General features: G+C 65.7%; 53 protein-coding genes and 2 pseudogenes (1 of these 55 running past the window's edge). 26 read left to right on the top strand and 29 right to left on the bottom strand.

Annotated features, from left to right (window positions below):
* From ACAG21_RS15710 to ACAG21_RS15695, 4 genes are all read right to left on the bottom strand, one after another.
* Positions 1–71 carry the beginning of a TetR/AcrR family transcriptional regulator gene (locus ACAG21_RS15710; protein WP_370497050.1) on the bottom strand. It extends 607 nt beyond the left edge of the window, so the window shows 71 of its 678 coding nt (coding positions 1–71); it begins with the start codon at positions 69–71; the stop codon falls past the left edge of the window.
* Positions 72–149: 78 nt separating this feature from the next.
* Entirely contained in the window at positions 150–1040 is an 891-nt protein-coding gene (locus tag ACAG21_RS15705) for a DUF4344 domain-containing metallopeptidase (RefSeq protein WP_370497048.1), read from the bottom strand.
* 29 nt (positions 1041–1069) lie between these two features.
* Positions 1070–1693: a hypothetical protein gene (locus ACAG21_RS15700; RefSeq protein ID WP_370497047.1), complete on the bottom strand. Its 624-nt coding sequence runs from the start codon at positions 1691–1693 to the stop codon at positions 1070–1072.
* Between the two features lie 106 nt (positions 1694–1799).
* A complete protein-coding gene (locus tag ACAG21_RS15695; protein ID WP_370497046.1) occupies positions 1800–2609 on the bottom strand; it encodes a SigB/SigF/SigG family RNA polymerase sigma factor in 810 nt (269 codons plus the stop codon).
* 480 nt (positions 2610–3089) lie between these two features.
* Between ACAG21_RS15695 and ACAG21_RS15690 the strand changes: the two genes are divergently transcribed.
* The 4 genes from ACAG21_RS15690 to ACAG21_RS15675 all read left to right on the top strand — a co-directional run bounded on the left by ACAG21_RS15690 (position 3090) and on the right by ACAG21_RS15675 (position 6589).
* On the top strand, positions 3090–3971 hold the full coding sequence (locus ACAG21_RS15690) for an SDR family NAD(P)-dependent oxidoreductase (RefSeq protein ID WP_370497045.1): 882 nt from the start codon (positions 3090–3092) through the stop codon (positions 3969–3971).
* 145 nt (positions 3972–4116) lie between these two features.
* Entirely contained in the window at positions 4117–5346 is a 1230-nt protein-coding gene (locus ACAG21_RS15685) for an FAD-dependent oxidoreductase (protein ID WP_370497337.1), read from the top strand.
* 56 nt (positions 5347–5402) lie between these two features.
* Positions 5403–5972: a DUF4389 domain-containing protein gene (locus ACAG21_RS15680; protein WP_370497335.1), complete on the top strand. Its 570-nt coding sequence runs from the start codon at positions 5403–5405 to the stop codon at positions 5970–5972.
* The gene (locus tag ACAG21_RS15675; protein ID WP_370497333.1) at positions 5969–6589 is read left to right on the top strand and encodes a class I SAM-dependent methyltransferase; all 621 of its coding nucleotides are present in this window, start codon (positions 5969–5971) and stop codon (positions 6587–6589) included. Before ACAG21_RS15680 ends, ACAG21_RS15675 begins: the two co-directional genes overlap by 4 nt.
* Before the next feature lie 3 nt (positions 6590–6592).
* On the opposite strand, the gene ACAG21_RS15670 is transcribed toward ACAG21_RS15675, so the two are convergent.
* Positions 6593–9109 (bottom strand): FtsX-like permease family protein, encoded by a 2517-nt coding sequence (locus ACAG21_RS15670; protein WP_370497044.1) that lies wholly within the window; start codon positions 9107–9109, stop codon positions 6593–6595.
* Positions 9106–9804, bottom strand: a complete 699-nt coding sequence (locus tag ACAG21_RS15665; protein WP_370497332.1) for an ABC transporter ATP-binding protein — start codon at positions 9802–9804, stop codon at positions 9106–9108. The genes ACAG21_RS15670 and ACAG21_RS15665 overlap by 4 nt, the downstream gene beginning before the upstream one ends.
* A 322-nt stretch (positions 9805–10126) precedes the next feature.
* On the opposite strand from ACAG21_RS15665, the pseudogene ACAG21_RS15660 reads away from it, so the two are divergent.
* The 4 genes and pseudogenes from ACAG21_RS15660 to ACAG21_RS15645 form a co-directional block, all read left to right on the top strand.
* A pseudogene (locus ACAG21_RS15660) lies at positions 10127–10856 on the top strand (wax ester/triacylglycerol synthase family O-acyltransferase); the annotation flags it as partial.
* A gap of 39 nt (positions 10857–10895) precedes the next feature.
* Positions 10896–11516, top strand: coding sequence for a WS/DGAT domain-containing protein (locus ACAG21_RS15655; protein ID WP_370497330.1), 621 nt, complete (start codon positions 10896–10898; stop codon positions 11514–11516).
* A gap of 136 nt (positions 11517–11652) precedes the next feature.
* Positions 11653–12438, top strand: coding sequence for a heavy metal-binding domain-containing protein (locus ACAG21_RS15650; protein ID WP_370497328.1), 786 nt, complete (start codon positions 11653–11655; stop codon positions 12436–12438).
* Positions 12438–12815 (top strand): DUF5073 family protein, encoded by a 378-nt coding sequence (locus ACAG21_RS15645; RefSeq protein WP_370497043.1) that lies wholly within the window; start codon positions 12438–12440, stop codon positions 12813–12815. Before ACAG21_RS15650 ends, ACAG21_RS15645 begins: the two co-directional genes overlap by 1 nt.
* A 173-nt stretch (positions 12816–12988) precedes the next feature.
* On the opposite strand, the pseudogene ACAG21_RS15640 reads toward ACAG21_RS15645, so the two are convergent.
* The 3 genes and pseudogenes from ACAG21_RS15640 to ACAG21_RS15630 all read right to left on the bottom strand — a co-directional run.
* A pseudogene (locus tag ACAG21_RS15640) lies at positions 12989–13657 on the bottom strand (cutinase family protein); the annotation flags it as partial.
* Positions 13658–13761: 104 nt separating this feature from the next.
* Complete coding sequence (locus tag ACAG21_RS15635) at positions 13762–14235, bottom strand: hypothetical protein (protein WP_370497041.1); 474 nt, start codon at positions 14233–14235, stop codon at positions 13762–13764.
* A 31-nt stretch (positions 14236–14266) separates the two neighbouring features.
* Positions 14267–14935 carry a TetR/AcrR family transcriptional regulator gene (locus tag ACAG21_RS15630; protein ID WP_370497039.1) on the bottom strand — a complete coding sequence of 223 codons (669 nt, stop codon included), beginning with the start codon at positions 14933–14935 and terminating at the stop codon, positions 14267–14269.
* A 179-nt stretch (positions 14936–15114) separates the two neighbouring features.
* Between ACAG21_RS15630 and ACAG21_RS15625 the strand changes: the two genes are divergently transcribed.
* Positions 15115–16881, top strand: a complete 1767-nt coding sequence (locus tag ACAG21_RS15625; RefSeq protein WP_370497038.1) for an amidohydrolase family protein — start codon at positions 15115–15117, stop codon at positions 16879–16881.
* Here ACAG21_RS15625 and ACAG21_RS15620 read toward each other — a convergent pair.
* Together ACAG21_RS15620 and ACAG21_RS15615 are read right to left on the bottom strand one after the other, a co-directional pair.
* Positions 16865–18550 carry an acyl-CoA synthetase gene (locus ACAG21_RS15620; protein WP_370497037.1) on the bottom strand — a complete coding sequence of 562 codons (1686 nt, stop codon included), beginning with the start codon at positions 18548–18550 and terminating at the stop codon, positions 16865–16867. The two genes, ACAG21_RS15625 and ACAG21_RS15620, sit on opposite strands and share 17 nt — an antisense overlap.
* Before the next feature lie 73 nt (positions 18551–18623).
* Positions 18624–19223, bottom strand: a complete 600-nt coding sequence (locus tag ACAG21_RS15615) for a TetR/AcrR family transcriptional regulator (RefSeq protein ID WP_370497036.1) — start codon at positions 19221–19223, stop codon at positions 18624–18626.
* A 201-nt stretch (positions 19224–19424) separates the two neighbouring features.
* On the opposite strand from ACAG21_RS15615, the gene ACAG21_RS15610 reads away from it, so the two are divergent.
* The gene (locus ACAG21_RS15610) at positions 19425–19970 is read left to right on the top strand and encodes a class I SAM-dependent methyltransferase (RefSeq protein ID WP_370497035.1); all 546 of its coding nucleotides are present in this window, start codon (positions 19425–19427) and stop codon (positions 19968–19970) included.
* Between the two features lie 4 nt (positions 19971–19974).
* On the opposite strand, the gene ACAG21_RS15605 is transcribed toward ACAG21_RS15610, so the two are convergent.
* From ACAG21_RS15605 to ACAG21_RS15590, 4 genes are all read right to left on the bottom strand, one after another.
* Positions 19975–21408 (bottom strand): DEAD/DEAH box helicase, encoded by a 1434-nt coding sequence (locus tag ACAG21_RS15605; RefSeq protein ID WP_370497034.1) that lies wholly within the window; start codon positions 21406–21408, stop codon positions 19975–19977.
* Between the two features lie 258 nt (positions 21409–21666).
* The gene (locus ACAG21_RS15600) at positions 21667–22038 is read right to left on the bottom strand and encodes a thiocyanate hydrolase (RefSeq protein WP_370497033.1); all 372 of its coding nucleotides are present in this window, start codon (positions 22036–22038) and stop codon (positions 21667–21669) included.
* A 13-nt stretch (positions 22039–22051) separates the two neighbouring features.
* Positions 22052–22762, bottom strand: a complete 711-nt coding sequence (scnC, locus tag ACAG21_RS15595) for a thiocyanate hydrolase subunit gamma (protein ID WP_370497032.1) — start codon at positions 22760–22762, stop codon at positions 22052–22054.
* On the bottom strand, positions 22759–23613 hold the full coding sequence (locus tag ACAG21_RS15590) for an SH3-like domain-containing protein (RefSeq protein ID WP_370497031.1): 855 nt from the start codon (positions 23611–23613) through the stop codon (positions 22759–22761). Before ACAG21_RS15590 ends, scnC begins: the two co-directional genes overlap by 4 nt.
* A 169-nt stretch (positions 23614–23782) precedes the next feature.
* Between ACAG21_RS15590 and ACAG21_RS15585 the strand changes: the two genes are divergently transcribed.
* On the top strand, positions 23783–24622 hold the full coding sequence (locus ACAG21_RS15585) for an enoyl-CoA hydratase-related protein (protein WP_370497029.1): 840 nt from the start codon (positions 23783–23785) through the stop codon (positions 24620–24622).
* Here the strand turns inward: ACAG21_RS15585 and ACAG21_RS15580 are convergent.
* Genes ACAG21_RS15580 through ACAG21_RS15545 form a run of 8 tightly spaced genes read right to left on the bottom strand, consistent with a single transcriptional unit; the run spans position 24619 to position 33252 of the window.
* Positions 24619–26319: an FAD-binding protein gene (locus ACAG21_RS15580; RefSeq protein ID WP_370497028.1), complete on the bottom strand. Its 1701-nt coding sequence runs from the start codon at positions 26317–26319 to the stop codon at positions 24619–24621. The two genes, ACAG21_RS15585 and ACAG21_RS15580, sit on opposite strands and share 4 nt — an antisense overlap.
* Complete coding sequence (locus ACAG21_RS15575; RefSeq protein ID WP_370497027.1) at positions 26316–27677, bottom strand: Rieske 2Fe-2S domain-containing protein; 1362 nt, start codon at positions 27675–27677, stop codon at positions 26316–26318. Before ACAG21_RS15575 ends, ACAG21_RS15580 begins: the two co-directional genes overlap by 4 nt.
* Before the next feature lie 22 nt (positions 27678–27699).
* Entirely contained in the window at positions 27700–29232 is a 1533-nt protein-coding gene (locus ACAG21_RS15570; protein WP_370497026.1) for an acyl-CoA synthetase, read from the bottom strand.
* Positions 29233–29240: 8 nt separating this feature from the next.
* Positions 29241–30113, bottom strand: a complete 873-nt coding sequence (locus tag ACAG21_RS15565) for an enoyl-CoA hydratase-related protein (RefSeq protein WP_370497025.1) — start codon at positions 30111–30113, stop codon at positions 29241–29243.
* A 16-nt stretch (positions 30114–30129) separates the two neighbouring features.
* A complete protein-coding gene (locus tag ACAG21_RS15560; protein WP_370497024.1) occupies positions 30130–30366 on the bottom strand; it encodes a lipoyl domain-containing protein in 237 nt (78 codons plus the stop codon).
* On the bottom strand, positions 30359–31357 hold the full coding sequence (locus ACAG21_RS15555) for an alpha-ketoacid dehydrogenase subunit beta (RefSeq protein ID WP_370497023.1): 999 nt from the start codon (positions 31355–31357) through the stop codon (positions 30359–30361). Before ACAG21_RS15555 ends, ACAG21_RS15560 begins: the two co-directional genes overlap by 8 nt.
* Positions 31358–31361: 4 nt before the next feature.
* Positions 31362–32345 (bottom strand): thiamine pyrophosphate-dependent dehydrogenase E1 component subunit alpha, encoded by a 984-nt coding sequence (locus tag ACAG21_RS15550; protein ID WP_370497022.1) that lies wholly within the window; start codon positions 32343–32345, stop codon positions 31362–31364.
* A gap of 43 nt (positions 32346–32388) precedes the next feature.
* The gene (locus ACAG21_RS15545; protein ID WP_370497021.1) at positions 32389–33252 is read right to left on the bottom strand and encodes a mycofactocin-coupled SDR family oxidoreductase; all 864 of its coding nucleotides are present in this window, start codon (positions 33250–33252) and stop codon (positions 32389–32391) included.
* 234 nt (positions 33253–33486) lie between these two features.
* Between ACAG21_RS15545 and ACAG21_RS15540 the strand changes: the two genes are divergently transcribed.
* From ACAG21_RS15540 to ACAG21_RS15530, 3 genes are all read left to right on the top strand, one after another.
* A complete protein-coding gene (locus ACAG21_RS15540) occupies positions 33487–34707 on the top strand; it encodes a CaiB/BaiF CoA transferase family protein (RefSeq protein ID WP_370497020.1) in 1221 nt (406 codons plus the stop codon).
* A gap of 130 nt (positions 34708–34837) precedes the next feature.
* Positions 34838–36202: a wax ester/triacylglycerol synthase domain-containing protein gene (locus tag ACAG21_RS15535; protein ID WP_370497019.1), complete on the top strand. Its 1365-nt coding sequence runs from the start codon at positions 34838–34840 to the stop codon at positions 36200–36202.
* Between the two features lie 212 nt (positions 36203–36414).
* The gene (locus ACAG21_RS15530; RefSeq protein WP_370497018.1) at positions 36415–36711 is read left to right on the top strand and encodes an ANTAR domain-containing protein; all 297 of its coding nucleotides are present in this window, start codon (positions 36415–36417) and stop codon (positions 36709–36711) included.
* Between the two features lie 144 nt (positions 36712–36855).
* Here the strand turns inward: ACAG21_RS15530 and ACAG21_RS15525 are convergent, their stop codons facing one another.
* The gene (locus tag ACAG21_RS15525) at positions 36856–37602 is read right to left on the bottom strand and encodes an IclR family transcriptional regulator (RefSeq protein ID WP_370497017.1); all 747 of its coding nucleotides are present in this window, start codon (positions 37600–37602) and stop codon (positions 36856–36858) included.
* 66 nt (positions 37603–37668) lie between these two features.
* On the opposite strand from ACAG21_RS15525, the gene ACAG21_RS15520 reads away from it, so the two are divergent.
* Both ACAG21_RS15520 and ACAG21_RS15515 read left to right on the top strand, forming a co-directional pair.
* On the top strand, positions 37669–39009 hold the full coding sequence (locus ACAG21_RS15520) for an FAD-binding oxidoreductase (RefSeq protein WP_370497016.1): 1341 nt from the start codon (positions 37669–37671) through the stop codon (positions 39007–39009).
* Positions 39009–39827, top strand: a complete 819-nt coding sequence (locus tag ACAG21_RS15515; RefSeq protein ID WP_370497015.1) for a DAPG hydrolase family protein — start codon at positions 39009–39011, stop codon at positions 39825–39827. Before ACAG21_RS15520 ends, ACAG21_RS15515 begins: the two co-directional genes overlap by 1 nt.
* 35 nt (positions 39828–39862) lie before the next feature.
* On the opposite strand, the gene ACAG21_RS15510 is transcribed toward ACAG21_RS15515, so the two are convergent.
* Positions 39863–41668: a DUF4407 domain-containing protein gene (locus tag ACAG21_RS15510; protein ID WP_370497014.1), complete on the bottom strand. Its 1806-nt coding sequence runs from the start codon at positions 41666–41668 to the stop codon at positions 39863–39865.
* 178 nt (positions 41669–41846) lie between these two features.
* On the opposite strand from ACAG21_RS15510, the gene ACAG21_RS15505 reads away from it, so the two are divergent.
* From ACAG21_RS15505 to ACAG21_RS15490, 4 genes are all read left to right on the top strand, one after another.
* Entirely contained in the window at positions 41847–42404 is a 558-nt protein-coding gene (locus tag ACAG21_RS15505; protein WP_090602139.1) for a hypothetical protein, read from the top strand.
* Positions 42405–42595: 191 nt separating this feature from the next.
* On the top strand, positions 42596–42742 hold the full coding sequence (locus ACAG21_RS15500) for a hypothetical protein (RefSeq protein ID WP_370497013.1): 147 nt from the start codon (positions 42596–42598) through the stop codon (positions 42740–42742).
* Positions 42743–42863: 121 nt separating this feature from the next.
* Positions 42864–43007 carry a hypothetical protein gene (locus ACAG21_RS15495; protein WP_370497012.1) on the top strand — a complete coding sequence of 48 codons (144 nt, stop codon included), beginning with the start codon at positions 42864–42866 and terminating at the stop codon, positions 43005–43007.
* A 169-nt stretch (positions 43008–43176) separates the two neighbouring features.
* The gene (locus tag ACAG21_RS15490; protein ID WP_370497011.1) at positions 43177–43605 is read left to right on the top strand and encodes an SRPBCC family protein; all 429 of its coding nucleotides are present in this window, start codon (positions 43177–43179) and stop codon (positions 43603–43605) included.
* A 9-nt stretch (positions 43606–43614) separates the two neighbouring features.
* On the opposite strand, the gene ACAG21_RS15485 is transcribed toward ACAG21_RS15490, so the two are convergent.
* Genes ACAG21_RS15485 through malQ form a run of 3 tightly spaced genes read right to left on the bottom strand, consistent with a single transcriptional unit; the run spans position 43615 to position 46584 of the window.
* Positions 43615–43887 (bottom strand): LapA family protein, encoded by a 273-nt coding sequence (locus ACAG21_RS15485; RefSeq protein ID WP_370497010.1) that lies wholly within the window; start codon positions 43885–43887, stop codon positions 43615–43617.
* 53 nt (positions 43888–43940) lie between these two features.
* Complete coding sequence (locus ACAG21_RS15480; protein ID WP_370497009.1) at positions 43941–44411, bottom strand: nuclear transport factor 2 family protein; 471 nt, start codon at positions 44409–44411, stop codon at positions 43941–43943.
* A gap of 10 nt (positions 44412–44421) precedes the next feature.
* A complete protein-coding gene (gene malQ / locus ACAG21_RS15475; RefSeq protein ID WP_370497008.1) occupies positions 44422–46584 on the bottom strand; it encodes a 4-alpha-glucanotransferase in 2163 nt (720 codons plus the stop codon).
* 406 nt (positions 46585–46990) lie between these two features.
* Here malQ and eccB point away from each other — a divergent pair, with 406 nt between their 5' ends.
* Entirely contained in the window at positions 46991–48511 is a 1521-nt protein-coding gene (eccB, locus tag ACAG21_RS15470) for a type VII secretion protein EccB (protein WP_370497007.1), read from the top strand.
* Complete coding sequence (gene eccCa / locus ACAG21_RS15465) at positions 48508–52680, top strand: type VII secretion protein EccCa (RefSeq protein ID WP_370497006.1); 4173 nt, start codon at positions 48508–48510, stop codon at positions 52678–52680. The genes eccB and eccCa overlap by 4 nt, the downstream gene beginning before the upstream one ends.
* 42 nt (positions 52681–52722) lie before the next feature.
* On the opposite strand, the gene ACAG21_RS15460 is transcribed toward eccCa, so the two are convergent.
* The gene (locus ACAG21_RS15460) at positions 52723–53898 is read right to left on the bottom strand and encodes a cytochrome P450 (protein WP_370497005.1); all 1176 of its coding nucleotides are present in this window, start codon (positions 53896–53898) and stop codon (positions 52723–52725) included.
* A gap of 265 nt (positions 53899–54163) precedes the next feature.
* On the opposite strand from ACAG21_RS15460, the gene ACAG21_RS15455 reads away from it, so the two are divergent.
* From ACAG21_RS15455 to ACAG21_RS15440, 4 genes are all read left to right on the top strand, one after another.
* Positions 54164–54358, top strand: a complete 195-nt coding sequence (locus ACAG21_RS15455) for a ferredoxin (protein WP_096287704.1) — start codon at positions 54164–54166, stop codon at positions 54356–54358.
* Between the two features lie 492 nt (positions 54359–54850).
* Complete coding sequence (locus ACAG21_RS15450) at positions 54851–56089, top strand: PPE family protein (RefSeq protein ID WP_370497003.1); 1239 nt, start codon at positions 54851–54853, stop codon at positions 56087–56089.
* Positions 56090–56262: 173 nt separating this feature from the next.
* On the top strand, positions 56263–56562 hold the full coding sequence (locus ACAG21_RS15445) for a PE family protein (RefSeq protein ID WP_036469081.1): 300 nt from the start codon (positions 56263–56265) through the stop codon (positions 56560–56562).
* A gap of 10 nt (positions 56563–56572) precedes the next feature.
* Positions 56573–57671 (top strand): PPE family protein (locus ACAG21_RS15440; RefSeq protein WP_370497002.1); only part of this gene is annotated, 1099 nt, incomplete at its 3' end.

Genomic DNA, 57671 nt, shown 5'->3' with positions numbered 1-57671 from the left:
ATCGCCTCGCGCGTACCCATCGACCGGTCAGAACGCGCCGTCCGCTCGGCTTTCACCGCCTCAGTGAACACTGCGGGCCGGATTAAATCAAGCGGTTTATTTACTGGATGTCATTGGCCGCGAGCCATGTTGTCGGTCCAGATCCCGTGCTAGCTGGGCTTGCGCAGATGCGGCCCCAGCAACGACTGCCAGCCGCGCTGCATGTTCTGAAACTCCTCCTCGCAGTTGCCGGCTCGACTCTCCGGCAGGTCTCCGGAGGAGACGATGCCGGCGTTGGCCTGCGGGTCGGAGCCGTAGATCCAGCACTCCCAGTTGTACATGCGGGTGATGTCCATGGAATGCCCATCCCAGAACGGAAGCTCGTTGGCGTCGCCGGCTTCCTTTGCGCTCAGTTTCCATTCGGTGGCGGTGTTGGTGGCGATCCGCACCCCGTCCGGATACGGTTTTCCGTCGGCGCCGGGGTTGAGAAGCATGAACGCGGAGAGCTGATCGGCCACGTCCTCCTCGCGCCCGGTGAACGCGAGCTGATAGATGGCAAGGGTGGCGTGCCCGAGCTCGTGGTAGGCGGCAGAGATCGTCTCGTCGATCGCCGGGGTGACCGGATCGGGAATCGAGCTGCCCGCGGCGAGTTTTTCGGCGTGCTCCCTGGCCTCGTAGCAGAGCTGGATCTCGTTGGCGTCGGGAAGGTAGAAATCGTTGTCCGCGTCGCACTGCTTACCGACCACGCCCAAGTCGGACGGCAGCACCAAGGTGTCCTGGATGTGTCGCGCGAGGTCCTCCAACACCTTCGCGTCCTGCATGAGCTGGCGGCCACGCTGCGCCTGCGGTGTCGTGGCGTCTTCATAGCGGATCTTCACCGTCCCCGCGCCGGGAGGCGTCGGCTCACCCGGTTGCTTCGGTTTCGGGGACTCGGTCGATGTCTGCCCAGCCGGCGGATTGGATTCGGCCTGTTGGCTTTTGGATCCACCGCACCCGGCCGTGAAGAGCAGCGCCGCGCACGCCGCAGCGATCGGTGTCGTTATAGCCCTGATCGTCGGCATGTGCACCGCTCCGCGTGGCGCCGTCGGGGCTAGCCGCCGAGCCCCTTCTTCACCGCCGCATCCTGCTTTTGGCCGATGTCGTTGATGAAGTCCGGTGGCGGCAGCGTGTCCGGCGGACCGTCGAATTCCACCGTGACGAAAGCCTTGCCCTCGGTGAACAGCAATACCGCGATGCCCTTGGAGTTGTCGGGTGAATTGCCCGACACCACGGTTCCGTCGGTGCCGATCTTGACCGCGTCCGTGGTCGGATGCTTGATCGCGCCGCCCTGTGCCGATTTCGCGGCGTTCAGTGCGCCGGTTGCCGCACCCGGGTCCGGCAGCACCTCGATGGTCACTTTGATGGTGTGGCTGTTGTCTTGGGTATTGAAGGTCGTCGCGGCGCCGGGCTGGCCGTTCGGGTTGTTCGTCGGCGGCGTGCCCGTGAACGGCACCGGAGCGTCGATATCGGACACCTGGATCAACCAGCCGGAGTAATCGCCCGCCGGCGCCGCGGGTGCCGAGGAGGTCGGCGCCGCGCTGCTCTTGCTGGTCGACGAGGTGGCCGATCCGGATGTGGTCGGCGAAGGCTTCTGATTGCCGCCGCAGCCGGCCACGGTCAACGCCACCGCTGTCGCCGCAACGATCCCCGCGACTACCGGTTGGGAAAGCCTCATCGCATCGTGCTCCTTCCAGGCTCGATCTGGCGACGGAGTCGATTTCACCCCAAAGGCACAGTACAGTGCGCGTGTCGTCAGATCGGCTGGGCACCGATGCCGCGGGCTATTCCAGCTGGTCGCGCAGGGATGCCAAGGTATTCGCCAGAATGCGCGACACCTGCATCTGTGACACCCCGATTCGACTCGCGATCTGGCTCTGCGTCATCGATTCGAAGAACCGCATGTGCAGCACCTCTTGTTCGCGCTCGGGGAGCGCGGCGATCAGGGAGCGGACCGCTTCGCGGTTGGTGATGTGGTCGATCTGGGGGTCGATTGCACCCACCGCGTCGGCGACCAGACGAGTCCGCCCGGATGCGTCGGCGCCGACCGGCGCGTCCAGCGACTCCAGCTGGTAGGCGTCGCCGGCAACGAGGCATTCCACAATCTCGTCGTGCGAGACCCCGAGCTCTTCCGACAGCTCGCGGGCCGTCGGTGCGCGACCCAGCCTCTGGACCAAATCTGCTGTGGCTCTGCTGATTTGGACGTGAAGCTCGCGTAACCGGCGCGGCACTCGCATGCCCCAGCTGTAGTCGCGGAAGTGGCGCCGAACCTCGCCCATCATGGTGGGAATCGCGAAGCCGATGAAACTGGGGCCTTTGTCCGGGTCGAACCGGTTGATGGCGTTCATCAGGCCCAGCCTCGCCACTTGGGTCAGGTCGTCGAGACTCTCACCGCGTCGTCCGAAGTGACGAGCGACGTGGTCAGCCAGCGGAAGACACCTGCTCACGATGCATTCGCGCTGACGGTGGTACTCGTGCGACTCGGCCGGCAGGGTGCTCAACACCAGAAACATGTCGATGACGTCGTCGTAGGAATCGTCATTACGAGTGCTGGCCGCCCGGGTGGGCCGGGGTGCAGCAAGGACTTCGGTCATCTGCTCAACCGACCCCTCGCAGCTACGTGGGTGTAAACAGCTGTGCGTAAACGGGTTTGCATTTGCGGTACTTCCTTACGAAGTCGCGTGCAGTGAGGTTTCGCAGGCATATGCCGACACCCCGCTGCAACCGTCCGGTGGACACGAATCGGTTGTTCGCAGCGCACGGGGCACCGAAGTAAGGGGACCGGAAGATGTTGATCGCCGGAGCCACAGCCCAGCAGCCGTGCGGCTGGCTGACCGCTTTTAGCTAAACGGCGACGTGTCCAGAACGGACTCAACTACCGATCCTACGCCCCCTAAGCCCGGATCGGCGACCCTGCGCCCGTTACCGGGTCCTGAGCAACCACGTCCGGCCCGAACCGGCACCGTCGACGGCGGTCAACACGCAACGCGTACTCTTCGGCAAATGTCGGTGTCCTGCGCCAACCGCAGCTTCTCCGAGCGCGATCGGGAACACGCTGGTGGGAGTCCGTGCCGATGACCAACCAGGATTTGCTGGCCGGACGCGGCGCGGTGGTGTCCGGTGGAAGCCGCGGCATTGGTCGCGCGGTCGTCGAACTGCTTGCGGAATTAGGCGCCGCAGTCGTAGTGAACGGCCGCGATGCCGATGCCGTGACCGAAACCGTCACCGCGGTCACCGCGAAGGGCGGCCGAGCCACCGCGATGATCGGACCCGCCGACGACGAGGCCGTCGCCGCCGCGCTGGTGGACACCTGCCGTGACACGTTCGGGCGGCTCGACATCCTGATCAACTGCGCCGGTATTGCCGAGCCGCCCGGCTCCTCGATCCTGGACATCTCGGCCGATGACTTCAATCGCTTGTTGAGCGCCCACCTCGGCACGGTCTTCCACACCTGCCGGGCCGCGGCTCGCGCGATGGTCGAGCAGGGCCACGGAACGATCGTCAACACCAGCTCGGTGGCCTTTCTCGGCGACTACGGGGGCACCGGCTACCCCGCGGGCAAGGGCGCCGTCAACGGCTTGACGGTGGCCATTGCCGCTGAACTCAAAGCCAGCGGCGTGCGGGCCAACGTGGTGTGCCCCGGCGCACGAACGCGCCTTTCCACCGGAGACGACTATGAACAGCACATCGCGGACTTGCACCGCCGCGGATTGCTGGACGACGTGACGATGCAGGCCTCGCTGGATAGTGCCCCGCCCGCGTTTGTGGCACCGCTCTACGCGTATCTCGCCAGCGACCTGTCCCGCGACGTCACGGGTCAGATCCTTGTTGCCGCAGGCGGATTCGTCGGCCGGTTTGATCGCCCAACCCCGTCTCTGCTGGGCTATCGCGACCACCATGATGCCGCACCGTGGGGGATTGAGGACCTGCACAAGATGATCGGAGCGCGCGGCTAGCCAGCACCGAATTCGCTTGAACCGATGCGTGCGCCGTTACGTGTCCAGGAGAGTGACGAGCCGGAGCAGGATTGCCGAGCACCCACTGACCCGCGGGCGTACCCAACCGCGTGATCGCGCCGGCGCCAGCAGCCACATCAGTTGGCTGCCGTCCTCGAAGGCGCGGTCCGGACGGCCACTGAAGGTCCTGGTGATCGGCGCGGGTGTGAGCGGTATTTCGGTTGCCCGCGGATTGCTGCGGGACGGCCACCACGTCACGGTCTTCGATCAACGCGGGGACACCCGTGCGGGCGGGGGCGCGATCACCATCTGGTCCAACGGTGAAACGGTATTGCGGCAGCTGGGCGTCGACATGGATGGGGCGGGCCAACGGCTATCCAGCGTGCGTTTGCTGACGTCGAAGGGGCACCGAATCGCCACCCTGGATGTGAACGCGATGGTGCAGCGATTGGGCGCGGCCGTTCGGATGGTTCCGCGCCGGGTCCTGCTGGAACGACTGCTGACGGACTTTCCGGCCGATCGCATCCGCTGTAACGCGCGTGCCGCCCGGGTCATCACGATGCCCGACGGCGTCGCGGTCGGGTTCGAGGACGGACGCGTCGCCGAGGGCGACCTGCTGATCGGCGCCGACGGTCTGCATTCGATGATCCGAGACGTGGTCGGCGCGCCGGCCGCCGAGCCCACCGGCTGGTGCAGCTGGCAGGGGCTGGCCAGCGTGCCCGAGATCGTCGACCGGGAGACCGCTTATCTGGTTATCGGCGCTACCGGGAACACCGGCGTCTGGCCGGCCGGCGGCTCCTGCGTGCAGTGGTGGTTCGACATGCCGTGGTCCCACGACTTCATTCGGCCACATCGCCCGATCGAAGCGATCCGATCGAGGTTCGCCGGCTGGTCTGATCCGGTCGATCTGGTCCTCGCGAAACTGACCGACGACGATTTGGTCCAGTCGCCCTACCCGCATTTCCGGCATCCGATGACCGCGCCGCTCAGCGCCGGCCCGGTGACGTTGCTCGGCGATGCCGCGCACACGATGCCACCGACCTTCGCGCAGGGGACGAATCAGGCGCTGCTGGACACGATGGTGTTGTGCCAGGCGATTTCGGGTCTGGACGCGAGCAGCTGCCGGGCCGAGCTGTCGCGCGCACTGCGCTGGTACGAAAAGACCCGGCGACGCCAGGTGAGTGCGGTGTCACAGGTGGCGTCGCTGCAAGTCTCGCACCGTGAATCCGTGTTGAGACCGGCGGCCTTGTTGTCGGATCGGTTCCACACCTGGGCATTGACCAACTTCGTGCGGATGACCAGCCACCCGCGTATCGCCGCGCAGATCGATCGCGATCTCGCGGCAGCAACTCCGGCCAGGCGATGCCCACGGTGAGGACGCCGCACGTCGTCGAGATCGAACCGGACCGCGCACCGGTCGAAACCGTCCGCGTGCGAGGCGATTTCGATGCCCCGTCGCGCTGGCTATGGCTCGTCAAGTGGTGTGTGCTGGCCGTGCCGCACTATCCCATCCTTATTTCTCTTTATCTGGTGTATCCGATCCTGACGATCGTTGCCGGCGTCGCGATCCTGTTTACCGGGCGATATCCGCGCCCGATCTTCAACTTCAATGTCGGTGTGCTGCGCTGGTCGTGGCGAGTCATGAACTACCGGTTCCCGATGAACAGCACCGACAGATACCCACCCTTCACCCTGGCGGCGCGGCCCGACTACCCGGGCGAACTCGACGTCGAATATCCAGAGCGCCTGACGAATTGGGCCGTCCTGGTGAAGACGTGGTTGTTGGGCGCACCGCAGATACTGCTGTGCTGGGCGATGGAGCCGCTGCTTCAGGTGCTGTGTGTGATGTCCGCGGTGGCGTTGTTGTGCACCGGGACGATCCCGCAGGGCATGTTCGATCTGTTGCTGGGCATTGTGCGATGGCGTTACCGGGTCGCGGTGTATGTATCGTTGATGCGTGACGAGTACCCGCCTTTTCGAATGGACTTAGGTGGCCGCTGACGCCCGGTAATCCGTTGTTCCCCTACATATATCGGTTCGGCCAGCCGGTTTTCGATCGCCTTTTTTACAACCGGTATCGCCGAGACGCGATCGCGCACGCAACCGGCCGCCTGCTGATGGTGGGGCTGGGGCCGGGAACCGACCTGAAGTTCGTCCCGCGCGCGGTGACTTCCATCTCGGCGGTCGAGCCGGTGGCCACGTTTCGGCAGATGGCTTCTCGCCTCGCCATCCGCAACGGCATCGCGGCCAACATCGTCGAAGGTACCGGGGAGTCAATACCCTTCCCGGACAACAGTTTCGATTCGGTACATATCGGGTTGGTGCTGTGCTCGGTCGACGACGTCACCGCGACGCTGACCGAGATCCGCCGGGTCCTGGTGCCGGGCGGCCGGCTGGTCGTCCTCGAGCACGTGCGCGGTGAGGGCGTGACGGGCCGATTCCAGGATCTGATCGCCAAGCCATGGTCCTGGTTGGCTGCGGGGTGCCAACCGAACCGGCGAACCATCGACTCGATTGCTGCCGCCGGATTCGATACCGCGGGCCTGCGCAGCGTGCGCACCCCGGTGCCGTTTCCGTGTAAACCCCATTTGCAGGGGTTCGCCACGCTCACCGAATAGCTCTTAGTCGACGCCGACAGCTTCGATGATGTTCAGGCGCGCCGCGCGGCGAGCCGGCGGCACCGAGCCGAGCAGGCTGATCGCCAGCGCGCCGAGGGTGAAGGCAAGGGCCATCCAACTGGGGTGGAACCTCACGCGGAAATTCATCATGTCGCCGCTGACCAGACTGAACAGCCACTGGTCGGCGCAGCCGAACACCAGCCCCAAAACACCGCCAACCACCCCTATTCCGGCCGCCTCGGCCAGCACCATCCGCAGCGTGAGCCGTCGGCTGGATCCCATGGCCCGCAGCACCCCGATTTCACGTCGGCGTTCAAGTACGGAAAGCGTCAGCGTGTTGAGCAGCGCGACGGCGGCGACCAGCACGACGATGATCCATACGGCGTTGGCGATGAACATGCTCTGGTGCATCGGTGCTTGCAGCCCCGCCAGCTCGGCGTTGCCGTCGTAGACGTAGTTCGGCGCCGGTACCGCGGCGCGGACATCGGTTAAAAGCCGACGCGAATCCACGCCAGGGTCCGCGGCGATCTGCAGCGTCGTCGCGATGGGACGGTCGAACCACGCCCGCATTCGATCCAAACTCAGACCCAAGGTGCCGATCACCGTCGAGAAATACGGCACCAGGGCCAACACCGTCGCCTGCTGGACACCGTGCGGTGTTTGCATGCGAAGTTGGTCGCCGACCCGAACGTGCAGGGTCTTGCCCAGATTCTGCGAGAGCACCACCCCGCGACCGGCCAGCACGTCGTCGCGCACCTGCCGGTCCAGTGCCCGGTACAGCGGATCGGTGGTCCCGGCGGAAAATCCGTCGAGCATCACCCGGCTCCCCCCGACTTCGGCGAATCCATATGAGCCCTCGGTGACGTGCGCGACGCCCGGCACGGCGGCCAGCTTCTCGGAAAGTCCTTGCGGCAGTGGATCAGTGGGGTAGCTGTCCGGGGGATTCGCGGTCACCCACACCGGGGTCTGCGCCACCGGCGCGAAGATATCCCGAGCGGATCGGATCATGTCGTTGTTTGTGCCGGTGATCGTGACGGTCGTGATGACCGCGATCACCACCGTCATCACCGTCGCCCATACCCGTCGCGGCGCGCGCTCGATGGTGGCCGCGGCAAGTGCGCCGACGGTGCCGAATATGCGCGCGGTAGCGGCCGCGGCGTGGACGATCGGCGTGGTGAGCGCGAAACCCAGTGCGATTTCGGCAGAGAACACGGCAGACATCGCGATGAATGCCAGCACGCCGCGCGCCGTGATGACGATCGCGATCGACACCGCGAAGACGGCAATCGCCCCGACACCGCACGCGACCCGCAGCCAGTGCGGCACGCGGTCGGCCGCGGACACTCCGACCGGCGCCAATGCCTCGATCGGCGCGACCTTGTACACCTGCCGCGCGGCCATCGCCGAGGCCACTATGCTGGTGAGCGCGGTCGTCACGACGGCGATGGGTATCGCGTAGCCGGGTAACCAGTATTCGATGCGGGCCTCGAGTCCCTGCGTCATAGCCGGTGGTAGGTGGCCAATCGCGATGCGGCCCATCAGGATTCCGATGGCCGACCCGATCCCGCCGCCGATCACCCCGAGTATTGCCGCTTCCGCGAGCATGTCGCGCACGATGACTGTGCGCCGCCCGCCGATCGCGCGCAGCATCGAGATGACCGGCCGGCGCTGGGTGATCGCCATGGTCATGGTGGTGTAGATCAGGAAGGCGCCGACCATCAACGCCACCATCGCACCCATCAGGGCCATGTAGTTCATCAGCTTGACACCGTCGCCGGCCCGGCTAGCCCGCATACTCGGGTCGGCAACGATGGCCCGACCGTTCACCGCAGCACTGACGCCGGTGCGTACCTGGCTTAGATCAGCTCCGGGCTTGATCGTGATCAGAATCGAGTCGAGCTGGCCCTGGCGCCCGATGATGTTCTGCGCCAACGCAAGTGGCGCCAGGACGTAATGCCCACCGTTGAGAGCTGCGACCTCTTTGCCGGCGAGAACCTCGGTCACGATAACCGAACCCGAACCGAGCTGGAACGACTCACCTTTGACACGACCGATTCCCGGACCGATGCGGACCCCGTTGGCGGGCCCCGGCTGATTCACTTGTTGCTCGGGCGCAACAGTTTTCATCGCGTCCTTCAGTGCGCCGCCCAGTGCCGCCAGGCGATCGTCGGCGCCAAACAGCAGCACCGGCCCCGACGAGGTGGATACCGTCGTGCGGATCATCGGCGCGGCGGTAGCCACGCCGGGCACCGCGGCGACCTCGGCGGCGAGCGCGTCGGGAAACCCCGCGTCGGTGATCCCGGACACCTCCAGCGAGGCGATGCCGGCGATCCCATCGCTGAGTCGATTGACCGATCCGGTGATCGACCCGAAGATGCCGAATACCGCGACCAAATACATAGCGGAGACTGCCATTACCGCGATCGAGGCGATGGTGCGCCGCCGGTGCACGGCCAGCTCGCGCAGGCTGAACACACGCAGCCGGCTCGCCGTGGCGCCGATCGCCGAAACCGGGCTCACACCAAAACCGCCGATCGCTCGTTGGAAACAACCCGGCCGTCGGCCAGCATGATCACCCGGTCGGTTGCCTGTGCCGCTTCGGGGTTGTGAGTCACCATCACCACCAGCCGGCCGCGTCCGGCTTCGTGCGCGACGTCGCCGAGCAGCGTCAAAATCGAAGCGCCCGTGGTGGAGTCGAGATTTCCGGTGGGTTCGTCGGCCAGGATCAACGGTGGATCCATCATCAGCGCCCGCGCCACCGCGACCCGCTGCATCTGTCCGCCCGACAGTTCGGCGGGCCGGTGCTGGGTCCGGTGACCGAGGCCGACGCGCTCCAGCAGACGAATCGCATCCGGCTTGGCTTTACCCAGCCGCACGCCGTCGAGCAGCTTCGGGACGGCGACGTTCTCCCACGCCGACAACGTCGGTAAGAGATTGAAGAACTGGAAGATGAAGCCGACGCGCTGATGGCGAAACTGGGACTGCTGTTGATCGTTGAGACGCCCGATCTCGTCTCCGTCGAATTCGATCGACCCGGAATCGGGGGAGTCCAGCGCGCCGAGCAAATGCAGCAACGTGCTCTTGCCGGCACCGGACGGCCCGACCATCGAAACGAATTGACCGCCCTCGAGCCGCAGGCTGATCTCGTCGAGCGCGCGAACGGTTTGTCCGCCAATCCGGTATTCGCGCACCACATCACGCAGTTCGATGGTCAGCAGCTTGTGCTTGGGTCCACTGCAGGTATCGACTCTTCTGAACATGATCCTCCTGCGCCTGCGCACGTAATCAGCGCGTGTCTGCCGCTAACCGCGCGGCGCCCAACGCTCTGGTACCCGGTTAACGAGACCGAATCGTGACGGGTTCATCCAGCGGTTCGGCCTGCGGACGTGTCGTCGGCTGCGGCGTTGAATACCGCGGCGGTATGTCTTCAAAATTTAACCGAGTGCGCCTGGGTGAGAGGTAGCCGACCACTGGTCAGCTACCTAAACTCCTAGGGGTTCGGGGGGTTTTCTGAGGTCACTAGTCGAGCGGGCGGCTATGGAACGACTGAGCGGGCTGGACGCGTTTTTTCTCTACTTGGAGACGCCTACCCAACCATTGAATGTGTGTTGCGTGTTGGAGTTGGACACGTCGACCATGCCGGGGGGCTACACCTACGGCGGGTTCCGCGCCGCGTTAGCGAAGAGCATCGCGGCCGTGCCGGAATTCCGGATGAAACTCGCCGACAACCAGCTGAATTTCGATCACCCGGTGTGGGTGGACGACGACAACTTCCAGCTGGAACACCATTTGCAGCACGTCGGTGTGCCGGCACCCGGGGGGCGCCGAGAACTGGCCGAGATCTGCGGGTACATCGCGGGTCTGCCGCTGGACCGGGACCGACCGCTCTGGGAGATGTGGGTGTTGCAGGGCGGCGCCAACAGCGACGCGGTCGTGGTGATGCTCAAGGTTCATCACGCGCTCGTCGACGGAGTTGCCGGCGCCAATTTGCTGGCCCACCTGTGCAGCGCCGAGCCCGATGCGCCGGCCCCGAAGGCGGTCACCGGTGCGGGCGGCGGCAACCCCGTGCAGATCGCGTTGAGCGGACTGATGGGCTTTGCCCGCCGGCCCTTGCGATTGGCGACCGTGGTGCCCGCGACAATGCTGACGGTGGCGCAGACCGTGCTGCGCGCGCGAGGGTCGCACGATGGCTGCGCCGTTCTCGGCCCCGTCGTCCCCGCTCAACGGCTCCGTCACGCGCTACCGCAACGTCGCCTACACCCAGCTGGACATGCGCGACGTCAAACGAGTCAAGGACCGCTTCGGGGTGACCGTCAACGACGTCGTTGTGGCGTTGTGCGCCGGGGTGTTGCGGCGTTTCCTGTTCGAGCGCGGTGAGCTGCCCGATAACCCCCTGGTGGCTACCGTGCCGGTGTCGGTGCACGGCAAGTCCGATCGTCCCGGACGCAACCAGACCACGTGGATGTTCTGCCGGGTGGAAAGCCAAATCAGCGATCCGGCCGAACGCATCCGCGCGATCGCCGCCGGAAACAAGGCTGCCAAAGAGCACACCGCGGCGCTGGGTCCAGCCCTCCTGCACGACTGGACGCAGTTCGGCGGCCCGACGATGTTCGGTGCGGCGATGCGCCTGTTGCCGCGCCTTCCGTTCAACCGCAGCGCGTTCAATCTGGTGCTGTCGAATGTGCCAGGCCCGCAAGATCAGCTGTATTTCCTGGGGTGCCGTCTCGACGCGATGTATCCGCTCGGGCCGATCATCGGCGACGCCGGACTCAACATCACGGTGATGTCGCTCAACGGAGAACTCGGCATCGGCCTGATCGGCTGCCCCGATCTGTTGCCCGACCTGTGGGGCATGGCCGACGCGTTTCCCGATGCGCTCAAAGAACTGCTGGAGTGCCAGGACGACAGCTACTCGCCGGATGAGTGAGGCCGCGAGCACACCGTCGGTTGCCGAGTCCCGGTAGGCGGGCCGGCGCTGGATTGCCCGGCGCCTTAATCGCGCCGTACCAGCGCTCGCCGTCGCCGGGCTACGCTGACTGCGAACCGCAGGAGGGTCTTTGACAATGGAACCGAACCAGCTCGACCCCGTCGCCAGCGAACGTCTGTCGCATGCCGGCAAGCTATGGACTTCCGATCTTTCGATCAACGAATTCGCACTGTTGCATGGTGCCGGATTTGAGCCGATGGAGCTCGTGATGGGGGTTTCCGTGTATCACGTCGGCTATCAGTTCACCGGCATCCGGCAGCAGTCGGAGTTGCCGGTGCTGACCGACGCGACCTACCGGGCGCGCTGGAATGCGATGTCGCGCATGCAGGCCGAAGCCGATGCGCTGGGCGCCGACGGAGTGGTGGGTGTCCGGCTCGATTGGCGACATCAAGGCGAAGGCGAACACCTCGAATTCATCGCGGTCGGAACCGCTGTGCGATATGTCGCCAAGCCTGGAGCGTTTCGCAGACCCAACGGGCAGGCCTTCAGCAGCCACCTGTCCGGCCAGGATCTGACCACCCTGCTGCGCTCCGGGTTCGCGCCGGTGGCATTCGTGATGGGCAACTGCGTGTTTCACATCGCCGTTCAAGGCTTTCTGCGGACGCTCAGCCAGGTCGGGCGCAACGCCGAGATGCCGCAGTGGACGCAGGGCAGCTATCAGGCCCGGGAGCTGGCCATGTCGCGCATGCAGAGCGAGGCCGAACGCGACGGTGCAAACGGCGTCGTGGGAGTGCATTTCGCCATCTCGAATTACGCCTGGGGGCATCACACCGTCGAGTTCTATGTGGCCGGCACCGCCGTGCGGCGCACCAGCGAGCCGCAGACCATCACCCCCTCGTTCGTGCTGCCGATGAGTGATTGATGACGAGTTACGACCCTGAGCGCGCCAGCCGCGCGATCGGAGCAGCCCTGGCCGGCCCCGGCGGAGTCGGACAAGTGATCAGGGTGTTTTGCGGTGTGCCCGGCGTCATTCTGACACCGGCGCGCCGCGGGCTCTTCCGGTCCGCGCCGGAGCGAGTGCAGATCGGCGACTGGCGTTACGAGCTCACCGCCGACGGTCGACTCAGCGCCGGTCACGTCGTCAATGGCATCGTGTTGGCCGAGGAGATCCTGGCTGTCGGCATCGTCGGCCCGCATATCGCCCGCGCGCTGGGGCAGCTCGTCGGCCACTACGGTGCGACCATCATTCCCAACATCGACGCCGCCGTCGAGGTTCTCGAGGCGGCCCCCCGCTACTGAGTGAATAACTCTGGCACCGGTCCCGGGGGCGGGCCGGGGTGATGCGATGCCACGGGCGTGGGCGTCGGCGACGGCGCGGTCGACGGTGCAGTCGAATGCACCGGTGCCGGTGTCGCCGTCGGCGGGTGTCCCGGTCCCGGCGGCGATGACGGGGTCGGGGGAGTAGCGGAGGCAATGCGGTTCGCGCTGAAATCCGCTGCCTGGTCGATCATCCCGATCTGTTGGTACTGCCTATGCGCCGAGAAGTCGCCCGAGCCCGCGCAGATCGGGTCGTTGGGAGCGCACAACTCGATCGTCTTGCCCGCGTAGAGCGGGCCGACGGTGACGGCCGGTTGATTGATGAAGCTCATGAACTGGGTCGACGGTTTCCCGAACAGGGCGACCGCGGCGACGTGACTGGCCACATCGGCAGGCATCGGCTGCAGGTCCTGCCCAAGACTCGTCCCGTCGGGCACCTGACTGGCGGTGACGAAGCCCATGACCGCGGCTCCTTGGGAGTAACCGCCAAGCACCATCATCGTTTTGGGGCAGCTCGACGCCATTTGTTCGACGTGCGTGCCCGCGTCGGTTATGCCGTCGACTGCCCTGGGAAAGTCCATGGACGCCGGATAGCTCACCGGGTACACACCGACAGATTTCGGTGCGACGTGGGCGCGCACCGAATCGACGAAATTCTGCCCGATATCGCCCAGTCCGGGCGCCTCGTCAGTTCCTCGGGCGAACACGGCCTCGACATCGGGGCACGGTTCGGCAGATACGGCGGGAACGGGGGCGGTCAGCAGCGCCGTCCACGTGGACGTTATAGCGGCACAGAGCAAAACAGGGAGGGCGTACGCCTTCACGCGTTGATTTTGTCACATTTTCGCCAGCAGCGCCCGGGCAATTTGGTATCCGCTGGCGTGTCGGCCGCGGCAGGCCGCCTATGAGCGAAGTCGTTGTAGCGCAGCTACTTTGGCGCATCTGAGTCGCCGCTATGCCGCCGGTGCAGAAATGCGCTGCCCGCACGCAGCACGCCACGAAATGCGTAGCCGGCCGCGAGCACGCACAGCAGGATCAGCAGGATGAACATCGGCAACCAGTTGCCCCGGCTGTGGTCGACGCCCCACCAGACGATCGTGAAGAGCACCGCGCACAACATCACCACCACATCGCGCCAGTTGCCCTGGTAGGACATCGCGGCCCGGCGCAATGCACGGCTGCGGTTCGCGGCGTCGACCAAGTCGTCGACCCTGGCGTCGATCGAGCGGCGCAGCGCGTCGCGCCTTTCGGTGGCCTCGGCAGGCAGGCGATCCAGCAAATCCATGTCCTGCTGGATCAATTGCCGGTAGTCGGGACCCCGGAATTGCACGGCCGCCAGCGCCAGTAAGACACCGCCGAAAGCGGGTGCGCTGTCCAACGCGAGCTGTCCAAGTCCGACCATGGTCACTCCTCCTCGAGCGGGTGATCCCGGATCAGGACGCCGCCGAGGGCCGTCGCCGCGCTCGCGGCTCGGGAGTCCGCAACGGGTCCATCGCCTGGGCGATTTGCGGGTAGGCGATCGCCGGCCCGATCCAGCGGACCAGGTAGCGCCGAAGATCCGCGCCGCTGCGGGCGGGCCGGCCGGGGTCTGCGAGGAACGAGTGCAACAGCCGAAGGGTGAATTCGTTCAACTCGTCCAGGCCCGCGTCGTCGAAACCGTGCTGCTCCCAATCGATATCGAAGCGGTGCAGCATCGATCGCCCGAAGGCCAGCGCGGTATCCGACACGATGGAGATCGTCTGACCCCCGCGGTGGCGCTGATTCAGCACCAACTCCAGCTGATTGTCGGACGCCAGCTGCTCGACGCAGAACGCAAAACTCTCCGTCACCGCCAGGACGGGATCGGTGATGCCTTTGAGGTGGGCCGCCAGATGATCGAGGAAGCCGTCGGCCGATCGCATCGCGCTCGCCACCAGCAATGCCTGGGTCCCGGGGAAGTACCGGTACACGGTCTGCCGGGTCACGCCCAGAGCCCGGGCGACATCGGCGATCCGCATGGCCGAGCCGCGCTCGTCGATGATCTTGTCCGCCGCATCCAGGATCCGCTCGATCGCCTCTTCATCGGAGGCGGGCGTGTTCCCGGCCCAACCGTGACTGCGCATAACTAGCGGGCGGCAAACATGTTGTCGGTGCTCATCACCGCTAGATCATATCGTCGCAGCTAGACGATCGTTGCTGATGCGCTTAGCCGACGCCGCGACCGGGGCCCGCAGCCCGAACAACCTATGACGAGACACTATCGCAGGTGTGTATGCTCACTGCTAATCAGGAGGCCCGGAACATGCAGTACGACACCGTGATCATGAATGGACGATGGTTCGACGGAACCGGCGCGCCGTCGGCTGTTCGCAACATCGGGGTGCGCGACGGCCGCGTGGCCACCATCACCGACGAGGTGCTGGACGTGACCGGCGCCGATGTCATCGACGCAACAGGGCAGTGGGTGATCCCCGGGATCATCGACATCCATACCCACTACGACATCGAAACACTCTGTGAACCAGCGCTTTCCGAGTCACTGCGACACGGTGTCACGACCGTGCTGCTGGGCTCCTGCTCGCTGTCGACGGTGTACCTGGACAACGTCGACGCGGGCGACATCTTCGGCCGAGTCGAGGCGATTCCGCGGCGCTACGTCATCGAGCAGCTCGACAAGGCCCGGTCGTGGAGTACCCCAAAGGAGTATGTGGCCGCCCTGGAGGAGCTGAACCTGGGTCCCAACGTGGCCGCGTTCATCGGCCATTCCGATATGCGGGCGGCGACGATGGGGCTCGACCGGGCGACCCGCAAGGACATCCGGCCGTCGGCGGGCGAATTGGCGCGGATGGAGTCGATGCTGACCGAAGCGCTCGACGAGGGCTTCGTCGGGATGTCCTCGCAGCAATTGCTCTTCGACAAGCTCGACGGGGAGGTGTGCCGGTCGCGCACGCTGCCGTCGACCTATGCCACGTCACGCGAACTGCGTCGGCTCAACGCTATTCTGCGGCGCCGCAACAAAATCCTGCAGTCGGGTCCCGACATCAAGAATCCGCTGTCGATCTTCTCCCAGCTGGCGGCCTCGCTCGGGGTGGGCCGCCGTCGCCTCAAAACCAGTCTGCTGTCGGCCGCCGATGTAAAGGCCCTGCCACCGGTCATCTACCTGATGGAGGCCGCGGCGCGGGTCGTCAATCGACTTGGCGGTGACTTTCGCTGGCAGCATTTGCCGGTGCCGTTCGAAGTGTATGCCGACGGGATTTCGCTGGTGATCTTCGAAGAATTCGGCTCCGGCGCCGCTGCCCTGCATCTGCAGGACGAGCTCGCCCGCAACGAGCTGATGCGCGACGAGGAATACCGGCGCCAGTTCCGCAAGGACTACGACCAGAAATACGGGCCGCGAGTGTGGCACCGTGACTTCTTCGACGCCGACATCGTGGCGTGCCCCGACGAATCGGTGGTAGGCAAGTCTTTTGGGCAGGTCGGGCTCGATCGCGGCGGCCTGCATCCGGTCGACGCGTTCCTCGATCTGGTGCTCGAGCACGGCGAGGCACTGCGCTGGCGTACCACGATCTCCAACCACCGGCCCGAGTTGCTCAAGAAGCTGGCGCAAAGCCCATGCGTCCAGATGGGGTTCTCCGACGCGGGCGCGCACTTGCGCAACATGGCGTTCTACAACTCCGGCCTGCGGCTGCTGCGGCACGTGAACGACGCCGCGAAGCGCGGCACGCCGTTCCTGTCGATCGAGCAGGCAGTGCACCGGCTCACCGGTGAACTCGGAGCCTGGTACGGGATCGACGCGGGCACCCTGCGTCAAGGCGACCGGGCGGACATCGTGGTCATCGACCCGGACAAGCTCGACGAATCGCTCGATGCGTACGCCGAGCACCCGGTCGAGTCCTACGGCGGACTGTCGCGCATGGTGAACCGCAACGACGACACCGTCACGCACGTATTCGTGTCGGGACAACCAGTGTTCAACGCGGGACAGGCCTCGCCGGTGCTGGGCAAGCAGCGGTTCGGCCAGTTCTTGCGTGCCGGTGAGCCGGCCCGGGCGCTTACACCGGCGGTCTAGCCGGATCCTGTTGCGATTGCCGGCTTTCGGCGGCGATCTGCTTGGCCCACCGATAGTCGGCCTTGCCGGCCGGTGAGCGCTGGATCTGGGCCGTACGGATGATGGCCTTCGGCAGTTTGTATCGGGCGATGTGTTGCCGGCACGTCTCTAGCAGTTCCTCGTCGGAGGGATCCTCGCCCTCGACGAGTGCAACGATCGCGACGACCTCATTGCCCCAGCGCTCCGAAGGCCGGCCCGTGACCACGACGTCGTAGATGCCGGGATGTTCGGCCATGGCGGCCTCGACTTCTTCCGCGAAGATCTTTTCGCCGCCGGAGTTGATCGTGACGGCGTCACGGCCGAGCAGTTCGATACGTCCGTCGGCGAGGAAGCGGGCCCGGTCACCCGGAATCGACCAGCGCACCCCATCGACGATCGGGAAAGTGCGTGCCGTCTTCTCCGCATCGCCGAGGTAGCCGAGCGGGATCGTGTTGCGCCGCGCCAGCCAGCCCTCGCCGCCGCCGGGCCCGATTTGCCGACTGAAATCCGCTGCTATAACGCCAGTTTCGGCGCCCGGAGTGAAAGCGGCAACGACGGTGGGTTCCGATTGTGCCGGCATGGCACTCATCTGCAACCCGGTTTCCGAGGCTCCGGCGGAATCGATCACCAGCAGGTTCGGCAGCGCCGTCAGAAAGCGCTTGCGAACACTGGGAGTCAGCGCCGCGCCGCCGTTGCTGATCGACACGAGCCCCGACAGGTCGTAGTCACCGCGCTCGATCTCATCGATGAGTGGGCGCGCGATCGCGTCGCCGACGACCGGGATGCTCATCACCCGTTCGCGTTCGACAAGTCGCAGAATTTCGTCGGCGCGAATGCGGTGAACGTCGTCGGGGAAGGTGATCCAGCCGCCCATCGTCATGATCTGGAATGCGCCCCACTGCGCAGCGCCGTGCATCAGCGGCGGGATCAGCAGCACCGAGGCGAACCCGGGCGCCGCGGACGCGCGCTCGGCCAGTTCGCCATAGGACGTCATCGCCTCGTCGGAGCCGAAAGGCCGTCCGCCCATTGAGGATACGAACACATCATGCTGGCGCCACAGCACACCCTTGGGCATTCCGGTGGTGCCGCCGGTGTAGAGCATGTAAAGGTCGTCCCCGCAGGGGGTGGGCATTCCGCCGGGCGGGGGTGGTGTCTCGATGATCGATTCGTAGTCCACCGCACCGGGCAGCAACGGCTGCCCGGAATCGTCTGCCACCTGAATCAGGAATTCCAGCTGGGGGAGTTGATCGCGAATCGACGCGACGCGGGGCGCGAACTCGGCGTGGTAGACCAGGGCGCGGGCCCGGGCGTTGGCGAGCAAATAGACCAGCTCGGCATCGACGTAGCGGTAGTTGACATTGAACGGTGCGATGCGCGAGCGATAGGCCCCGATCATCGCCTCCAGGTAGTGGTTGCCGTTACGCAGATACAACCCGATGTGGTCCTGGCCGGATTCGTGCCCCTGCAAGCCATCTCGTTCGGTGTGACACCCCAGTCCCAGCGATGCCAAGTAGTGGGCGACGCCGTCCACGCGTGCGTCCATCTCGGCGTAGGTCCACTGCCGGCCGCGCCAGAGCAAGACGCGTTGCTTCGGCAGTGCCTGTGCCAGAGTCGAAAACACCGTCGACAGGTTGAATCCGCTATCACCCATGACTCTCCTCGAAGTCTTCCCCGGCGCTCCCCGGCGGGCATGACCAATCCACTTCACTTGTGCGGCCGGCTAATCAGGCAACCGAGGCCCCCAAGATGAGGTTGACCGCCTCGTCGAGTTGCCCGGCGATCTCCTCGTAGCTGACGAATCGCGCCGTCATCAGCGCGCCGGCGAACGTCATCTGCAGGGTGGTCTTCACCGCGCGCGGCCAGCCCGGGCCCAGCGCGGCGGCGATCCGCTTGGACACTTCTTCACCGATCTGTTCGCGCAGCGGTGCAACGGCCGGATCGTCGGCCATCAAGGCTGTTCCGCAGGCGGCACTCAACTCAGGCTCGTCGGCCACGGCCACCGCCATGTCGCGCAGCGTCGCGCTCACCCTGGTCTTGGTGGTGTCGTTGACGTCGGTGTGCAGCGGCAGCGCACGCAGAAAGCGCAGATAGACGGCAGCCACCAGAGCACTCTTCGACGGGAAGTAGGTGTAGGCGCTGGCCGGCGATACCCCGGCCCGCGCCGCGACGGCCCGCATCGTCAGGTTGGCGTACGACGACTCGCGCAGTTCGGCCAGACCGGCGTCGAGGACCTTGCGGATCGTCTGACCTGGCCGACGATCCGAGCGGCGCCCCCCCGCGGCACCGTCCGCCGACCGGGCCGCAGGTGCCGTTTCTCTAGACACCCGTCCAGTGTAGAAAACCGCGACCGCACGGCCAACCACCCCGTCGCCCGACGGTTAAACGTCCTGGTACTGCGTCGACAGCGGCTGTTTAGTCTCGCCTGGCGGACACGCGCAGGTTGCTCTGCCGCTTCAAACGCAGACAGCTGTCCAAAATTTTTGGCTCTTCGTGTCGCGTGCCCCGCGAGTCGTAAGGTGGCGGCTGTGACCCGGGAGGACCAGCGCCGTTGGGACGAGCGGTACACGAGCAAGGAACCGGCGTCCGGCGCGGCGGTTGGGCCTCCTGCTGCCTTCGCCGCCTATGCCGACATTTTCCCGACGACGGGGCGGGCGCTCGACGTCGCCTGCGGCCGGGGACTCGCCAGCGTATGGCTGGCGCAGCGAGGACTGCAGGTCATGGGCATCGACGTCTCCGCGGTTGCCGTTGGCCAGGCCCGCGAACTGGCCCGGCACAGCGGCATCGAGGAGCGTTGCCGTTTCGATGTCGTAGATCTCGACGACGGATTGCCGGACGGTCCACCCGTCGACGTGATCGTCTGCCACCGATTCCGCGACCGTCGCCTCGACCAGGCATTGATCGACCGCCTGGCGCCGGGCGGCCTGCTGGCCACGGCGGCGCTCAGCGAAGTCGGGGCCGAACCGGGCCCGTTTCGCGCGGCGCCCGGTGAACTTGCGGTGGCCTTCGCGCAACTACACGTCATCGCCGCCGGCGAAGGCCAGGGGCAGGCGTGGCTGCTGGGGCGCGCCTGACGATCTACCCCTGCGCGCGGCTCGATCGCCGCCGCGTCGGTGCAGCGTCGCGATGTGCCGGCGTGCCACTGCGATGCACAGGTGTGCCTCCGCGATGCGCCGGCGTGCCAGTGCGATGCGCGGGTGCGCCACTGCGCTGTGCGGGTGCGCCACTGCGCTGTGCGGGTGCGCCACTGCGCTGTGCGGGTGCGCCGCCACGGCGGCGCCTCCCACCGGCCTTCGGCCGCTGCTGCTGAGGTGACTGCGCGGGCACCTGGACGGGCGCCTGGTACGGCGCGACCTCACCCACCAGCGCGTGCACCGCGTCCGATGTCGCGGTCACTTGCTGGGGTGCGACTTTGATACCCGCCTTGCGCATCAACGACTGCGTGTCGTGCCGCTGCTCGGGAAGCACCACCGTGACGACGTCACCGGCGCTGCCCGCCCGGGCCGTGCGCCCGGACCGGTGCAGATAGGACTTGTGCTCGGCGGGCGGATCGATGTGCACGACGAGTTCGACCTCGTCGACGTGCACACCACGCGCGGCAATGTCGGTGGCCACCAACACCCGGGCGCCACCGGAGGCGAACATCGCCAGGTTGCGCTCGCGGGCGGGCTGAGACAGGTTGCCATGCAGGTCGACCGACGGAACTCCCGACTCGGTGAGCTGCTTGGCGAGCTTGCGGGCCTGATGTTTGGTGCGCATGAACAGAATCCGGCGCCCGGTACCCGAGGCGAGCCGGTGCACGACTTCCTTCTTGGTTTCCGCGTTGGCGACGTGGAACACGTGATGGGTCATCGCGGGTACCGGCGAGTCGGCGCCGTCGACGGAGTGTGACACCTCGTCGCGCAGGAATTTCTTGACTAGTTTGTCGACGCCGTTGTCCAGCGTCGCCGAAAACAGCAGCCGCTGACCGCCATTCGGCGTGGCGGCCAGGATCCGGGTGACGCCGGGCAGAAAGCCGAGATCGGCCATGTGATCGGCTTCGTCGATCACGGTGATCTCGACAGCCTCGAGGCTGATCAGCCGCTGCTTCATCAGATCCTCGAGCCGGCCCGGGCAGGCCACCACGATGTCCACGCCGGACTTCAGGGCGCTCACCTGGCGGCTCTGCGAAACGCCACCGAAGATCGTCGTGACGCGCAGCCCGCAGGCCGCTGCCAGCGGCTCCAGCGTCGCGGTGATCTGGCTCGCCAGCTCACGGGTTGGTGCCAGCACCAAACCCGATGGCCGCGACGGACGCCGGTTTCCCTCGGAGAGCCGGCTGACCAGCGGGATCGAAAAGGCAAGCGTCTTACCGCTGCCGGTCTTCCCGCGGCCCAGCACGTCCCTGCCGGCCAGCGTGTCGGGAAGGGTTTCGACCTGAATCGGAAATGGATGTTCGATGCCGCGCTCGGCGAGTGCGGTGACGATTGCTCGTGGCACGCCAAGATCGGCAAACGTTTTGTCGGTAGTCACTTTTCGGTGCCTTTCAGGCATCGGTGCCGAGCCGGCGACGAGTACATCGTGCGGCCATCAGCACTAGGTGGCGAGATTGCCGGTCGGCAAAATCGATCGCCGCGAGACAAGCTAGTGCGGATGCACGGTCATCTGGATTCGGTGTTGAGCACGGACTTCGGGCTGGCAACCGGGGATGAGAAGCGTTCCACGACGGGGTTGGCGTTCAAGGGATGAGTCCAACGTTGCCACCAGCCTAGCGCACCCGGCGCCGAATGGCTAAACGCCGCCGGTCGCTCCGGTCTCCAACCTGGCCCGGACCGCCGCCAACCGCTCCGTCAGCTCGGCCTCGTCGATCACCCCGCGCGCCACCAGCGAGTGCGCCAATGCGACGAGCCGGTTCTCCGGGTAGGGCAGTTCGGAGTAGACAGTGGCCGACAGCTCGTCTTCTTCGTCGCGCCGTTCGGCAAAGTTGAGTACTTCTGGGCCGCAAGCGCTTTGGTCAAGTGCGTCGCACATGCCTTCGAGGCTCGTTTTCCAGGGGGGAATGGGATTATCAACCCCATATTTCGCCGCCATAAGGCCCCAAATCTGGTTGCGTTCAACGATTTTCGCCAAAGGTGTGATTGGGGACCGTTCGGGAGTGCTCATTGGTCTGCTTCGGTCAGTCGCCGACCGGATGGTTGGCGGGCCGGGTTCGGGTGACGGCATTCGTCGTCACGTCGGGCCTGGGCAGCGCAACTCCGATCAGACAATCGCGGGTGATGATCTCGACCAGCTGATCCTCCGACCAGCCGTCGGTTCCAACGGGGCGCACCGGCATCACCATGAAGCGGTGCTTCTGATTCGAATCCTCCACGCGGATCTCCACGTCCTCGGCAAGGTAGAGCCCGAACTCCGCGAGCACCTGGCGGGGCCAGCGCACGATCCGACGGCGGAAATTGGGGGTGCGGTACCACTCGGGCGAATTGCCCAATATCGGACGCGGATAGCACGAACACAGCGTGCACACGATCACGTGATGCAACGTCGGTGTGTCTTCGAGTACGTGAAACGCGGTGAAATCACTGGGTGTTCCAAACCCGGTGGGTTGCATCCAGTCGACGCCCACCTCCTTGCTGGCGGCCAGCGGATCGGATAGCACCAGGGCCTTGTACTCGGGATCGAGCCAGGCCCGGGCCACCAGGCGGGCGGCCGGGGTGGGGCCGATATGTTCGGCGAACTCGGTGAAGTGCCGATGATCCTCGGCGGTGAAAATCCCTTTCTCGATGCACAATTCGCGCAATGCGATCTCGAGGACTTCGAAGTCGGTGATTTCGTCCACCATGGGTGCGGCGGTACGGTCGTGGTCGTGGTCGTGGTCGTGGTCGGTCATGCCGACGTCCTTTCATCGGCGAAGTCGAGCCAGCGTTGCGGAATCTCGGTCTGAAGAGTGTCGTTTGGAGGACCCGTGTAGCCCTGCCACAGCTGCGAGAGGTTGAAGCGCACGATGTAGAACCACTCGGGTTTTTGGTCGGGCCCGTCCCAGGTCTCGTCTTCGGCGGCAGGGCTTTCGTACGAAACTTTCGCGATCTCGCCGGTCGCGCCCCGGACGTATTCCTGGGTGCGGGTATAGAGCAGGACCGGCAGCTCACGGACCACGACCTTGTCGCCGACTGTGAACTTCGGGTCACCGGCCTGCCCGGCAAACACCTGCGGGTCGCCTTTTCCGACGGCGTGCCGGTGATGACGGTTGCGTTTGACTGAGGAGGGGTCGCCCTCGAACTTCGGCTTGGCCTCCAACGGTTTTCCCTGCAGGCCGCCCGCGTAGCGAGCCTTCACCTCGGCCATGCGTTCGGCCAGCTCGCTCAGGCCGATGTGGTGCTTCTCGACCAGGACGCGCACCACCGCGAGCTGCCAGCGCGCGTAGTAGGGAAGCCCAAGATAAATCGTGCGGCCCAGGTCGACATTGCCCATCCGGCGCCGTTCTTCGGACAGCCAGATTCCGCGCAGCCCGAGCACCTCGCACATGACGTAGGTGTTCTCTTCCCAGATTTCGTATTGCTTGTTTTCGAATTCGAGCGGCGCATCCGGCTCACCACCGACGTCGTGCGGAGTCTTGGTGTAGGCGGTGAACCGGTCATGGTCGATGAGATCCGGAGCGGGTGCGTTCGGCAGTTCCGGGAACGAGGACTTCAGCCTGGCAACCAGATCCAGCTGCTCTACCCGATCCTGCGGAGTCGCCATCAGAGCCCCATTCGTTCATCCGGATCTGCGCTGAGTCGTAGTCCAGTGCTTACCGAATACAGCTCACTCCTCCGGTCAAGATCACGCAAGTGGTGGAGGATTTTCGATGCGGAAATTGCAATGCGCGTTTGGGGTTTCAGACTTTCGGGTGTCCGGTAATGTCAAGCCGATGGAGCGTCGCGTCCTCGAATCGATCATCTACGAACGCGAACCGCCGATCGCGCGGATAATTCTGAATCGGGTCGACAAGGCCAATACCAAGGATGCGGTGCTCGTCACCGAAGTCGACAATTGTCTGCACGAGGCGGACCGCGACAGCGAGATCAAGGTCGTCATCCTCAAGGCCAACGGCAAGGGCTTCTGCGGTGGCCACGTCGCCCGCTGGGGGCCGGACGAAAACCCTTATCCGGATTTCGGAAACACGTTCGAGGACCTGTACAAAGGGACCGCCGATCTATTTCTGTGGCCCACGCTGTACTTGTGGGAATTCCCGAAGCCGACGATCTCTCAGATTCACGGCTATTGCATGGGCGGCGGGATCTACCTCGGGCTGTTGACCGACTTCTGCGTGGCGTCCGAGGACGCGTATTTCCAGATGCCGCTTGCCCAAAGCCTCGGAGAACCCGGCGGCCACACCATGATTGAGCCGTGGCTGCTGATGAACTGGCATCGCACCATGGACTGGCTGTTGCTGGCGCCGACGCTGTCCGCTCAGCAGGCTCTCGAGTGGGGCCTGCTGAACCGGGTGGTGCCGCGCGAAGAACTCGAGGACACCGTCGAGGAGATGGCACGCAAGATCGCCCAAATCCCCTTGACCACACTGATGGCGGTGAAGAACAACGTCAAGCGCGCGTGGGAACTGATGGGTATGCGGGTGCACCTTCAGGTCAGCCACATCCTGACCAACATGGTCGGTGCCGCGACCGACGTCCAGGCACGCCGAGCCGAACTGATGCAATCAGGCATGAAGCCACGCGATTTCGTCGACCGCGACGACAAAAATTCCTAGCGACTCTTCTCGCCGGCGATTTTGCGCCCGGCCGCATGCCGTGCGGCGACGTAACCGAAAACCATCGAGCTGGCGATGCTCGCTCCCGCACCCGGATATGTGCGGCCCATCACCGTCGCGGTGGTGTTGCCCGTCGCGTACAGGCCATCGATCACCTGGTCCTGCTGATCCAGCACCTGGGCGTGTTCGTTGGTGATCACACCGCCACAAGTTCCGACGTCGGATGGCAGAACGCGGGTCGCGTAGTACGGCGCCCGGTCCAGCGGCCCGATGGCGGCGTTCGGTCGATATCCCGGGTCGCCGAGACAGTCGTTGTAGGCGGACTGCCCACGTCCGAAGTCGGGGTCCAATCCCTTGGCGGAGAACCGGTTGAAGCGCTCGATGGTGCGCGACAGCTCATCGGCCGGCAGGTCGATCTGGCGGGCCAGGTCGGCGATCGTGACGCCCCGTTTGACCGCGCCCTTCTCGACCAGCTCGGGCGGCAGGTGCTGGTTGCGTTTCAGCGGGTTGGAACTGGTGACGTATCGGCGCACGTATCCCTCGTCGAAGATCATCCAGCACGGGACCGCCTTGTTGGCGTACATCGCCTTGCCCACTTCGACGTAGGAGTTCGATTCATTGCAGAACCGACGACCGGTCGAATCGACGTAGATGGCGCCGGGGCGCTGTCGTCCCGAGCCCAGGGACGCGGCGACTGCGCCTCCGTTTGCGATGAAAACCGAAGGCAGCCACCATGCTTCGTCGAGCAGATCGGTCTTGGCGCCCAGCCGCATTGCCGTTTCCAGCACTTCGCCGGTGTCACCGGCGTTGGCGATCGACCACTGGCCTTCATTGGGCTGGTCGCCGCTGTACCGGCGGCGCATCTCCTTGTTGTGGCCGAAGCCGCCGGCTGCCAGCAGAACTCCCTTGCGCGCCTCGATGTTCAGCGCGACGCCGTTCCGGGTGACGCGAGCGCCGACAACGCGACCGTCCTGGACAATCAGGTCTTGCATCGCGGTGCTCGTCCACAGCGGCGGCTGATTGCCGCCCAGGTCGAGCAGCCCCTTGAGCATCTGCCCGATCAGCGAAGCGCCGTTGGTGAGGACCTGGGTTCGGCGAGCACGTGCCGCGGCGGTGCGCAGGAACACCTTGGTAGCGACCGCGAATGCGCGGGGCGCACGGTTGAAGTACTGGACCGAGCGAAGCTCGTTGGTGAGTACCACGTACCCGTAATTCTTGGCCAGCGGCGGCTGCACCTTGTCGTGCCAGCTGCCGAGCTCGGCGGCGTCGAACGGGATTCCCTCGACGGCGCGGCCGGACTCGTTGCCGCCCTTGTGGTTCGGGTAGTAATCGCTCCAGCCGGCACAGCGGATCAACCGAACGCCTTTGCGGACGAGAAAATTGATCATCTCGTAACCCGCGGTGAGGAACATCTCCCGGCGCGCCGGCGAGGAAGCCGGACCGATATCGCCGACCACGTCGGCCAGATACGCCAGGCCGTCTTCGTGCGAATCGGCGATGCCGTCGGCACGCATCAACGGATTGTTGGGCAGCCAGACAATCCCGCCGGAAAGCCCGGTCGAACCGCCGACCAGGGCCTGTTTTTCGACGATCAGGGGTTCCAGCCCGCTGTCCAGCGCCGCCAGCCCCGCCACCATGCCGCCCCCACCGCTGCCCGCGATCAGCAGGTCGACCGAGCGGTCCCACTGGGTGGTCATGAGCTGAATCCGAGATCCGCGATCGGCACGTCGATCGTGGTGTTGGTCTTCTGGATCGCGGGAACCAGCGCGTCATACGGCAGGCCGGCGAGGAACCCGTCGATAACCCGCTCGAAGTTCGAGATCAGCCCTTCGATCTGGTCGGACAGCCGCATGAACTCAAACCCTTTGGAATGCAGACCCTTCTGCTGGCGCGGCAAGTTGGAGAAGTCCTGGGCCGGAATCGGTGGCCAGCGCGGGTCATCGGGTGCCATGGGTTCCGGTGGGGTGGGCTTGCCGGTGAGCTGGTCCGGCGGGATCCGCGTCAGCGACCAGATCTCGAACAGGGTCTCCTCGGGCCCCAACGGCCGGATCCGGTACGACGAGGCACTGCTGTATTGCGGCAGCAAAAAGTAATGGGGGAAAGCGAAATTGATCGCCTCGGTGATGCCGCGGCGCTCCAACTCGTTGAGATCGGGCATGTCGCAACCCCGCGCCCGATGCCAGCTCACGATGGCGTCGTTGAGGGTGCTTCGCCAGGTAACCATGGCCTCGGCGGGATCGGCCGGCAGCTCGATGTTCTGCAAGCCCTCGGCGATCCGGACGTCGTTCTGATGCGTCATGCCCGCCATGCCTTCGCCGAGCGTGCGCATGAAATACAGGTTGGTCTGCGCCAGGCCGGGTTTCGCGGTGGTGGTCGGCATGCTCGACGGCAGCAGTTGTGGGTGCGTCTGCGGAACGTGGTAGCCCTCCATGAATGCCGCCGTCGCCAATTTCCAGTTCACCGGCAGTCGGCAGGATTGCCACCACTCGGTGCGCAGCGTCTCCACATGCCAGGCGTCATAGATCGAGGCGAACGGTTCCATGCACTCCCGCAACGCCGGGGCACCGGCGTCGAGGTTGATCCACGCGCAACCACCCCACAGCTCACAGCGGACCGACACGAGTTCGAGGTCATCCGGGCGCAGGTTGTCCTCGGCGAACGTCTCGGGCCGCGCCACGTTGGTGTTACGGCCGTCGATGCCCCAGCACCAGCCATGGAACGGACACACGAAGGTGCGCCGATTCCCGTTGCCTTCCACCAGCTTTACCCCGCGATGGCGACAGGCGTTGTGATAAGCCCGCACGGTCTGGCTGTCGACCCGGACCACGATGATCGACTCGTCAAGAATCTCGTACTCCACGTAGTCGCCGGGCTTGGGTATCTCCTCGAGCCGGCACGCCATCTGCCACACCCGGGGCCACAACATCTCGGCTTCGAGCGCGTAGAAATCCGGATCGTAGTAGCGCTGCTTGGGAATTCGATCGGCGGCCGTCACCGCCCACGGCACCGGTAACGCCGTCCAGTTCGCGCGTCTCGAACCTGTTTCTACAGCCATCTCGTCATCCCTTGTGTCAGCGTCACACGATTCGTGATGTCCGCCCCTGCCAATAACGCTCGCGAATGCGCCGCTTGTAGAGCTTTCCATTCGGATCGCGAGGCAGTTGCGGATCGAATTCGACTGTGCGCGGGCATTTGTAGCCGGCGAGGTGGGCCCGGCAATACGCGATCAGCTCGGCCTCCAGGTCGGGCCCGGCGTCAACTCCGGCGGCGGGCTGCACGACGGCCTTGACCTCTTCGCCGAACTCGTCGTTGGGAACGCCGAACACCGCGGCATCGACCAGCTTGGGATGCATGACCAGAAGATTCTCCGCCTCCTGCGGGTAGATGTTCACCCCGCCGGACACAATCGTGAACGTCGACCGATCGGTCAAGTACATGTACCCGTCCTCATCGACGTATCCCATGTCCCCTAAGGATCGCCAGCCGCGGTCGTTGTACACCGAGGCGGTCTTGGCGGGATCCTTGAAGTACTCGAATTCGGGTCCACCTTCGAAGTAAAGCTCTCCAGCCTGACCGATGGGAAGCTCTTGTCCGTCGTCGCCGACCACATGCACCGGGGCCATCGGGATGCCAACCGAGCCGGGATGGGCCAGCCACTCCTGTGGACCGATCACGGTGCCCGCGAATCCTTCAGTGCCGCCGTAGTATTCGTGGATGATCGGTCCGAGCCAATCCATCATCTGGTGCTTGACTTTCACCGGGCAGGGAGCGGCCGCATGGATGACGCAGCGCAGGCTGGAGACGTCGTAGCTGCGCCGCACCGCCTCGGGCAGTTTGAGCATCCGGACGAACATCGTCGGAACGAACTGGGCGTGAGTCACCCGGTGTATCTCGATGAGTCGCAAGACCGCCTCGGGGTCGAACTTTTTCATGATGATCGACGCCGCACCCACCCGGTTGGCCGCCATGGTGTAGTTCACGCCGGCGGCGTGATACAGCGGCGCCGGAGACAGGTACACACTCGATTGGTCCATGCCGTACTTGTGGATCAGTGCCAGCTCGAGCACCGACTGCGCCCAGGAGCCGTTGCCGTCGACGGGCAGCGGCCGGCGGACCGCCTTGGGCCGGCCCGTGGTGCCCGACGAGTAGAGCATCTCGGATCCGTCCGACAACGGTGGCGCGGCACCCGCCGCCGCCAAAGCGTCCTCGTATCGGGTCCAACCGGGCAGTACGCCGCCGACGCCGATGTGGACGCCGACCGCCGTGTTCACATCGCTTACGTGGGAAGCGATTTCGGGCATCGACGCGTCGACGAACACCGCCTTGGCATCCGAGTCACCGATCACATAGGCAACCTCGTCGGGCGTGAAGTGGGTGTTGACGGCGGTGTAGTAGAGCCCGGAAAGCTGGCACCCCCAGGTGATTTCGAAGAACTCCGGTCGATTCGGCAACACCAGGGCCACCCCGTCGCCGCGGCGCAACCCCGCATCGTGCAGCGCCGCGGCGACCCGTTGGCTGCGCGTGTAGAGCTCGCCGAACGAGATCGCGTTGCCGTCGGCAATCAAAGCCGGCGACTGTGCGAGCGCGATCGCGTGATCGGCGATGTTCACCAGCAGACCTACGTCGCTGCGGCGCCGTCGGTCTGGGCGGCGGCCGCGGCCTGACGCCGCGCGTGCTCGGATGGCAGTACCTTGTCCTTGAAGACGGTCTGGATCAGCTGCTGCACGTCCTTGCTGATCGAGGCGAGTGCGACGAGATCGTTGGAGCTCTGCCAGTGCACCCGCATGCCCATCAGCTCCCAGGCCCGCTTCAGATTGGCTTTGGTGAGCATCAGCGTCGTCAACGGCGCCTGGGCAATGTGGCGGGCGATGGCGTCCACCCGATCGTCGAGATCCTCGCGCTTGACCACCTCGTTGACCAGGCCGACCTCCAGCGCCTTGCGCGCGTCGATCACCTCGGCGGTGAACAGGTAGTAGGCCGCACGCCGCCAGTTCATGAACACCCAAGGCTCGATGGAACATTCGCCCGAGGGCATGCCGAACCCCTGCAGCGGCGGGTAAGAGAAGTAGGCGTCATCGGCGGCGATGACGATGTCGGTGGTCAGGCCCATGTGCGTCCCGCCGCCCACGCAGTAGCCGTGGACCTGGGCGATGGTGGGCTTGGAGAACTCCCACAGGTTCAGGGTCGGTTTGACGAACAGATCCGACTGCGCCTTCCACGGGTGGCCCGTCACCATCGCGTTCTCCACGAACGACGGGTAGTCGACGGCGTTGTTGCCGATCGCGTGCCCGGAGCAGAAGCCCTTGCCGTTGGCCTTGAGCACCAGCACCTTGATGTCGTAGTCGCGATCGGCGTCCAGTAAAGCGGCGTCGACCTCTTCGGCCAGCTTCTGGTCCTGCGCATTGGCCTTCTCCGGCCAGTTGAGGATGATCTTGGCGATCGGTCCGTCCTTCTGGTAAATGATCCGTTCGCGAGTCTCGTTGAGGTCCATATGCTTTGCCCTTCCGTTATGACGTGATGACGCCGATTTCGGCGCCGATGTCGTAGATTGCCCCGACCTGGCCCGTCCACTGGACGGTGCCGGATGCTCCCGCTTCGATTTCCTGTTCCACCTTCTCGGTGGCGATCACGTAGATCGGTGTGCCCGCCTCGACGTGTTCGCCGGCGCCGACCAGCAATCCGGTGAGTTCGGCTTCGGACACCGCGACCGATACCCGAGGGATGCGAATAACGAAGTCAGCCATGCGCATTCGCCTTCTTGCAGGAGCGCTGGGCTGCTTCGACGATTCCGGCCGCGCACGGGTACACCTGCGCCTCGAGCGCGGGGGCGGCCGGGCTGGGCACGAACCGGGCGCCTAACCGCTCGACGGGTGCGGCGAGCTCGCCGAACAATTCCGACTGCAGGATCGCGGCGATCTCTGCTCCGGGGCCGGCGAATTGGACCGCGTCGTGGACGATTACGGCCCGGCGGGTACGCCGTACGGACGCGACGATGGTCTCGACGTCGAGCGGCACCAGGGTGCGCAGATCGACGACCTCGGCGCTGACGTCGTGGGCGGCCAGGGTGTCGGCCGCCGCGAGTGCCTCATGCACGCTGCGTCCGTAACTGATCAGACTCACGTCGGTACCCCGCCGCTTGATATCGGCCTGGCCGAGAGGAATCGAGAACCCGGGATCGACGGGTACCGGCCCCTTCTTGCCTTGCAGCCGGATCGTCTCGACGAACAGGCATGGGTCGGGGTCGAAGATCGCGGAGGCCAGCAGGCCTTTGCCGTCTCGCGGGGTGGACGGCACGATCACCTTCATCCCCGGGATGTGCATGAACCACGCCTCCAGGCTCTGCGAATGCGTGGCGCCGGTGGCCAGCCCCGCATACACCTGGGTGCGGATCGTGATCGGCGCCGTCGTGCGGCCGGCAGTCATGAACCGCAACTTGGCGGCGTTGTTGATCAGCTGATCGGCGGCGATACCGATGAAGTCCATGATCATGATCTCGGCCACCGGCAGTAGGCCGTCGATCGCGGCGCCGATCGCCGCGCCGACGATCGCGGCCTCCGAGATCGGCGTGTCCAGCACCCGGTCGTGACCGTATTTCGTCGACAACCCCGCCGTCGGTCCGGATGCACCGGGATCCGCGATGTCCTCGCCCAGCAGGAACACTCGGTCGTCGGCCTGCAGCGCCTGATCCAGCGCGAGGTTCAGCGCCTCGCGCATCGTCATCTCTTTTTCGTCCATGGATTTACACCGGGAACTTGATCGGGGTTGCGTACACGTCACGGTCGAGCTCGTCGGCCAGGGGAGACGCCGCGCCGATCACGGTCTGCAGGGCGGCTTCCACCGCGGCCAGCGCTTCGGTGTCGATGCGCGCGAGCTCCTGCTCGTCGGCGATGCCGGCGTCGGCGAGATAGCGGCGGAAACGCGGCACCGGATCGGCGGCCATCGCCGCTTCCAATTGTTCCTTCGGGATGTAGGGCATTCGATCACCGAAATAGTGGCCCCGGAAGCGGAAGGTCACGCACTCGATGAAGGTGGGGCCGTCGCCGCCGCGCGCCCGCCGTAGTGCCTCGTCCAGTGCGGCCCGCACGGCCAGCGGGTCGTTTCCGTCGACCCGAACGCCCGGCATTCCGTATCCGGCGGCCCGGTCGGCGACCTGCTCGAGTTTCATAGTGTCGCGCGTCGGCGTCATTTCGGCGTACTGGTTGTTCTGGCAGACGAACACCATCGGCAGATCCCAGAGCGCGGCCATGTTGGCCGCCTCGTGGAAGGACCCGGTATTGGTGGCGCCGTCGCCGAAGCTGACCACGGTGACGCGATCGAGTCCCTTGCGTTTGGCGGCCATCGCCAGGCCCACGGCCACCGGCGGTCCGGCGCCGACGATTCCGGTCGAAAGCATCACGCCCACCTCAGGTTTGGCGATGTGCATGGTTCCGCCCTTGCCGCGACCGGCACCGACGCTGCGCCCCATCATCTCGCCGTAGATCTCCTCGAGCGGGACGCCTTTGCCGATCAGATCGTGCAGCCCGCGGTAGGTGGTCACCAGCTGGTCGTCGGGCCGCAGCGCGATACCCATCGCGGCGGCGATCGCCTCCTGGCCACGCGACGGCCAGTACACGCACATGAACTCGCCGGTGCCGATGCCCTTGGACAGCCGGTCGTCGGCCGCCTTCATCAGCACCATCAGCGCGTACAGGCGTTTGACATCGGGGGACTGGGTATCGGTCATCGCGTTGTTCCGTTGTGGTGCAGTCTGATTGGTGCCACCGCCGTCATGCGCCTGACCATGGCTTGACCTTGAGGAAGCCGCCGCCATCGACGCGCAACTGCTGTCCGGTGATATAGCGGGCGGCGTCGGAGGCCAGGAACAGCACCGCCTCGCTGATGTCCTCAGGTTCGACGTAGGGGATAGGCATCGCCTGGACCAACGGGAAAATCGGTTCGGCGTCCGCACGCGTCGGCTCTTTCAAGTCGGGACGGAAGGCGCGATACATCGGCGGGCTGTGCAACATGTCGGTGTTGACGTTGGTCGGGTGTACCGCGTTCATCCGGATGGAGAACGGTGCCAGCGCCCGTGCGAAGTCGTTGACATAGTGCGCCGCAGCCAGTTTCGCGAAAGCATAGCCCGCGCCGCCGGGTCCGCCATCGATGCCGGTGGTGTTCATCGACGACATGAATGCCGCGTTGGAACCGATCACGATGATCGATGCGCCGGCCTCTAGGTGTTTGAGGCTCCCGTGTACGAGATTGAGCACGCCGACCAGGTCCACGTCCACGGCATCGGCGAACGCCTTCGGGGGCAAGCCCGCCGTGAGCGGGCAGATGCCCGCGTTGGCGACCACGATGTCGAGGTGTCCGAGTTCGGCGACACCCTCATCGATCGCAGTGGACAGGGCCACCCGGTCGCGGACGTCGGCGATCGCTGTGAACGCGCGCTGTCCCTCCTTTTCGACCAGCCGTGCCGTCTCGTCCAAATCCTCCGGCCGGGCCAGCGGGTACTCGTTCGTGTCGATGTCCGCGCACAGATCGACCGCGATGATGTCGGCACCTTCGGCGGCCAGCATCCGCGCGTGCGACCGTCCCTGACCCCGCGCGGCGCCGCTGATCACGGCGACCTTGCCCGTTACCCTGCCCATCGCTGATCCTTCGTCCCGGTGGCTACTTCCAACGACCCAAGTTGGGGCCCGCGTGGGGGCTCGTTACCCCGGTGGCCTGGCGGGCCAGCGAAATTCGGGATCTGACCAACGATCGGCTCCATCGCATCTCTCCACGTAAACCTGCACGTGGCAGTAGCCGGGCTATCGATATCCCTTAGAGTAACTAGAATATCTAAAATAGCAAGAACAGTCCGGGGACCCAGGGGGTTGGCGATGTCAGGCGTTCTGCACGGGGTGCGAGTAGTCGAGTTGGCGTCATGGACATATGTCCCCTCGGCCGGAGCGGCGCTGGCGGACTGGGGGGCGGACGTCATCAAGGTCGAGGGCGTGGCGTTCGGCGATCCCGGCCGTGCCCTGGTCGTCGGCGGGTTCACCCGCGAAGCGGCCCGCCCGGATGCCGACTTCATCCTCGAGTTGGGCAACCGTGGCAAGCGCAGCATCGGGATCGACATCAAGTCCGCGACGGGGCGCGAATTGTTCGGCCGTCTGCTGGCCACTGCGGATGTATTCCTGACGAACTGGCTGCCCGGCGCACTGCAGCGCGCGCGGCTTACCGTCGACGACATTCGCGCGTTCAACCCGAAGATCATCATTGCGCGCGGCACCGGCCTCGGGGTGCGCGGCCCGGACCGCGATCGCGGCGGCTTCGATGCGGCCACCTACCTGGCGCGCGGCGGGGTCGCCTACACCCTGACCCCGTTCGGGACCGACACCCCGGCGGTCCAGGGCCCCGGCTTCGGTGACCTGCAAGGCGGGGCCACACTGGCCGGTGGCGTGTGCGCGGCGTTGTTCCACCGGGAACGCACCGGCGAGCCGACGATCGTCGACTCCTCCCTACTGGCCCAGGCGATGTGGTCTATCGCGCCGTCAATCTGTGCCGCCGATTTCTTTGATATCGACGGCATTCCGGGGGCCCCACCCGGATTAGCCATCAATCCGCTGGTGAACCGGTACAAAACCAAGGACGGCAGATGGATCCAGCTGGTCTTCCTGCAACCGGACAAATTCTGGGCCGGCTTCTGTGAGCGCATCGGGCTGCCGGAGTTGGCCACCGACGAGCGCTTCGTGCCGTCGAGCAATCTGATCGCGAACGCGGCCGCGGCGACCGAAATCGTCGCGAAGACTTTTGCCGGCCAGGACCTTGCACACTGGCAGCAGGTGCTCGAAAGCGAACCAGGCGTGTGGGGTGCACTCGCGACACCAAGGGAGACACTCCATGACCCGCAAGTCGAACCCAATGGGTACGTGGTGACAAACGTCGACGATTATGGCGAGGAATATCGAATCGTCGCTGCGCCGGTCCAATTCAACGAAACGCCACCACTGCCCGCGCGGGCTCCAGAACATGGTCAGCACACCGAGGAGATTTTGCTCGAGCTCGGCATCGAGTGGGACGACATCGCAAAGGCGAAGGAACTCAACTCGATCCTCTGATACCGGCGCAACCACGCCAACCGCGCAACCGTTGACAAACGGCTCTTAACCGAAGGACCAAAGTCATTGTCTGCCAACAAACTGATGACGACGGCCGCTACGAGTCGTAGGTTTGTGCCCGAGGTACATGATGGCCACCTTCATGCGCAACAGCGATGCCTTCACCTGGGCAATGGAAGCCGATCCGCGGCTGCGGTCGACTGTGGTCAGCATCGTGTTGCTGGACCGATCCCCGGATTGGGATGAGGTGCGTGACCGACTCGACCTGATCAGCCGGAAGCTGCCGATGTTTCGGCAGCGCGTGGTGGCGTCGCGACCGCCGGCCCCACCCCGGTGGGAGTACGTGCGGGACTTCGACCTCGGCTACCACATTCGCCGGACCGCCTGCCCCGGGGCCGGTGGGATCGAGGACGTGCTCGAGGTCGCCCGGTTGGCCGAGATGCAGGACTTCGACCGGGCGCGGGCGCTCTGGGAGGTAACCCTGATCGATGGCCTCAAAGACGGTGGCGCGGCGATGATCTGCAAGTTCCACCATGCGCTCACCGATGGAGTCGGCGGGGTCCAGATCGCGATGAACCTGTTCAATCTCTCCGAAGACATGTATGCGCACGAATCCTTGCCGCCCGAGCCGCAGGGATCCAACCCCTCGTTGCTGGGGGATTACCGCGACTCCTGGCGCTACGACGCCGACCTGATGGCCAAGGCCTTGATCGGCGTCGTCAAGACGGCCCCGCGACTGCTGATCGACAGTGTTCGGCGGCCTCTTACGACGGTCCGATCCGCGGCGGCGACCACGGCATCGGTCTACCGGACGGTGCGGCCGATAGCCCGGACCGGGTCACCACTGATCACCGAGCGTGGACTGATCCGGCGACTCGGTGTCCATGAGGTGCCCAAGGCACTCCTTCGCGACGCGGCGCACCGCTGCGGAGGCGCGCTGAACGACGCGTTCGTCGCCGGCGTAGCCGGCGGGTTACGGCAATACCACGAGAAACATGGGGTCGAGATCGGCGACCTGCACCTTTCCATGCCGATCAGTCTGCGCACAGCCGCCGACGACATGGGAGGAAACCGGATCACACTGATGCGCTTTGACGTGCCGGTGAGCGAGGCCGACCCGGCCGCACGAATCAAAGCGATACACCAGCGCACCGGCGCCGTGCGCGATGAAAGGTCGCTGCCCTATACGCAATTGATCGCCGGCGCGCTGAACCTGATGCCGCGCTGGTACATCGGTTCGGTACTGCGCCATGTCGACTTCGTGGCCAGCGACGTGCCGGGCGTCCCGGTGCCGGTCTTCCTGGGCGGCGCGGCGGTACGCGCCCAATACGCGTTCGGCCCGACGATCGGCGCGTCGGTCAATGTCACGTTGCTGACCTACGTCGACACCTGCGCGATCGGCATCAACGTCGATACCGTCGCGATACCCGACTACGACGTCTTCTACGACGCCATCGTCGCGGGCTTTGACGAGTTGACTTCGCTCGCAAGCTAATTCGGAGCTGAATTTCAGCCACCGTGACGACTCGCCGGTACCGACACGGTCACGAGCACATATCGATATCGGCGTCGGTATGGCATAACGGCCTCATTCGACAAATCATGGCACAGTGCGCCTTTGAGAATCCCGATCGCCAGTCATTGGTTCTCGCACGGATTCTTGTTCGCTATGCCGAGTAGCGGATTTTCGTTGGGGCGACAGGAGGTATGAAGAGCATGGCGAACTGGGTTCCCGCACCGACCTCGTGCGGACCGAACTCCAGCCGCATTCTCGACACCGCGCGGGGGATCATCATCGGACTTCGCCGGTGCCGTTCGGAGACGGCGTTCGACGAATTGCACACTGCGGCACTGCGGCACAAGGTTCCCGTATTCGCGATGGCATGGGCGCTTGTGCACCTGGCCGGCGAGGGCGAAAAGACATCGAGCTTCACCGAAGCGCAGTCGGCCGCGCGGCACGAGTGGGGTCAACTGTTCAGCGGAGCAACAGCACTGAGCTGTTGACGTGATCACGATCTTGGCGCGGCCGGGGTCCCTGGGGGGTACCACGGCCGTGCCAACCCACGTCGAGAATCCACCGGCCTGACGGCGACGACCGGGCACTAGCAGCGGTCCGTCGGCGAGTCTTCACCGCCCCTTCACGCCTCGTCAACGAGACCAGGCCGGCGAGTCGCTCGCCGTACGCAATGCTGCGATGATGCGCTGCTCCTTTTCCAGGAAGCGCTCGGTGGGAGCCGGCACCGAGATGGCGACGACGTTGTCGCCTAACGTCCGTCGCGCGATGGCGGCCGCCGAAATACCGGGGGTGTGCTCGCCCCGGTCGAACGCGATCCCGCTACGCCGGATCTCGGTGATCTCGCGGCGAAGCCGCTCGGCCACGCCGGAACCGAACCGGGAGATCATCGCCTCCGCGTCGGCGTCGTCCAGCGCCGCCAGCGCCGCCTTGCCATTGGCGGTCACTTCCAGCGGGAATCGGACCCCGACGGCGGAGACCGCGCGGAGCCGGTGTGACGATTCGATCTGGTCGACGAACCACATCCGCTGGCCACGCAGCACGGACAGATCGACCGTTTCGCCGTCGGTTGCCCGCGCTACCCGTTCGATGGTCGGCCGGAAGATCGCCGAGATGTGCGGTCCCGCGGCGCTGCCGAAACCCAGCAAGCGCTCGCCCAGGGAGAAGTGGCCTTGTGAATCCACCCCGGCCAATCCGACTTCCACCAGACCCACCAGAAGGCGCCGCGCCGTCGATTTTGCCAGTCCGAGCCGCTCGCCGAGGTCGACCAGCCGCAGCCGTCCGGGCTCGGCGGCGATCTCGTCCAACGCTGCGGCCGCACGACGCAGCACCTGGATGCCTTCGTCGCGATTCGTGGGCGAAGCGGGTTCCGTGGGTGCCACACTTCCACTATAGTGTTCCGTATTGCGGACTATAAAGACCCGCAATATGGATCATAGGAGCTCCAGATGAGTTCGCTACCCGCAGGGCGGCACTTCTTTCGCGGCGATGACGGATACGAAGAAGCCCGCCGCGGCACGGTATGGAACCAACGAGTCCCCGCGCGCTACCCGGAGCTGATCGTCGCGGCCGTCAATACCGACGACATCGTCAGCGGCCTGCGCTATGCAAAGGCCAACGGCCTCAAGGTGAACATCCGCTCGGGCGGCCATAGCTGGGCGGCCAACCATTTGCGCGACGGCGCCGTGCTGCTCGACGTCAACCGGATCAACCACGCGAGTATCGATACCGAAAAGGGCGTCGCCATCGTCGGCCCCGGCAAGGGCGGCAGCATCCTGATGGCCGAGCTGGAAGCGCAGAATCTCTTCTTTCCCGCCGGGCACTGCAAGGGTGTGTGCGTCGGCGGTTACCTCCTGCAGGGCGGATACGGCTGGAACAGCCGGGTCTGGGGCCTGGCGTGTGAAAACGTCATCGGCCTGGATGTGATCACTGCCGACGGCGAGCAAATCCATTGCGACGCAGACAATCACGCCGACCTGTACTGGGCCGCGCGCGGCGCCGGCCCGGGCTTCTTCGGGGTGGTCACCTCGTTCTACCTGAAGCTGTACCCACGCCCCGGCGCCTGCGGCACCAGCGTCTACGTCTATCCGATCGAACTCGCCGACGAGATCTACACGTGGGCGCGCAACGTCAGCGCCGAGGTGGACCGCCGCGTCGAAATGCAAATCGTGGCAAGCAGAAGCGTCCCGAACATGAACCTCGAGACGCCGGCCATCACCTTCGCCTCGCCGGCATTCGCCGACACAGAGAAGGAAGCCGAGGAGGCCCTGGCCATCTTCGGTACGGTGCCGGTCATCGACAAGGCGCTGGTCGCCATTCCATACATGCCAACCGACATGCCCACCTGGTACACCGCCGTGATGAGCAACTACCTGTCCGACCACCGCTACGCCGCCGACAACATGTGGACGTCGGCCTCCGCCGAGGATCTGCTGCCGGGCATTCACAACATCATCGACACAATTCCAGACCACCCGTCGCACTTCCTGTGGCTGAACTGGGGGCCGTCGCCGGCCCGCCCGGACATGGCCTACAGCATCGAAGACGAGGTTTACCTGGCCCTGTACGGCGCCTGGAAAAACGAATCCGACGACGCGAAGTACGGCGACTGGGCGCGCTCCAACATGGCCGCGATGTCGCATCTGGCCACCGGCATTCAGCTGGCCGACGAGAATCTCGGCCAGCGTCCGGCCCGATTCGCCAGTGACGCAGCGATGGCCCGCCTCGACAAGATACGAGCGGCCTACGACCCGGATGGTCTGTTCAACGCGTGGATGGGACGACTGTGATGGCCGGCGATCTTTACCTCGGTTATCGCAACGACGACGCGAACACGCCGTTCGGTAAATTCTTCAACCCCGAAATGGCACCGCTGCCAACACATGTCGTGGAGGCGCTACAGCACGGTCCACAAGGCGGCATGGCATTGCCGGCGTTCGAAGACGCCGCGAGCGTCGCCGAGGCGGGCTACCAGCAGACCGAGAACGGCTACGGCGTCCTCGACGACGGCAGCTATCAGGTGTCGGTACGCACCGATATGCCCGGTGTCACTCCGCCGATGTGGACCTGGTGGTTCGGCTGGCATGGCAGTGACACCCGCCGGTACAAGCTGTGGCACCCACGGGCGCACTTGTCCGCGGCCTGGAAGGACGGCTCGAACGACGCAGACGCCGGCCGTCGGGGCGCCCAGCGCTACATCGGCCGCTGGTCGTTGATCAGCGAATACATCGGCTCGACGATGCTCAATGGCGCAATCCAATTCGTCGATCCGGCGCAGCTGAACTGTCCACCGGACAGCGAAGAGGCGGTGGCGATCTGCGCCCGGCTGGGCGCCAGTGACGCTCCGGTGGATGTCGGATGGTTCATCCATCACGTCCGGTCCACGCCCACCGGATCCGAAATGCGGTCCCGGTTCTGGATGGGCGGACCATACATCGCGGTGCGTAACGCTCCGGGCGTCGCCTCAATCGCTTTGCGCCCCATTGCTTCTCGCATACTCGGCAACCCGGAAGCCAACGCCCGGAATCTGCTCGTGCATTGCGCGCAGGAGATGAACCACCTGGCCGGATTCCTGCCCGAACTCTACGCCGCGTTCGGCGACGAGTAACCGCGTCCAGCCGGCGTCGGCGGGCGGATTCGCGGCTATTTCCCGGGCGGAAGTTGGCGTGGGCCTCGGGGTGGGCGAAGCTGGCGCGGACCCTCGCGCTGCGACAACTCCGGTGTGCGATCGCTGTCCGCGGGCGCCAGCGGTAGGCCGTCGGCGTCCTTGACGCCCAGTTGCGCTGCGCCGTGTTGTCCCACGCGCGGGGCCGGGGGGTCGTGCGTCTCGTGGTGCTCGCGCGAAGAGGCAATCCGTTCGCGGCGCTGCGCATCGGTCGGCGACGGCTGCGGCTCACCGGTGTCAGAACTCTCGGCGTCGAAAGTGACTTTGCGAGTGCGCCGGAGCGCGAACGTGATCTCCTCGACCTCTTCGAACACGTGGCGCGCGGTGCGCAGCGGTGCGGTGGTGTTGTCGATGGCCCGCGCGACGAACGGCGGCACCAGTGGACGAATCCAGCGCGCCGCGGCCCTGGTGGCGTCGGGGAGCGACGGGATGGCCGAAGCGGTGGGCTCGTCCGGCACTTCAACCTCGCCGGCCGGTTCGACCTCCGCCGGCAGATTCTTCGCCGTCGGCCGCAGGTCGGCATGGGAATCCGTTAGGCCGGAGGGCAATTCGGTGATAGCCCGACTGGCGGCTTGCGCCTCGGCGGCGATCGGCAGGTAAATGTCTTCCTGCACCGGTTCGAAGGTCCGCGCCGGTGGCGCGGGGCGCACACCCTCGATGGCTTCGGTGACCCGACGGCGCTGCTGCTCCCGGTCGATCTCGGTCTGCGCCTCGATGGCCAGCCGAGCCTGAGTGAGTTGGTGCTCTGCCCAGAGGATTTCGGCTTCGCGGCGGACTTCGGCGCGCTTGATCGCGATCGCGGTATCCGCGTCGAGTTCGGCGCGCTCACGCTCCGCGCGGGCGGTCGCGTGGCGATCGTGAGTGGTCTCGCCGCGCCACATTCGCAGAATCAGGGGAAGCAAGTAGACCAACACGCAAAACGCGATGGTCAGCAAGCGCAACACCATCGCCCCGGCGCTGGCGAAGGTGAGCTCGTTCATCGCGATCCAGCGCGCGCCAAGGCCGCCCGGGCCGGCATCGGCAAGCACCCGCTGGCGGGCATCGTTGACGGCCTGCTCCTCGCGGGAGATCGTGGCGTCCAGTGCGGGTGCCTGGGTCTCGCGGGCCGCCAACGCGTTGTCCAGCTCGTGCTGCGCATCGGCGAGAATCTCGTTGGCCGTTCGGGTTTCGGGCCCGGCACCGGGATCGCCGGTGATGCGGGTCTGTGGGCACGCCGGACTCGGGTGGTACTCGCAGCGCGCGACGACCAGGGCGTTGTCCTGTCCGTTGCGCGCCTGAGTGACCGCGTCGTCGAGCCCGCTGCGCGCCGCACGGGTGCGTTGCAGCGCTGCCGACGCCTGCGCGACAGCCGGCGCCGAGTCGGCGCTGCGCACCGCCCGGTCCTCGAGATGGTGATCGATCGAGCGGGAAAACACGACGAGCGCGGCGAGTTCGCCGACGACAACGCCGACCGTCACCGCGACGACCACCCGTCCCGCGACGCCGGGCCAGCCGCGGTGCGGGCCGCTGGCGATGCCGCGCGTCACCGCCCCGACCAGCAGACCGAAGACAAGCGTCAGCGCGACGATCGCAATCAGCGGCCAGCGTGCCGACGCGTCAACCGCCAACGCCGCGACCAGCCAGGCCAGCATGGCTCCGAGCAGCACCACTGCACCCGCGACGGCGTGGGTGGACCGCTCGTGGCGTTCACTTAACTCGCGCCAATGCCCGCCACCAAGCCAGGCGAGTACCCCCTCGGCCCGGGAGACGGCTGAGCGCGGCTCAATTGATTCGTGGGCGCCCATCAGACTCCAACACCTCCGTCGTCAAGCGTCCCAGGCCGTCGGCCGACACACCGAATCGAAGCGCCGACGTGTGGCGTTGTTCACAACGGGTTGCGGTCGGGGCCGATGGGGGTGAAATTCCTGCGACGCGGACGGATCAGCGAAGTTTCCGGCAAATGCCGTGAGACGGTATAAGCCTATGCAAAACCACGACTACGTCACCTACGAAGAATTCGGTCGCAGATTCTTCGAGGTCGCCGTCACTCCCGAGCGTGTCGCCGCCGCATTCGCCGATATCGCCGGCAACGAATTCGCGATGGAGCCGATTGCCCAGGGTCCCGGCGGAATTGCCAAGGTCAGTGCCAACGTCAAGATCCAAGACCCGCGGGTCACCCGACGCTTGGGTGACAGCATCACCTTCGTCGTTCACATTCCACTCTCCATTGATCTGCTGCTGGACTTGCGGCTCGACAAGCAGCGTTTTCAGGTCTCCGGTGACATCGCGTTGCGTGCGACGGCACGGGCGGCCGAGCCGCTGATCCTGATCGTCGACGTCGCGAAACCACGGCCCTCCGATATCACCGTGAACGTGTCGTCAAAGTCGTTCCGTGGCGAGATATTGCGCATCCTGGCCGGCGTCGACGGCGAGATTCGCCGATTCATCGCCCAATACGTCGCCGACGAAATCGATGCGCCCCACTCGCAGGCCGCGCAGGTCATCGACGTCGAAGAGAAGTTGAACGAGGCCTGGCCGTAGTCGACGCGCCGGCGCCGCTGCGCGCCGTCGACAATCCGGCTGCCTCCCGTGGCCGACCCGCAGCCCGGGCAAACGAAACCGACCGCCTGAAGCGGACCGACGAATTCGTCACACCGCAAAGAGCGGTGGGTTAGTCTACGGCCGTGCGGCACCCATTTCAGCCTGATAGTTCGTGTACATAGGAGGTTCACATGGCCCATCGGTGGTTACTCGCGGCAACGCTGATCGCGGGAGTAGCGATCTCGGGGTGCTCGTCCGGCAGCAAAACGACGAGTCCGTCCGGATCGTCGACGAAGAGTTCCCTCAGCGTCCGCCACGTCGAGCTCCTCGTCGAGTGAAACCACCGAGGCGGCACCAACAACCACACTGGACATCAGCCAGTGCGTCGATGTCACCGGTGCGAACGCCGACCTGCTGACCGCGTCGGACAACGCTGCCGCTCGCAAAGCCGCCGACACCTTGGAGAAGTACAACCCGCCGGCCAAGGTCAAGGACGCAATCGAACATTTCGTCACCACCGGCGGTGCTCACTTCGATGACCCGGACTACACGAAAAACAACAAACTCGTCAGCGACTGGGTAAAAGGCGTCTGCCCGACGTAACCACCGGAATCAGCCCAGCACCGGCAAATTGCTTCCGGGGCCCACCGCGGCTCCGGAAGCCTGCCGGCCGCCGAGGCGGTGACGCAGCGCGCGTTTTGCGATTCCCCGGGCGCGGGTATGTAGAACCTCGACTGAACGCTCAAAACGGTCACAAGAGGAGCGACAAACCTTGGCGCAAGTGGATGTTTCGACGACGTCGGATCTGGACCCCGGTGCCGCCTGGAAACTGGCGTCCGATCTGGGTCGATTCGAGGAGTGGATGACGATCTTCGGCGGCTGGCGCGGTGAAATACCGTCGACGATCGAGCAAGGCACCCAAGTCTCGTCGTGCATCAAGGTCAAAGGATTCCGCAACGTCGTGCATTGGACGGTGACCCGCTACGACGAACCCAAATCGATTGAGCTGCAAGGCCGCGGTAGGGGTGGGATCCGGATCACCGTGGCGATGGACGTGACGGACACGCAGCCGGGGTCCGTCTTCCACTTGAACGCCGACATCGGGGGCGGGGTGCTCAGCGGACCGGTCGGAAAAGTTGTGGCGCGCGTGCTGCGCTCCGATGTGCGCACGTCGGTGGAAAATCTGGCCGCTCTGCAGTAGCCGCGGGCGTCACCGCGCCGGGTGGCTTGCGAACCATTCCCGTTCCGCCTGGCGGATTCGCCTGCCGTCCATGGCAAGCCAGTCCAGCCCGACGCCCAACGCCATCAGTCCGACGATGGCCGCCGAGAGACCAATGCCGATCTGGCCCAGTGCAAATCCCACGACGCACACCACCAACGCGATCACCGCCGCACCGACGACGAGCATGCCGGGCGTCCGCACGGATCGCTGCGGCGGTCCGGTCCGGCCATCGTCGGTCCAGCTGCGGCTGTTGTGCTCCATGCAGACGCGGCTACCCGAAAAGCCGCGTGGCCAAACGACTTCGGCGAGCGCGCTCATTCCGGATCCCACGACAACAATCGACGTACCGACCGCGTCTCGATGGCGTTGACGGTCAACAGTCGGCGCGTGATCCGCCACCCCGAGTCCGTCGACTCGTACTCGTCGTCGTAACGCAAATGCCAAGCCGCGTCGAATACCTCATCGTCACGCCGAGTCCAGTGATGGGCGACGCACGCGATCCGGCCGCGCGCCGCGCCGGCCCGCGGCCCCTCGTCGTACACCTCGCCGACGATCGCGTGTTCGGTACGGGCGACCGCGGCCACCGCGGCAACGGCCTGCGCAATGGCCGGCCGGCCCCGATGCGCATGAAGCGGCGTCAACGTGGCCGGCGGCTCAGGCACCACCAGCTCGGCATCTACCGCGAAAAGCGCTGCCACGGAATCAAATTGACGATCATCGACCCCGGCGGCATAGCGGTGCACGACATCGCTGAGTGTGGATCGGTCGTTCGCGGACAGCGTCATGGTCCCGAAGCTAACAGGCGCCCGGTGAGATGGTTGGCGGTGCCAGCGCGGCGCGCACCGCGTCGGCCAAAGCGGCAGCCCGGCGACTGGTGAATACGTCCTCGAGCATCACGGGCTTACCGTCGGGGCCGGTCAACGGAACCCGCCAGTTCGGATACTCGTCGGTGGTACCGGGCTGATTCTGGGTTCGGCGATCACCGACCGCATCGGTCAGCGCCACGCCCAACAACCGCGACGGCGTGCGGCCCAGGTAGCGGTAGAGGGCCAGCACGATCTGCTCGGGGTCAGGGTTTGGGTCGTGCTCGCCGAGCAGCCCCACCCGGCGCAGCTCGGCCATCCAGGCCGCCAATTCCGCCCGGTCGGACTCGAGTTCTTCGCTGACGGGCCGGGTCAGCAATCCCAGTGACTCGCGCAGCCGGACATGGTCGCCGGCCAAGTAACCGGCGGTCGGCGGCAGATCGTGGGTGGTGACCGACGACAGGCAGTACTCGCGCCAGCGTTCGGCGGGCAGCGGACCGCCGGTTCCGTCGCGGTCGAGCTCGAACCAGAGAATCGAGGTGCCCAGCAGCCCGCGGAGTAAGAGGTAATCGCGGACCCACGGTTCGACCGTGCCGAGGTCCTCGCCGACCACCAGGGCACCGGCGCGGTGTGCCTCCAGTGCGACGATGCCGACCATCGCCTCGTGGTCGTAGCGCACGTAAGTGCCTTCGTTCGGCGGTGCGCCCTCGGGGATCCACCACAGCCGGAACAACCCGATGATGTGGTCGATCCGCACACCGCCGGCATGGCGCAACACCGCCTGGATCAGCGCGCGAAACGGCCGGTACTCCTGCTCGTCCAGTCGGTCGGGACGCCATGGCGGCTGCGACCAATCCTGGCCGAGCTGATTGAACTCATCGGGCGGCGCGCCCGCTGTCACCCCCAGGGCCAGCACATCTTGCAAAGCCCAGGCGTCGGCCCCGTTCGGGTGCACGCCGACCGCCAGGTCGTGCATGATGCCCAACGACATGCCGGCCCGCACCGCCTGCGACTGTGCCGCGGCGAGTTGTTCGTCGATCTGCCATTGCAGCCAGCGGTGGAAATCGACCGCCTCCGCATGCTTTTCGGCGAACCGGGCAACGCCGATCGCGGTCGGATGCTGCAGGAATTCCGGCCAGCAATGCCAGTCGCCGCCGTATTTTTCGGCCAGCGCGCACCAGACGGCGAAGTCGTCGAGCGCGCTGCCTTCACGCTCACAGAAGGCGGCATAGGCCAGCTCCCGGCCCGCGGACCGCGGTATCCGGTAAATCAGCTTCAGGGCCTCCCGCTTGGCCTTCCATGCCTTGTCACGGTCGATGGCATCGAGCCGGGCGGCGTGCTGTTGAACCTCGTCGCGAAGCCGCCGCAACCGGCCACGCTTGGCCAGGTCGGCGAATTCGGGGATGGACTCGACGCGAATATAGAGCGGATTGAAGAAGCGGCGTGACGTCGGAAGATAGGGAGAAGGCTCCATCGGGATCGTCGGGGTGGCCGCGTGCAGCGGGTTGACCAACAGGTAGTCGGCCCCGTGCCGCGACGCCGACCAGACGGCCAGGTCGGTCAGGTCGGTGAGGTCCCCGACGCCCCACGACTGCTCGGACCGCACGCTGTAGAGCTGGGCGGCCAGGCCCCAGGCCCGACGCGCGCCGAGTTGCTCCGGTAGGCCGAGCCAGTCGGGCGTCACGATCAGCGCGGCGCTGGTCTCGATACCTCTGGATCGAAGATGCAAACGGTGGTAGCCCAGCGGCAGATCCGTCGGCAGCACAAAGCTCGCTTCGCCGACCCATCGCCCGTCCAGATTGAACGGTGGCGTGAAGTTGTCGACCTGCTGCACGCCGCCGTGCACGGTCCCGTCCTCGAGCCGCAACAAAACTTCGGCGGGATCGCCGTGGGTCACGTGCACCCAGAACCGCGTCGGGGCGCCGGTGCGGGCGACGATGGTCGCCGGCAGTTGACGCGACCAATAGGCGCGCAGCTGGTTGGCCAGGGCCTCGTTGCGATCCTGCTCGGTGCCGGCCTCGACGCCGAGCGCCGCGAGCACCGCGATCAGCGTGCGCTCCGATGTCTGAGCCTGGCGGCCCGCCCAGTCCTCGTACCACGTGGAAATGCCGAATCGGCCGGCCAGTTCGACCAACGAAGGTGCGAGCTCAGTCATGCCGCTCATCTTGCTGCCAAACGCCGCCCGGCACGACGCGAGCCGGGCGACTGACGCCGCCGATGTTGCTGGCGCCGAATACTTAGCAGGTCAGCGAAGCGTCGGGGTCGCGCTGGCTCGACAGGACGGGTCGGCCGTCCGCGGCTACGATCCCAATGGAGAGATGAACAGTCCGGCCGGGGGATCCAGTGGGGAACGGGGAAACTGCCAGCTCAGCGGCGTTTGCCAGCGCTGCGCGAGTCGGCGGTGCCGTTGGACGCCGGACGGATTGATGGACGTGACGAGGCTTCGAAGTGAACGCCACGTTGCGCTACATGGCGAGGTCATTGCGGGTGGCTTACGGTTATCGATGTGATTCGCGCGCTGGACGTTGTCCAGGCGTTCTAACAGACCGGATGGTGAATTAGTGGCGGAAGAGAGTCGCGGGCAGCGCGGCTCGGGGTATGGCCTCGGGCTATCGACGCGCACCCAGGTGACCGGCTATCAGTTCCTGGCTCGGCGAACCTCGATGGCACTGACCCGCTGGCGGGTCCGGATGGAGGTCGAGCCGGGACGGCGTCAGACCTTGGCCGTCGTGGCGTCGGTCTCGGCGGCGGTGGTGATCTGCCTGGGCGCGCTGTTGTACTCCTTCATCAGCCCGGCCGGTCAGGTGGGGGATTCGCCGATCATCGCCGACCGCGACTCCGGTGCGCTGTACGTCCGGGTGGGCGACAAGCTGTACCCGGCGCTGAACCTGGCCTCGGCCAGGCTGATCACCGGACGCCCCGACAACCCGCATCTGGTGCGCTCCAGCCAGATCGCCAACGTCCCGCGGGGCCCGATGGTGGGCATCCCCGGCGCGCCGTCGACGTTCGGCCCCAAGACCCCGTCCCAGTCGTCGTGGCTGATCTGCGACACCGTCGCCGGCTCGACCGGCGTCGGTGCGCCCTCGGGTGTGACCGTGACGGTGATCGACGGCACGCCCGACCTGAGTAACCGCCGCCACGTCTTGAACGGCTCGGACGCCGTGGTGTTGAGCTACAGCGGCGACACCTGGGTAATCCGGGAAGGACGCCGGTCGCGGATTGACGCGGCGAACCGCTCCGTGCTGTTGCCGCTCGGCTTGACGCCGGAACAGATCAGCTTGGCAAAGCCAATGAGCCGCGCCCTGTTCGACGCGTTGCCGGTGGGTCCCGAGCTGACGGTGCCCGAGGTGCAGAACGCGGGCAGCGCGGCGACCTTCCCCAACGCGCCCGGCCCGGTGGGAACGATCCTGGTCACGCCGCAAATCAGCGGGCCCCAACAGTATTCGCTGGTGCTGCCCGAAGGTGTGCAGACGCTGCCGCCGTTGGTCGCGCAGATCATGCAGAACGCCGGTGGTGCCAACAACAGCAAGCCGGTGACCGTGGAGCCCGCGGCGTTGGCCAAGATGCCGGTGGTCAACAAACTGGACCTGTCGTCGTACCCGGACAACCCGCTGAATGTCACGGACCTGCGGGAGAACCCGGCGACCTGCTGGTGGTGGGAGAAGACCAGCGGCGAGAACCGGGCCCGCATCCAGGTCATCTCCGGACCGACCATCCCGGTGTCGCAGTCCGAGTCGAAAAAGATCGTCTCGCTGGTGAAGTCGGATACCACCGGCCGCACCGCCGACCAGGTCTACTTCGGTCCTAACTTCGCCAACTTCGTGGCCGTCACCGGCAACGATCCCGGTGCCAAAACCACCGAATCGCTATGGTGGGTGACGGATGCCGGCGCCCGATTCGGTGTCGACGACACCCGCGAAGTGCGAGAGGCGTTGGGTTTGCAAACCAACCCGAGCCTGGCGCCGTGGGTCGCGCTCCGGCTCCTTCCGCAGGGCCCGACGCTGTCGCGGGCTGATGCGCTGGTGGAGCACGACACCCTACCGATGGATATGTCCCCTGCAGAGTTGGTGGTACCGAAGTGAAGCGTGGATTCGCCCGGCCGACGCCGGAGAAGCCTCCGGTCATCAAGCCGGAAAACATCGTCCTGCCGACACCGCTGAGCATTCCGCCGCCAGAGGGCAAGCCGGTGTGGTTGGTCGTGGTCGGCGTTCTGGTGATCGGCCTGATGATCGGCATGGTCGCCATGGTGTTCAGCAGCGGCTCGCGGGTGTTCGGCGGCGCCGGCGCGATTTTCCCGATCTTCATGATCGGCGGTGTCGCGATGATGATGTTCGGCGGCCGGTTCGGTGGCCAGCAGCAGATGAGCCGGCCGAAACTGGACTCGATGCGCGCCCAGTTCATGCTGATGCTGGACATGCTGCGGGAGACCGCCCACGAGTCGGCCGACAGCATGGACGCCAACTACCGGTGGTTCCACCCGGCTCCCGACACCCTCAGTGCCGCGGTGGGATCCCCGCGGATGTGGGAGCGCAAGCCCGACGGCAAGGACCTCAACTTCGGTGTGGTCCGCGTCGGCGTGGGTATGACGCGTCCCGAGGTGACCTGGGGTGAGCCCCAGAACATGCCGACCGACATCGAGCTGGAGCCCGTTACCGGTAAGGCACTTCAGGAATTCGGTCGCTACCAAAGCGTCGTATACAACCTGCCCAAGATGGTTTCGCTGCTCGTGGAGCCCTGGTACGCGCTGATCGGTGAGCGCCCGCAGGTACTGGGATTGATGCGTGCGATCGTCTGTCAGCTGGCGTTCTCCCATGGCCCCGACCACGTGCAGATGGTCGTGGTCAGTTCGGACCTGGACGAATGGGACTGGGTCAAGTGGCTGCCGCACTTCGGTGATTCGCGGCGCCAGGACGCGGCGGGTAACGCCCGGATGGTCTACAGCTCGGTGCGCGAGTTCGCCGCCGAGCAGGCCGAATTGTTCGCCGGCCGCGGATCGTTCACGCCCCGCCACGCCAGCTCGTCGGCCCAGACGCCGACGCCGCACACGGTGATCATCGCCGACGTCGTTGACCCGCAATGGGAATACGTGATCAGCGCCGAAGGTGTCGACGGCGTCACCTTCTTCGACCTGACCGGTTCGTCGATGTGGACGTCGGTCCCGGAGCGGACGCTGCGGTTCGACGACAAGGGCGTGATCGAGGCGCTGCCTCGAGACCGCGACACCTGGATGGTGATCGACGACAAGCCGTGGTTCTTCGCCCTGACCGACCAGATCAGCGCCGCCGAGGCCGAGGAGTTCAGCCAGAAGATGGCGCACTGGCGCCTCGCGGAAGCCTACGAGGAGATCGGCCAGCGGGTCGCGCACATCGGCGCGCGGGACATCTTGGCCTACTACGGGGTTGACGATCCCGGTGACATCGACTTCGACGCGTTGTGGGGTGCCCGCACCGACACGATGGGCCGCTCGCGGTTGCGGGTGCCGTTCGGTAACCGCTCCGACAACGGCGAGCTGCTGTTCCTGGACATGAAGTCACTGGACGAAGGCGGCGACGGCCCCCACGGCGTCATGTCCGGAACGACGGGTTCGGGTAAGTCGACACTGGTGCGCACCGTGATCGAGTCCCTGATGCTCGCCCACCCACCCGAGGAGCTGCAGTTCGTCCTGGCCGACCTCAAGGGTGGATCGGCGGTTAAGCCGTTCGCCGGGGTGCCGCACGTTTCGCGGATCATCACCGACCTCGAGGAAGACCAGGCGCTGATGGAGCGCTTCCTCGACGCGCTGTGGGGCGAGATCGCCCGCCGCAAGGCGGTGTGCGACAACGCCGGGGTCGACGACGCCAAGGAATACAACTCGGTGCGGGCCAGGATGCGCGCCCGCGGTCAGGACATGCCGCCGCTGCCGATGCTCGTGGTGGTTATCGACGAGTTCTACGAGTGGTTCCGCATCATGCCGACCGCGGTCGACGTCCTCGACTCGATCGGCCGGCAGGGACGCGCCTACTGGATCCACCTGATGATGGCCTCGCAGACCATCGAGAGCCGCGCCGAAAAGCTCATGGAGAACATGGGCTACCGGTTGGTGCTGAAGGCGCGTACCGCCGGAGCGGCGCAGGCCGCTGGTGTGCCCAACGCCGTGAACCTGCCCGCGCAGGCCGGTCTCGGTTACTTCCGTCGCAGCCTCGAGGACATTGTCCGGTTCCAGGCGGAGTTCCTGTGGCGTGACTACTACTCCCGCGGGATCACCGTCGACGGCGACGAAGCACCCGTGCTGGTGCACAGCATCGATTACATTCGCCCTCAGCTGTTTACCAACTCGTTCACCCCGCTCGAGGTCACCGAGGCCGGGCCGGACCTCGAGCCGTCGGCGATCCTGGGCAACGGCGAGGCGCTCGAGGTCGACGGCGCCGAGAGTGAAGACGAAGACGACGAAGGCATCAGGACGCCGAAGGTCGGCACGGAGATCATCAACCAGCTCCGCAAGATCGACTTCGAGCCTTACCGGTTGTGGCAGCCGCCGCTGACCCAGCCCGTCGCGATCGACGAATTGGTCAACCGTTTCCTCGGCCGGCCCTGGGACCAGGACTACGGCGCGTCGAAGGACTTGGTGTTCCCGATCGGCATCATCGACCGCCCGTTCAAGCACGACCAGCCGCCGTGGACGGTGGACACCTCCGGGCCGGGCGCCAACGTGCTGATCCTGGGTGCCGGTGGTGCGGGCAAGACCACGGCCCTGCAGACGCTGATCTGCTCGGCCGCGCTGACCCACACCCCCGAGCAGATCCAGTTCTACTGCCTGGCCTACAGCAGTACCGCGTTGACCACGGTCGCGCGTCTACCGCACGTGGGTGAGGTGGCCGGGCCGACCGATCCTTACGGTGTGCGCCGGACAGTGGCCGAACTGCTGGCGCTGGTGCGTGAGCGCAAGCGCAGCTTCCTCGAGTACGGGATCGCGTCGATGGACGTGTTCCGGCGTCGCAAGTTCGGTGGCGAGGCCGGCCCGGTGCCCAACGACGGCTTCGGCGACGTCTACCTGGTGATCGACAACTACCGGGCACTGGCCGAAGAGAACGAGGTCTTGATCGAGCAGGTGAACCAGATCATCAACCAGGGCCCCTCGTTCGGGGTGCACGTTGTGGTCACCGCCGATCGCGAATCCGAGCTGCGGCCGCCGGTGCGTAGCGGGTTCGGGTCCCGCGTCGAGCTGCGTCTGGCCGCGGTCGAGGACGCAAAGCTGGTGCGGTCCCGGTTCGCCAAGGACGTCCCGGTCAAGCCGGGGCGCGGCATGGTCGCCGTCAACTACGTCCGACTCGACAGCGACCCGCAAGCGGGCCTGCACACACTGGTGGCCCGGCCCGCGTTGGCCAACACCCCCAACAACATCTTCGAGTCCGACAGTGTGGTCGCGGCCGTCAGCAGGCTCGCGAGCGGCCAGGCGCCTCCGGTGCGCCGTCTGCCGGCACGGTTCGGTGTGGAGCAGGTGCGGGAGCTGGCTGCCCGCGACCACCGCCAGGGTGTTGGCGTCGGCGGAATCGCCTGGGCCATCTCCGAATTGGACCTGGCGCCGGTGTACCTGAATTTCAACGAGAACGCGCACTTGATGGTGACGGGCCGACGCGAATGTGGGCGTACCACGACGCTGGCCACGATCATGTCCGAGATCGGCCGGCTGTATGCCCCGGGCTCGAGCACCGCACCGACGCCCCCGGAGGGCAAGCCCTCGGCACAGGTCTGGTTGGTCGACCCGCGGCGTCAGCTGCTGACGGTCCTGGGCACCGAGTATGTGGAGAAGTTCGCCTACAACCTCGACGGTGTGCAGGCGCTGGTGGGCGAGCTGGCCGCGGTCCTGGCCGCCCGCCAGCCTCCGCCGGGGCTGACCGCTCAGGAGTTGCTGTCGCGGTCGTGGTGGAGCGGTCCGGAGATCTTCCTGATCGTCGATGACGTCCAGCAGCTGCCACCGGGCTTCGATTCGCCGCTGCACCAGATCGCTTCGTGGGTGACCCGGGCCGCCGACGTCGGCCTGCATGTCTTCGTCACCCGGACGTTCGGTGGTTGGTCGTCGGCGGGCAGCGACCCGATTCTGCGGGCCCTGCACCAGGCGAACACGCCGCTGCTGGTGATGGACGCCGACCCGGACGAAGGCTTCATCCGCGGCAAGATGAAGGGTGGCCCGCTGCCCCGTGGTCGAGGCCTGCTGATGGCCGAGGACACCGGGGTGTTCGTCCAGGTGGCGGCAACCGAGGTCAACAAGTAGGGCAGCAGTCGCTGAGTTGGGGTTGCCGCGGGTCGACCGCGGTCAGTCCCAACTCAGCGGCAATGCTTTGAGCGCGAATGTCTTTGACGGAAACCTGATTTCGGGCGTGTAGTCCGCGGGCACGTCGAAGTCGGGGATCTGTTTGAGCCATTCGGCGACGATCACGGTCAGCTCGATGCGCGCCAGGTGAGACCCCAGGCAGCGGTGCGGACCACCGCCGAATCCCCAGTGCCGGTGCACCTTTCCGTCCATCACAATGTCGTCGGTCGACACCGAGTCGGTGCCATCGCGATTGATCGCCGCCATGCACAACCGCACCGAAGTGCCGGGGGGAAGCGTCATGCCGCCGATTTCGACGAACTCGGTGGTGACTCGGGGAGCCACCGGCGCCGACGGCTCGAGCCTGACGATCTCCTCGATGAAAACCCTTGTCTGCCTTGGATTGTCGCGAAGCATGTCGCGCAGCTGCGGTCTGCGCGCGAGTTCGTAGATGGCGTATCCGATCGCTGCGGTCACGGTGTCCAGGCCGGCCAGGATCAACAGATGACTCATCCCGAGCAGTTCGAGATCGCTGAAGTCGCCGTCGCCCGTCATGACCTGGGACAGCATGTCGGTGCCCGGGTTCTTCCGACGTTGGGCGATCACGTCGGTGAGGTAGTTCAACAGCAGGTGGCCCTTGTTGAGGTCCTCCTGGCTGAGGTAGGGGTTGTCCGCGATCAGGGCGTCTTTCCAGCCGATCAGCAGGTCGCGATCTTCCAGCGGAAGGCCATAGAGGTCAAGAAACACCTGAAATGGATACAGGTTCGCGAAATCCGCCATCACCTCGCAACTGCCGCGGCCGGCGAACTCCGCGATCATCTCGGCCGCGTGGCGCTCGAGCACCGGCCGCGACTTGCTCAGGGCGTGCGGGCTGAAGTACGGCTGCAGGATCTTGCGGTAGCGGGTGTGCTCGGGCGGGTCGAATGCCAATGGCACCACCGGCAACGGGTACCCGGGGGGCTGCAGCGCCAGCCGCGAGGAGAAGACCTTGGGATTTCGCAGCGCGGCCAGCACGTCGTCGCGCCGCGTTATGTAGTAGAAGCCGTTCATGAAGACGACCGGGCCCGCGTCCCGGAGCACCTTCCATCCGACACCACGGTCGACGGCCATGGGCAATTTGGCGTATTCGAGCCGCGGTAGGTAGAAGTCGCCTGGCTCGTAATCGCCAGAGATGCTCATGCGCTCTATCTCCGCTTGTTGTCAGCTATTTCGTTCCTGCTGCCCGACTCGGCCGGCCGCGCGTGGAACGACGCCGTCGCCGGAATTTCGGTGGCACATCAATATCGCACGTGTAACGCAGCGGCTCCAATCCGGCTGGTGGACCGCGGAACTGGCCGCCGCGCGGGTGTCAACATCTTCTAGAATTCAAAAGCGGTCGATTTACCTATCGATTCGTCAAATCCGATCTGGCGCGATCCGTGGACGCGGCGGGGGAGGGGACCTCGTGAGGGTTCGTCTCGAGAAATCGAAATGCGTGGGCCACGCCCAGTGCTACGCCGTCGATCCCGATCTGTTCCCCATCGACGAGTCGGGCTATTCGATCCTCGAAGAACACGAGGTGCCACCCGAGGAAGCGGAGCTGACTCGCGACGGGGTGGCCTCCTGCCCGGAGATGGCGCTCATCCTCGACGAGGAGTGACGAGGACCATCGGCGCCGGTGGCGTCCGGCCCTAAACAGACGGGCGAACCCCGGGTGAACAGCCAGCCCCTGGAAATGAACACCAGTTGGCCGGGAGTGAACAATGGTTGGCCTGGTGTGAATAGTTGGCATCGCCAGTCGGTGGCCGGGGTATAAGCCATTAATGTTTTTCACGAGCGGCAGTTCAGCCCAAACGAGCTGTCGCTTGGTTGCTGGTAGTGGGGGGTAATCGAGGCAGGATGGGCATGACGTTCCTGACCAACTGTCCGGGAAACATGGTGGTGGAACACCGTGCCGTGGATGGCGGGCGGGTGCGCCAGGACCTACCGGATTGCCTGCTCACAGGGTTTGCTAACCCATGGATACGCCTGGCCTTTAAAGGGTCGGCGGTCGGGGGATAGCAGGTGCTGAGGCAGCCGCTAATGGTTTGTACAGGTTCTTACGCGATAGCCGAGATTGCCACCGCAATCCCGGCCAATTGAGGAGGACACGGTGTTGGACTTCGGAGCGTTACCGCCCGAAATCAATTCCGGTCGCATGTATGCGGGCCCGGGATCGGGGCCAATGATGGCCGCTGCCGCAGGCTGGGATGCGCTTTCGGCTGAACTGGCCATAGCAGCCAGCGGATACAACTCGGTGATTTCCGAGCTGACCAGCGGACCGTGGATGGGGCCCGTATCGCAGCGGATGCTCGCCGCGGTCCTGCCGTACGTGACCTGGCTCAGCTCGATGGCGGCTGATACGGAGCAGACCGCGATGCAGGCCCGGGGGGCGGCCGCCGCATTCGAGGCGGCGTTCATGGCGACGGTGCCCCCGCCGGTGATCGCGGCCAACCGCGTGTTGTTGGCGACCCTGATCGCGACGAACTTCTTCGGCCAAAACACCCCGGCGATCGCGGTCACCGAAGCCCAGTACATGGAGATGTGGGCCCAGGACGCGGTCACCATGTACAGCTACGCGGCAGCGTCGGCAATCGAGGCCGAGGTGCCTCCGATCACGTCGTCGCCGCAGACCACCACTCCGGACGGCACGAACAACCAGGCGCAAGCGGTGGCAAAGGCCGCCTCCGAGCCGGCCAGCCAGTCGGGTCAGACGGCGGCCAACGCGGGCACGCAGATGGCCTCCAACAGCACGGTGCCGCAGATGCTGCAGCAAGCCTCGGTCAACGCCCCGGCGGCAGCGCCCCAGCAGGCCGCCGCCGCAGCGGATCCGCCGCCCTGGTGGCAGGGATGGTTCACGATCCCCACGCCGGACAACCCCAATGGTTGGACCCCGGGCTTCTTCAACACGCTGCGCCAGGGCCTGCAGGCCTACTTCGGCGTCGGTCTTGGAGCCTTCGGTTACCAGATGCAGCAGCAGTTGACCTTCGGTCTCGGTGCCACGGCCGGTGGTAGCGGTGCGTGGTACCCGACGCCGCAGTTCGCCGGTCTGGCCGCGCTCGGCGGTGGCCACCCCGGCGGCCTCGCGGCCACCGCGCACCTGGCTACCTCGGTCAAGGTTGGCGGACTCTCGGTCCCCAATACCTGGGCCGGCGCGGCGCCCACCGCCATCGAGGAACCGGCCATCCACGCCACCACCGTCAACTACGCCACCAGCGCCACCGGACCCGCCAACAACGGCATCCTGCAAGGCATGCCCATGACCGGTACCGGACGACGGGCCGCCACCGGCTTCACCCACAAGTACGGCTTCAAGCGCAACGTGCTTGTCCGTCCACCGTCCGCGGGATAACGGCCATGAGGAATTCGAATCTCGAGGAACAGAAGTGACCGCCAGATGAACAGAGATTGTCCAGGTCTGAACAGTTCGCATGGACAGGGCAAGTCCAACTGCGAGCGAACTAACGTCATTGTCAAGAAAACCCGCCGGTGTGTGCACCGGACGGTTACCGAGGAGGGAATCACATGTCGTTTGTGACAACGCAGCCAGAAGCGTTGGCGGCGGCGGCGAGCACGTTACAGGGGATCGGTTCGGCGCTGACCGCCCAGAATGCTGCGGCCGCGGCTCCGACAACGGGTGTGGTACCGGCCGCTGCCGACGAGGTGTCGGCGCTGACGGCGGCACAGTTCGCTGCACACGCACAGATGTACCAGGCGGTCAGTGCACAGGCCACCGCCATCCACGAGCAGTTCGTCAACACCTTGAGCATGAGCTCGGGGTCATATGCGCTGACAGAGGCGGCCAACGCGGCCGCGGCGGGCTAAGGAGATCACGATGATTGATTTTGGAGCGCTTCCTCCAGAAGTGAACTCCGCGCGCATGTACTCGGGCGCGGGTTCGACGTCGATGACGACGGCGGCCTCGGCCTGGCGTTCGCTTGCCGCGGAGCTGAATTCGGCCGCACTGGGTTACGAGAACGTGATCACCCAGCTGTCCAGCGAGCAGTGGCTGGGGCCGGCCTCGACCGCCGCGGTCCAGGCGCTGACGCCGTACGTGACCTGGATGAAGACCACCGCGACCCAGGCCGAAGAGGCTGCCCAGCAGCTCGACTCGGCCGCCGTGGCCTTCGAGACGGCGTTCGCCTCGGTGGTGCCGCCGCCGCTGATCGCGCAGAACCGGGCGCTGCTGACCCAGGCGCTGCAAACCAACGTGCTGGGGCAGAACACCGGAGTCATCGCCCAGCTCGAGTCGCAGTACGGCCAGATGTGGGCCCAGGACGCCACCACCATGTACAGCTACGCGGGACAATCGTCGTCGGCGACCAAGGTGACCCCGTTTGCCGCAGCGCCCGAGGTGTCCACCCAGGACGCCGGGGCCAAGCAGGCCGCGGCGACCTCGTCGGCGGCGAGCACGGGTGCGGGCAACGCCGCCAACACCACGGCACAGGCGATCACCCAGACACCGCAAACGCTGGCAAACGCGGCGTCGCCCCAGGCGTTGGTCGCCGGCACCAACGGCAGCGACCTGCTTACTCAGGGCTGGTTCCTGCTGACTGGGCAGACCATTCTGCCGAGCAGTTTCGCCAGCTTCGTCAACGGTCTGAGCCCGTTCGTCGGTTTTGCCTATAACACCGAGGGTCTGCCGTACTTCTCCGTCGGTATGGGCAACAGTGGTGTGCAGATCGCCAAAAGCACCGGCGCCCTCGGAGGTGCGGCCGCCAGCGCGGCGTCCGCGGCTCCCAAGGGCCTGGCGGGTCTGGGCGGCATGCTCGGCGGCGGTGCCCACGCCGCACCGGCGGTCGCCGCGGGTCTGGGCAACGCCGGCTCGGTCGGGCGCCTGTCGGTCCCGGCCGTGTGGTCCGGAGCCGCTCCGGCGGTCAGCCACGCCGCCGCGGTACCCGTCAGCGCCATCACCGCAGCCCCCGAAGCCGCCG

The organism is Mycobacterium sp. pR1184 (assembly GCF_041287235.1).
Classification (GTDB): Bacteria; Actinomycetota; Actinomycetes; order Mycobacteriales; family Mycobacteriaceae; genus Mycobacterium.
This window is presented reverse-complemented; position numbering and strand designations above follow the sequence as displayed.

Bases quoted from the DNA above. Each gene is read 5' to 3' on its own strand.
- ACAG21_RS15705 (WP_370497048.1), bottom strand. From the start codon at position 1,040: ATGCCGACGATCAGGGCTATAACGACACCGATCGCTGCGGCGTGCGCG.
- ACAG21_RS15700 (WP_370497047.1), bottom strand. From the start codon at position 1,693: ATGAGGCTTTCCCAACCGGTAGTCGCGGGGATCGTTGCGGCGACAGCG.
- ACAG21_RS15695 (WP_370497046.1), bottom strand. From the start codon at position 2,609: ATGACCGAAGTCCTTGCTGCACCCCGGCCCACCCGGGCGGCCAGCACT.
- ACAG21_RS15690 (WP_370497045.1), top strand. From the start codon at position 3,090: ATGACCAACCAGGATTTGCTGGCCGGACGCGGCGCGGTGGTGTCCGGT.
- ACAG21_RS15650 (WP_370497328.1), top strand. From the start codon at position 11,653: ATGGAACCGAACCAGCTCGACCCCGTCGCCAGCGAACGTCTGTCGCAT.
- ACAG21_RS15645 (WP_370497043.1), top strand. From the start codon at position 12,438: ATGACGAGTTACGACCCTGAGCGCGCCAGCCGCGCGATCGGAGCAGCC.
- ACAG21_RS15635 (WP_370497041.1), bottom strand. From the start codon at position 14,235: ATGGTCGGACTTGGACAGCTCGCGTTGGACAGCGCACCCGCTTTCGGC.
- ACAG21_RS15630 (WP_370497039.1), bottom strand. From the start codon at position 14,935: ATGCGCAGTCACGGTTGGGCCGGGAACACGCCCGCCTCCGATGAAGAG.
- ACAG21_RS15625 (WP_370497038.1), top strand. From the start codon at position 15,115: ATGCAGTACGACACCGTGATCATGAATGGACGATGGTTCGACGGAACC.
- ACAG21_RS15620 (WP_370497037.1), bottom strand. From the start codon at position 18,550: ATGGGTGATAGCGGATTCAACCTGTCGACGGTGTTTTCGACTCTGGCA.
- ACAG21_RS15600 (WP_370497033.1), bottom strand. From the start codon at position 22,038: ATGAGCACTCCCGAACGGTCCCCAATCACACCTTTGGCGAAAATCGTT.
- scnC (WP_370497032.1), bottom strand. From the start codon at position 22,762: ATGACCGACCACGACCACGACCACGACCACGACCGTACCGCCGCACCC.
- ACAG21_RS15590 (WP_370497031.1), bottom strand. From the start codon at position 23,613: ATGGCGACTCCGCAGGATCGGGTAGAGCAGCTGGATCTGGTTGCCAGG.
- ACAG21_RS15585 (WP_370497029.1), top strand. From the start codon at position 23,783: ATGGAGCGTCGCGTCCTCGAATCGATCATCTACGAACGCGAACCGCCG.
- ACAG21_RS15580 (WP_370497028.1), bottom strand. From the start codon at position 26,319: ATGACCACCCAGTGGGACCGCTCGGTCGACCTGCTGATCGCGGGCAGC.
- ACAG21_RS15575 (WP_370497027.1), bottom strand. From the start codon at position 27,677: ATGGCTGTAGAAACAGGTTCGAGACGCGCGAACTGGACGGCGTTACCG.
- ACAG21_RS15565 (WP_370497025.1), bottom strand. From the start codon at position 30,113: ATGGACCTCAACGAGACTCGCGAACGGATCATTTACCAGAAGGACGGA.
- ACAG21_RS15560 (WP_370497024.1), bottom strand. From the start codon at position 30,366: ATGGCTGACTTCGTTATTCGCATCCCTCGGGTATCGGTCGCGGTGTCC.
- ACAG21_RS15555 (WP_370497023.1), bottom strand. From the start codon at position 31,357: ATGGACGAAAAAGAGATGACGATGCGCGAGGCGCTGAACCTCGCGCTG.
- ACAG21_RS15550 (WP_370497022.1), bottom strand. From the start codon at position 32,345: ATGACCGATACCCAGTCCCCCGATGTCAAACGCCTGTACGCGCTGATG.
- ACAG21_RS15545 (WP_370497021.1), bottom strand. From the start codon at position 33,252: ATGGGCAGGGTAACGGGCAAGGTCGCCGTGATCAGCGGCGCCGCGCGG.
- ACAG21_RS15540 (WP_370497020.1), top strand. From the start codon at position 33,487: ATGTCAGGCGTTCTGCACGGGGTGCGAGTAGTCGAGTTGGCGTCATGG.
- ACAG21_RS15535 (WP_370497019.1), top strand. From the start codon at position 34,838: ATGGCCACCTTCATGCGCAACAGCGATGCCTTCACCTGGGCAATGGAA.
- ACAG21_RS15530 (WP_370497018.1), top strand. From the start codon at position 36,415: ATGAAGAGCATGGCGAACTGGGTTCCCGCACCGACCTCGTGCGGACCG.
- ACAG21_RS15520 (WP_370497016.1), top strand. From the start codon at position 37,669: ATGAGTTCGCTACCCGCAGGGCGGCACTTCTTTCGCGGCGATGACGGA.
- ACAG21_RS15515 (WP_370497015.1), top strand. From the start codon at position 39,009: ATGGCCGGCGATCTTTACCTCGGTTATCGCAACGACGACGCGAACACG.
- ACAG21_RS15510 (WP_370497014.1), bottom strand. From the start codon at position 41,668: ATGGGCGCCCACGAATCAATTGAGCCGCGCTCAGCCGTCTCCCGGGCC.
- ACAG21_RS15505 (WP_090602139.1), top strand. From the start codon at position 41,847: ATGCAAAACCACGACTACGTCACCTACGAAGAATTCGGTCGCAGATTC.
- ACAG21_RS15500 (WP_370497013.1), top strand. From the start codon at position 42,596: ATGGCCCATCGGTGGTTACTCGCGGCAACGCTGATCGCGGGAGTAGCG.
- ACAG21_RS15485 (WP_370497010.1), bottom strand. From the start codon at position 43,887: ATGGAGCACAACAGCCGCAGCTGGACCGACGATGGCCGGACCGGACCG.
- ACAG21_RS15480 (WP_370497009.1), bottom strand. From the start codon at position 44,411: ATGACGCTGTCCGCGAACGACCGATCCACACTCAGCGATGTCGTGCAC.
- malQ (WP_370497008.1), bottom strand. From the start codon at position 46,584: ATGACTGAGCTCGCACCTTCGTTGGTCGAACTGGCCGGCCGATTCGGC.
- ACAG21_RS15460 (WP_370497005.1), bottom strand. From the start codon at position 53,898: ATGAGCATCTCTGGCGATTACGAGCCAGGCGACTTCTACCTACCGCGG.
- ACAG21_RS15445 (WP_036469081.1), top strand. From the start codon at position 56,263: ATGTCGTTTGTGACAACGCAGCCAGAAGCGTTGGCGGCGGCGGCGAGC.